Genomic DNA, 56,959 nt, shown 5'->3' on the forward strand with positions numbered 1-56,959 from the left:
AAGAATCGCCCTCGGCCTATGTCGAACGCCTTGCGCGCGGCAAAGCCGAGGCCGGGCGATCTGCGGTTGTGTCCGACGCGCCGTTCTGCGTGCTGGGCGCCGACACTGCCGTGGTGCTCGACGGCAAAATTCTTGGCAAACCGGTGGACGAAGCCGACGCATGCGCCATGCTGATGATGTTGTCCGGCAAGGAACATGAAGTGCTGACCGCCATCGCCGTGCTCGAAGGCGAGCGCTGCGAGTCGCGGGTGGTGCGCAGTCTGGTGCGGTTCCGGCCGATCAGCCGCGAGGAAGCCGCCGCCTACTGGGCCAGCGGCGAGCCACGGGACAAAGCCGGCGGTTATGGCATTCAAGGCCTCGGTGCGGTGTTCGTTGCCGGGCTCAATGGCAGCTATTCGGCAGTGGTCGGGTTGCCTGTTTGCGAAAGCGCAGAACTGTTGAGCCATTTCGGCATACCCTGTTGGCAAAACCTGAACGCGCAATGAGCGTCGTGCGAACCCAGATGCGGCCATTATCGTGAACATGCCTGAACGAGATCCTGCCATGAGTGAAGAGATTCTGATCAACATCACGCCGATGGAGTCGCGCGTGGCGGTGGTTGAAAACGGTGTGCTGCAAGAAGTCCACGTCGAGCGCACGCAAAAACGCGGGATCGTCGGCAACATCTATAAAGGCAAGATTGTCCGGGTATTGCCGGGCATGCAGGCGGCATTTGTCGACATTGGCCTGGATCGAGCGGCGTTCATTCATGCCGCGGAAATCTCCCTGCGCGAAGGCCCGGCGGTGGAAAGCATCAGCGCGCTGGTTCACGAGGGGCAGAGTCTGGTGGTGCAGGTGACCAAAGACCCGATTGGCTCCAAAGGCGCCCGATTGACCACACAGCTGTCGATTCCGTCGCGTTATCTGGTGTACATGCCGCGCACTGCCCACGTTGGCATTTCCCTGAAAATCGAAGACGAGGCCGAGCGCGAACGCCTTAAGCAAGTGGTCAGCGATTGCGTGGCGAAAGAAGGGATCAAGGAGGCTGGCGGCTTCATTCTGCGCACGGCGGCAGAAGGTGCCGGCGCCGATGAAATCCTGATGGACATCCGCTATCTGCGCCGCCTGTGGGACCAGATCAACGAACAAATCAAGACCATCGGCGCGCCAAGCGTCATTTACGAAGACCTCGGTCTGGCCCTGCGCACGCTGCGTGACCTGGTCAATCCGAAGATCGAAAAGATCCGTATCGATTCCCGGGAAACCTTTCAGAAAACCACGCAGTTCGTCGCCGAACTGATGCCGGAAATCGCCGATCGTCTGGAGCACTACCCGGGCGAACGACCGATCTTCGACCTTTATGGTGTCGAAGACGAAATCCAGAAAGCCCTTGAGCGTAAGGTGCCGCTGAAGTCTGGCGGCTATCTGGTGGTGGACCCGGCGGAAGCCATGACCACCATCGACGTCAACACCGGCGCTTTCGTTGGCCATCGCAACCTCGAAGAGACCATCTTCAAGACCAACCTCGAAGCAGCCACGGCAATTGCCCGGCAGATGCGCCTGCGCAATCTTGGCGGAATCATCATCATCGACTTCATCGACATGGAAGATGAAGAGCACCAGCGTCAGGTGCTGCGTACCCTGGAGAAACAACTGGAGCGCGACCACGCCAAGACCAACATCATCGGCATCACCGAGTTGGGTCTGGTGCAGATGACCCGCAAGCGCACCCGTGAAAGCCTGGAGCAAGTGCTGTGCGAACCGTGCAGCAGCTGTCAGGGACGCGGCAAGCTGAAAACTCCGGAAACCATCTGTTACGAGATTTTCCGCGAGATTCTCCGTGAAGCCCGGGCCTATCAGGCCGAGGGTTATCGCGTGCTGGCCAACCAGAAAGTGGTGGATCGCCTGCTCGACGAAGAGTCCGGTAACGTCGCCGAGCTTGAAGGCTTTATCGGCCGGACCATACGCTTCCAGGTGGAAACCATGTATTCCCAGGAACAATATGACGTGGTGTTGCTCTGATCCCCTGCAACACCCTTTATCCAACGCGGCTGGCCTCAGCTTTTCGCAGTTTTTTTGCCATGGGAGCCAACTGACATGGAACGTCTGACACGCATATTGGCCGCACTCACCCGCTGGGGGCTGGGCCTGTGTGCGTTGGTTCTGGTGTTGATGGCGGTGTACGTCAGCCTTGGCCGTGAGCTGACTCCGCTGGTTGCCGAATACCGCGCCGACATCGAAGACAAGGCCAGTGCCGCCCTCGGCATGCCCTTGCAGATCGGCGAGCTGGAAGGCGACTGGAGTGGTTTCGCGCCCATCCTGCTGGCCCACGATGTGATGGTCGGCGACGGCGCCAATGCGCTGCGACTGGATCGCGTGCGCGCGGTGCCGGATCTGTGGGCCAGCCTGCTGGCGCGGGAAGTGCGCATCGCCCATCTCGAACTCAATGGCCTGAAAATCAGCCTCAAGGAGGCCGACGATGGCAGTTGGGCGCTGGAGGGGCTGCCGGTCAACGACGACCAGCCGCTTGATCCCGAGCAATTGTTCAATCGCTCGCAAATGATTCAGCAACTGTCGGTGCTCGACAGCCAGGTGACCCTGCAACCGCTGGATCACGCGCCGATGACCCTGACCTATGTCGGCCTCAATCTGAAAACCGGTGCCAACCGTCAGCGCCTCGACGCACGTTTGACGTTGCCCGACGGTCAGCCGGTATCCCTGAGCTTGCGCACCCGCCTGCGTCCTGCCCAATGGCGCGACAGTACGGTTGACGGTTATGCCAGTCTGCCGCAAAGCGACTGGGCGAAGTGGCTGCCGGAGCGCCTGACCCGGCAATGGAACTTCTCCGAAATCAAGGCTGGCGGTGAGGTCTGGATCAATTGGGCCGAAGGCACGCTGCAAAGTGCCGCGCTGCGCCTGAATGCCCCGCAGGTGATCGGCGCCTACGCCGAGCGCAAGCCGATCCAGATCGACAATCTGGCGCTCAACGCCTATTACCGGAACAGTGCCGAGGGCGCCAGGCTCACCCTTGATTCGCTGGCGATGAATTTTGGCGAATCGCGCTGGGAGTCGCGCATTCAACTGCAACAGACCCGCGCCACCGATAAGGTCGATGAGCTCTGGCACCTGCAGGCGGACCGTGTCGAGCTGACGCCGATTACCCCTTTGCTCAACGCGCTCGGGCCTTTGCCGCAAGGGTTGGGCACGGCGATCGAGCGACTGAAGGTGACCGGGGGGCTGCGCAACGTCTTGCTGGATTTCCGTCCCAACGCCACCGACGGCAGTAAATTCAGTTTTGCCACCAACCTCGATAACGTCGGGTTTGACGCCTACCATGGCGCTCCGGCGGCGCGGAACGTCAGCGGCAGCCTCACCGGCAATCTCGATGGCGGCGAGTTGCGTATGGACAGCAAGGATTTTGTCCTGCACCTCGACCCGATTTTTGCCAGGCCATGGCAATACATTCAGGCCAACGCGCGCCTGACCTGGAAGCTCGATAAAGACGGCTTCACCCTGATCGCCCCGTACCTGAAGGTGCTCGGCGAGGAGGGCAAGATTGCCGGCGACTTCCTGATTCGCCTGCATTTCGATCACCGCCAGGAAGACTACATGGACCTGCGGGTCGGTCTGGTTGACGGCGATGGTCGCTACACCGCCAAGTATTTGCCGCAAGTCCTGAGCCCGGCTCTGGATGAATGGTTGCGCACGGCGATTCTCAAGGGCGCGGTTGATCAAGGCTTTTTCCAGTATCAGGGCTCTCTGAACAAAAATGCTGGCGAGGCCGACCGCAGCATCAGCCTGTTTTTCAAAGTGCATGACGCCGAGCTGGCCTTTCAGCCGGGCTGGCCGCACGTCAGCAAGGTCAGCGGTGATGTGTTCATCGAAGACAGCGGGGTGCGGATCTGGGCCGACAAGGGACAGTTGCTCGACACTCGGGTCAGCGACGTGTTCGTCAATATTCCCCATGTCCCGACCGGCCAGAACACGCATATGTTTCTCGACGGCGCGTTTGCCGGTGGGCTGGGCGATGGCCTGAAGATTCTCCAGCAAGCACCGATCGGCACGGCTGACACCTTCGCCGGATGGGAAGGTGCGGGTGATCTACAGGGCAAGCTGAAACTCGACGTGCCGCTGGCCAAGGGCGATCAACCAAAGATTCTCGTCGATTTCAAGACCGCCAATGCACGGCTGAAACTCGCCGAACCGAAGCTGGAACTGACGCAGCTCAAGGGGGATTTCCGTTTCGACAGCGCCAAAGGACTCAGCGGGCAAAACATCGCCGCGCGGGCTTTCGACAAACCGGTCACCGCGCAAATCTTCTCCGACGGCAGTCCCGACAAGCTCAAGACCCGGGTCGCGGCATCGGGCCAGGTCGAGGTCAAGAAGCTTACCGAGTGGCTGGGCGTGACTCAGCCGCTGCCGGTGTCGGGAACCGTTGCGTATCAGTTGCAATTGAACCTGGACGGCGCGGACAGCCAATTGATGGTCAGCTCCGATCTCAAAGGTGTCGCCGTGGATTTGCCGGCACCCTTTGGCATGGCCGCGAATGTCGGCCGCAACACCGTCTTTCGCATGACCTTGCAAGGTCCGGAGCGACGTTATTGGGTCAACTACGATCAGTTGGCCAATTTCACCTTCGCTGCACCGCCGAGCAGTTTCTCTGACGGTCGCGGTGAACTGTTCCTTGGCGCCGGCGACGCGGTGCTGCCGGGCGCCAAGGGCTTGCGCATTCGCGGCGTGCTGTCGGAACTGGACGTTGCGCCCTGGCAGGATCTGCTCGGCAAGTACGCCGGCCAGGACCTGGGCGGCAGCGCCCAGCAGTTGCTCAGCAGCGCCGACATCAAGGTTGGCAAGTTGACGGCGTTCGGTACGACGCTGGATCAGGCTTCAGCCAAGGTCAACCGCAAGCCGGGGGCGTGGAACCTCTCCCTCGACAGCCAGCAGGCCAGGGGCACTGCCAGCCTGCCGGACGCCAAAGGCGTGCCGATTGCGATCAATCTGCAATACGTGAAACTGCCGGCACCCGATCCGACGGTCCAGGCTGACGAGAACGCGCCAGACCCATTGGCCTCGGTTGATCCGACGAAAATCCCGGCGCTGGATATCACCATCAATCAGCTGTTTCAGGGCCAGGATCTGGTCGGTGGCTGGTCGCTGAAAGTGCGCCCGACCGCCAAAGGCATCGCCTTGAACAACCTCGACATGGGCCTCAAAGGCATTCTGCTGCAGGGCAGCGGTGGCTGGGAAGGCACGCCAGGTTCGACGAGTAGCTGGTTCAAGGGCCGGATCGGCGGCAAGAACCTCGCCGATGTGTTGAAGGGCTGGGGTTTTGCGCCCAGCGTGACCAGCGAAGAATTTCATATGGATGTCGATGGGCGTTGGCCTGGATCACCGGCGTGGCTGGCGACCAAGCGCTTCTCCGGCACGCTCGATGCCTCGCTGAACAAGGGCCAATTCGTTGAAGTGGAAGGCGGTGCCCAGGCTTTGCGGGTGTTCGGCCTGCTCAACTTCAACTCGATTGGTCGCCGCTTGCGTCTGGACTTCTCTGACCTGTTCGGCAAAGGCCTGAGCTATGACCGGGTCAAAGGTCTGCTGGTCGCCAACAACGGCGTCTACGTAACCCGTGAGCCGATCCGGCTGACCGGGCCGTCGAGCAATCTCGAGCTGGACGGTACGCTGGATCTGGTCGGTGATCAGGTCGACGCCAAGCTGCTGGTCACGCTGCCCGTGACCAACAACCTGCCGATTGCCGCGCTGCTGGTCGGCGCGCCGGCAGTGGGTGGTGCGCTGTTCCTGATCGACAAGCTGATCGGTGATCGCGTGGCACGTTTTGCCAGTGTGAAATACACCGTCAAAGGCCCGTGGAAAGAGCCGAAAATCACTTTCGACAAGCCTTTTTAACTAGCACACACTACCCCTTGGCAGGAGCTGCCGTTGGCTGCGCCTACAGGGTTTTGAGTGGATTCCGAGGAGCGGCCATGTCTTTCGCGGTGATTCAAATGGTCAGCCAGAGCGACGTGTTGGCCAATCTCGCTCAGGCTCGACGCCTGCTTGAACAGGCCGCGTCCGGCGGGGCAAAACTCGCGGTGCTGCCGGAAAACTTCGCCGCCATGGGGCGGCGCGACATCGCCGACATCGGCCGCGCCGAGGCATCAGGTGAAGGGCCGATCCTGCCGTGGTTGAAACAGACCGCCCGCGACCTCAGGTTATGGATAGTGGGCGGCACGTTACCGCTGCCGCCGGCGGACCAACCGGCGGCCAAGTCGAATGCCTGCTCGCTGTTGGTCAACGAACACGGCGAAATCGTTGCACGCTATGACAAGTTGCATCTGTTTGATGTCGATGTAGCGGACAATCGTGGTCGTTATCGCGAATCCGATGACTATGCTTATGGCAGTGGTGTGGTGGTGGCGGACACGCCGGTCGGCAAACTGGGCCTGACCGTGTGTTACGACTTGCGCTTCCCGGAGCTTTACAGCGAATTGCGTGCTGCCGGAGCGGAGCTGATTACCGCGCCTTCGGCGTTTACGGCGGTGACCGGCGCGGCGCATTGGGAAATCCTGATTCGCGCGCGGGCCATCGAGACCCAGTGTTATATGTTGGCGGCAGCGCAGGGTGGAACCCATCCGGGGCCGCGGGAAACCTTCGGGCATGCGGCGATTGTCGATCCGTGGGGACGCCTGCTGGCACAGCAGGATCAAGGCGAAGCGGTGCTGTTGGCTGCACGCGATAGCGATGAACAGGCGTCCATTCGGGCGCGAATGCCGGTGACGCGTCATCGGCGGTTTTTTTCGCAGGGCGCACAGCGACCTGCTTCAGAACACGAATTTAAGGCGTAAACCTATGAGCGAGCTGTTGTCCTCAGTCAGTGATCACCTGTTGGCGCCTGGCGGCGTGACTATCGAGAGCCTGCAAGGCGTGCTCGGTGATCTGGCCGGCCCCGGCATTGATGCCGCCGACCTGTATTTTCAGGGACAGATCTCCGAGTCATGGTCGCTGGAAGACGGCATCGTCAAGGAAGGCAGCTTCAACCTCGACCAGGGTGTCGGCGTGCGTGCGCAATCCGGTGAGAAAACCGGTTTTGCCTATAGCAACGCGATCACCCTTGAAGCCCTTGGTGCTGCAGCCCGTGCCGCGCGCTCGATTTCCCGGGCCGGGCAGAACGGCTCGGTGCAAGCGTTCAGTACCCAGGATGTTGCGCAGTTGTACGCGCCGGATAACCCGCTGGAAGTGCTGAGCCGTGCCGAGAAAGTCGAACTGCTCAAGCGCATTGATGTCGCCACTCGTGCGCTCGACCCGCGTATCCAGCAGGTTAGCGTGAGCATGGCCGGGGTCTGGGAACGAATTCTGGTGGCTTCCACCGACGGCGGTCTGGCGGCAGATGTGCGCCCTCTGGTGCGTTTCAACGTCAGCGTCATCGTTGAGCAAAATGGCCGTCGCGAGCGCGGTGGGCATGGCGGTGGCGGGCGCACCGACTACCGTTATTTTCTCGCCGAAGACCGTGCCATGGGCTATGCCCGTGAAGCGCTGCGTCAGGCGCTGGTGAACCTCGAAGCGATTCCGGCACCGGCGGGCACGTTGCCGGTGGTGCTCGGTTCGGGCTGGTCCGGCGTGCTGCTGCACGAAGCGGTCGGCCACGGCCTGGAGGGCGATTTCAACCGCAAGGGCAGTTCGGCTTATAGCGGGCGGATGGGCGAAATGGTCGCGTCGAAGCTGTGCACCATCGTCGATGACGGCACCTTGAGCGGTCGTCGCGGTTCGCTGAGCGTAGACGACGAAGGCACGCCGACCGAGTGCACCACCCTGATCGAAAACGGCGTACTAAAAGGCTATATGCAGGACAAGCTCAACGCGCGTCTGATGGGTGTGGCCCGCACCGGTAACGGTCGTCGTGAGTCCTACGCGCATCTGCCGATGCCGCGCATGACCAACACCTACATGCTCGGCGGTGAGAGCGATCCGGCAGAAATCATCGCGTCGGTGAAGAAGGGCATCTACTGCGCCAACCTCGGCGGTGGTCAGGTCGATATCACCAGCGGCAAGTTCGTGTTCTCCACCAGCGAGGCGTATCTGATCGAAGACGGCAAGATCACCGCACCGGTCAAAGGCGCGACGTTGATCGGCAACGGCCCCGAGGCGATGAGCCGGGTGTCGATGGTCGGTAATGATCTGGCGCTGGACAGCGGGGTGGGCACGTGTGGCAAGGATGGCCAGTCAGTGCCGGTGGGTGTCGGTCAGCCGACACTGAAGATCGATGCGATCACCGTGGGTGGCACGGGCGCATAAGAAGAGGTGGAGCTTCGGGTGGCGCGCAGCGCGGCCACCCGGTGGCGAGGTATCAACGCAGGCCGCGTTGAGTCTCGTCCAGCTCACGGATGTACTTGAAGATCTTGCGGCTGGAAGCAGGAGGTTTGTTTTGCGCAACCTCATGCTGAGCCTGACGGATCAAGGAACGCAGTTGCTGGCGATCGGCGTCCGGGTATTCGGCGACGAATTTCTCCAGCACGGCGTCGTCGCCTGCAATCAGGCGGTCACGCCAGCGTTCGAGATTGTGGAAACGCTCGTTGTACTGACGAGTCGAGGCATCGAGTTGATCGAGCAGCGTGAGAATCGCGTCAGTGTCCTGATCGCGCATCAGCTTGCCGATGAACTGCAAGTGCCGTTTGCGCGCGATGTTCGCGGTGTGCTTCGGCGCATCGGCCAGCGCCCGGCGCAACGCGTCGGTCAGTGGCAGTTTTGCCTGCAAGTCGGGCTTGAGTGTTGTAAGGCGCTCGCCAAGGTCAACCAGAGCATGCAGCTCGCGTTTGACCTGAGATTTGCTTTTTTCTCCCGTATCGAGGGAGTCGTCGTAAGAATCAACCATGGTGGCAGTCCGCAAAGAAACGCCGCCATGATAACCAGTCGGGGGCCGCTTGTCCGGCCCGGTCGCTCGATGACCCCAGCCGAAAGCAGAATTTGAGTGGAGATGAGCATGAGTGCAGTTGAAAGCGTCGGCCCGCAGGCATTGCCGGCACTGCAGGATCAAGTCGAGCAGATCATCGCCGAAGCCAAGCGTCAGGGCGCCAGTGCCTGTGAAGTCGCCGTCTCGCTGGAGCAGGGCTTGTCGACGTCGGTGCGCCAGCGCGAGGTCGAAACGGTTGAATTCAATCGCGATCAGGGGTTTGGCATCACGCTTTACGTTGGTCAACGCAAGGGCTCGGCCAGCACCTCCGCCACCGGGCCGGATGCGATTCGCGAAACTGTCGCGGCCGCACTGGCGATTGCAAGGCACACCTCGGAAGACGAAGCCTCGGGCCTCGCTGATGCGGCCCTGATGGCTCGTGAGCAGCAGGATTTTGATCTGTTCCACGAATGGGATATCACCCCGGAACAGGCCATCGAAAAGGCTTTGCTCTGCGAAGCGGCCGCATTCGACGCCGATGCGCGGATCAAGAACGCCGACGGCACCACGCTCAGCACCCATCAGGGCTGCCGTGTTTACGGCAACAGCCACGGTTTTATCGGTGGTTATGCGTCGACCCGACACAGCCTCAGTTGCGTGATGATCGCCGAGGCCGATGGCCAGATGCAGCGTGATTACTGGTATGACGTGAGCCGCCAGGGCAGTCTGCTGGCCGATCCGGTCAGTATCGGCCAGCGTGCAGCGCAACGGGCGGCGAGCCGTCTGGGCGCGCGACCGGTGCCGACTTGCGAAGTGCCCGTGCTGTTTTCCGCTGAGCTGGCGGGCGGGTTGTTCGGCAGTTTTCTCTCGGCGGTGTCTGGCGGCAGTTTGTATCGCAAATCGTCGTTTCTTGAAGGCTCACTGGGGCAGAAACTGTTTCCCGAGTGGCTGACCATCGACGAGCGTCCGCACTTGATGCGCGCGATGGGCAGTGCTTCGTATGATGGCGATGGTCTGGCGACCTACGCCAAACCGTTTGTCGAAAAAGGTGAGTTGGTCTCGTACATTCTCGGCACTTACTCCGGGCGCAAACTGGGTATGCCGAGCACTGCCAACGCCGGTGGCGTACACAACCTGTTCGTCACCCATGGCGACGAAGACCAGGCGGCGCTGTTGAAGCGCATGGGCCGTGGCTTGCTGGTCACCGAGTTGATGGGGCATGGCCTGAACATGGTTACTGGCGACTACTCGCGTGGTGCGGCGGGTTTCTGGGTCGAGAACGGTGAAATCCAGTTCGCGGTGCAGGAAGTGACCATCGCCGGCAACATGCGCGACATGTTCAAGCAGATCGTTGCCGTGGGTAATGATCTTGAGCTGCGCAGCAACATTCGCACGGGATCGGTACTGATCGAGCGGATGATGGTGGCGGGCAGCTAAACCTCAGCCGTCACAAAACAAGGCGCGCCACCCAATTGGGTGGCGCGCCTTTTTCATGCCTGGCACAAATCTTCTGTGGGAGCGGGCTTGCTCGCGAATGCGGTCTTTCAGTCAGCACATCTCTGGCTGACACACCGAATTCGCGAGCAAGCCCGCTCCCACAAGGATGCGTATGACCTCGGGCTTGTTTTGGTTCTCATTATCATCTAATAATAAATCTCATTATCGGATGAGCCCCGAATCATGAGTTCTGCCTTGCACGAGCAGCCGTATCTCGAAAGCTGGCGCTGGATGAGTCGCCAGATCCGTTGCGCCATGGACCCCGATGAACCGCGCCTGATCGAACATTACCTGGCCGAAGGCCGTTACCTGTCTTGTTGCACCGCGACCTCGCCATGGACGGTCGCTGAAACTTCTTTGCGCCTGCTGCTCGACACTGCTACCGACATCGCCTTGCCGTGGCATTGGCGCAGTCTCTGTCTCGACCAGGCGTGGCGCCCGTTGCGTGAAATGGAGCGCCTGTCCCTATGCAAATGCCGGCTCAAGCGCTGGCAACACTACACCTGGCAGCTCGCCACCTGCGAGTTGCAGCCTTCGATTCCTCTCATTGAATTAGTCCAAGGATTTACCGATGACCAAGACACGTATTGAGCGCGACAGCATGGGCGAACTGCAGGTGCCGGTGGACGCTCTCTACGGCGCGCAGACCCAGCGCGCAGTGGATAACTTCCCGATCAGCGGCAAACCGATGCCGACGCAGTTCATCCGCGCGTTGATCCTCGCCAAGGCTGCGGCTGCTCGCGCCAACGTCGAACTGAATCAGATCACCGCCGCACAAGGCAAAGCCATCAGCGACGCCGCGCAAGCTTTGCTCGAAGGCCATTTCATGCAGCATTTCCCGGTGGATATCTTCCAGACCGGTTCCGGCACCAGCTCCAACATGAACGCCAACGAAGTGATTGCCACCCTCGCCAGCCGCCTGCTCGGCGAAACGGTCAATGCCAACGATCACGTCAACTGCGGTCAGAGCAGCAACGACATCATTCCGACCACCATCCACGTCAGCGCCGCACTGGCCCTGCACGAGCAACTGCTACCGGCGCTGCTGCACCTGGTGCAAGTCATCGAGCACAAAGCCGCGCAGGTGCATCATCACGTCAAAACCGGTCGCACGCATTTGATGGACGCCATGCCGGTGCGCATGAGCCAAGTGCTCAACGGCTGGGCGCAGCAACTCAAGGCCAACATCGGCCATTTGCAAGATCTGCTGCCGAGCCTGCAATCGCTGGCACAGGGCGGTACGGCGGTTGGCACCGGGATCAACGCGCACCCTGAGTTCGCCGCGCGTTTCAGCCGCCAGTTGAGCCAACTGACGGACGTGAAATTCACTCCGGGCAAGGATCTCTTCGCGCTGATCGGCTCACAGGATACCGCCGTCGCAGTCTCCGGGCAGCTCAAGGCTACCGCCGTTTCGCTGATGAAAATTGCCAACGACCTGCGCTGGATGAACTCCGGCCCGCTCGCCGGCCTCGGTGAAATCGAGCTCGAAGCCCTGCAGCCGGGCTCGTCGATCATGCCAGGCAAGGTCAATCCGGTGATCCCGGAAGCCACCGCCATGGTCGCCGCGCAAGTCATCGGCAACGACTCGGTGATCACCATCGCCGGTCAGTCGGGCAACTTCGAGCTTAACGTGATGCTGCCGATCATCGCGCAGAACCTGTTGAGCAGCATCGAACTGCTGGCCAACTCCAGCCGCCTGCTGGGTGACAAAGCCATTGCCGGTTTCAAGGTCAACGAGTCGCGCCTGAAAGAAGCGTTGTCGCGCAACCCGATTCTGGTCACCGCGCTCAACCCGATCATCGGTTACCAGAAAGCCGCCGAAATCGCCAAGCAGGCCTACAAGGAAAGCCGCGCGGTGATCGACGTGGCTCTGGAACACACCGACCTGTCGCGCAGCCAACTGGAAGAGTTGCTCAATCCCGAGAAACTCACCGCCGGCGGCGTGTAAACCCCGCAACCGCTTTGGAGGCTCACCTTGGAGCACTGGAAACGCACGATCGAACGGGCCAATCGCTGCTTCATGTTGGGCGAACTGATTGATGCCCGCGAGGCTTACCTGCAAGCCCTGGCTCTGGCGCAAGTGTTGTTCGAGCGCTGGGCGGATGCCGAAGAAGCGGTGGCGGCCTGCGTCATCTCCCATCACAACCTGGCGGATCTGCACTTGCGCCTGAACCAGCCGGAGGAGAGCGCCGAGTATCTTTGCGCCATTCACCAACGGCTGTTGCAGACCATGCAGGACGAGCGCCTGCGCCCGGCCCTTCGTGAAGCGGCATTGCGCCAGAGCAGCAAGACTTACGTTGAACTGCTGAATTTCATCAGTGAACACGGCGAATACCCGCGCACCCAGCGCCTGCTGCATCCCGATACCGGCAATGCGCGCCGCGCGCCTGCCCCCCATCACCATGGAGTCCATTGAAATGGCTTTTACTTTGCCTGCCTTGCCTTACGCCTACGACGCCCTCGAACCGCATATCGATGCGCAGACCATGGAGATTCACTACACCAAGCATCACCAGACTTACATCAACAACCTCAACGCGGCGGTAGAGGGCACTGAATACGCTGAGTGGCCGGTGGAAAAACTCGTCGCCAGCGTGCAGCAACTGCCGGAAAAACTGCGTGCGGCGGTGATCAATCAGGGCGGTGGTCACGCCAACCATTCGTTGTTCTGGGAAGTCATGGTGCCCGGTGGCGGCGGCAAACCGGACGGCGCACTGGCTGCAGCCATCGATGAACAGTTGGGTGGCCTAGACAGCTTCAAGGAAGCCTTCACTAAAGCTGCACTGACCCGTTTTGGCAGCGGCTGGGCGTGGCTCAGCGTGACCCCGGAGAAAAAACTGATCGTGGAAAGCAGTGGTAACCAGGACAGTCCCTTGATGAACGGCAACACGCCGATTCTCGGCCTCGACGTCTGGGAGCACGCTTATTACCTGCGTTACCAGAACCGTCGCCCGGAATACATCAATGCGTTCTACAACGTGATCAATTGGCCTGAAGTTGCTGCGCGCTATCAGGCCGCACTGGTTTAAGTCTTCTATAAAAACAATCCAAGGCTGACTATGGGCATTGAAACACTGGCGACCGGAAGCGGGCGTATGTTTCGTTACGCGGTGGGATCGCTATTGCTGTTGGCGGGCATGACCTTGCTGGTCGCACACGGGCTGGAATGGCTGAATCTGGAACCGAGGCTGTTGCGGGCGTTGCAGGGCGGCGCGATCTGCGCCCTCGGCACGGCGCTTGGCGCTGTCCCGGTGTTGGTGATTCGGCGGATGCCACAGGCACTCAGCGACACCTTGCTGGGTTTCGGTGCCGGAGTGATGCTCGCGGCGACGGCGTTTTCGCTGATCGTGCCGGGCATTGCCGCCGCCGAAAGCCTCGGACTGACACCGTGGGGCGCCAGCGGCCTGATCTGTTTCGGCATCATGCTGGGGGCATTCGGGCTGTATCTGGTTGATCGCAAGGTGTCCGGCGCGTCTGCGCAAATGCTCGTCGGCACCGTCGAGCATCCGGTGATTGCGCCACGGATCTGGCTGTTCGTATTCGCCATCATTGCCCATAACATCCCTGAAGGCATGGCCGTCGGTGTTTCTGCCGGTGGCGGAATACCGGATGCCGACAGCCTGGCGATGGGCATTGCGCTGCAGGATGTGCCGGAAGGTCTGGTGATTGCGCTGGTGTTGGCCGGGGCGGGCATGTCGCGGTTGAAAGCGTTTCTCATCGGCGCAGCGTCAGGTCTGGTCGAGCCGGTGTTTGCGCTGTGGTGTGCCTGGCTGGTCAGTCTGGCGCAGGTGTTGTTGCCATTAGGTCTGGCACTGGCGGCGGGGGCGATGCTGCTGGTGGTGACTCACGAAGTGATACCCGAGTCGCGACGCCATGGTCATGACAAGCTGGCGAGTCTTGGTTTGCTGATCGGGTTCTGTCTGATGATGGTGATGGATACGGCGTTGGGGTAACTGGAGGCAATGAGGGAGCAAGCTCCCTGATTGGCGGATCAACCGCCTTCGTCGAAGTAGTTGTTGATCAGCTTCACCAATTCATTCATGGCATCCTCAGCCTGTTCACCTTCGGTGCTCAAATGGATTTTGGTGCCCTTGCCGGCCGCGAGCATCATCATCGCCATGATGCTTTTCCCGTCCACTGCTGTCTCGGGCGTGCGACCGACTCTTATCGTCGTCTCCGGATACTTGCCGGCCACGCCGACAAATTTAGCCGATGCCCGGGCATGCAGACCCAATTTGTTGATGATTTCGATTTCACAAGCAGGCATCGCGGTGTGAATCCTTTAAGTGAGGTCGCGGTGGCGAACCTGGACGTTCTTCAGGGTTTTCTGCAGGGCCTGACCAAGCCGTTCGGTCAGGTAGACGGAGCGGTGATGCCCGCCGGTGCAGCCAATGGCAATGGTGACGTAGGCGCGGTTGCTCGCGGCGAAGCGCGGCAGCCACTTGTGCAGGTAGGTAAAGATGTCCTGAAACATTTCTTCGACTTCCGGCTGTGCCGCAAGGTATTCGGCCACCGGCGTATCGAGACCCGATTGCGCGCGCAGTTCCGGCTTCCAGTACGGATTGGGCAGGCAGCGCACATCGAATACCAGATCCGCGTCCACCGGCATGCCGCGCTTGAAGCCGAATGATTCGACCAGAAACGCCGTGCCCGGCTCTGGCTGGTTCAGCAGGCGCAACTTGATCGTGTCACGTAACTGGTACAGGTTGAGATTGGTGGTGTTGATTTTGAGGTCGGCCAGGTCGGCAATCGGGCCGAGCAGGGCGGTTTCGTCTTGGATCGCTTCTGCCAGCGAGCGGTTGGCATTGCTCAGCGGGTGGCGGCGGCGGGTTTCGGAGAACCGCTTGAGCAGGGTTTCCTCGTCGGCATCCAGATACAGGACGTCGCACTGGATGTGCTTGTTGCGGACATCTTCAAGCAGTTCGGGGAAGCGGGTCAGGTGACTCGGCAGATTGCGCGCATCAATCGATACGGCGACCAGCGGTTGTGCGAGTTCCGTGTGAATCAGTGCGCGCTCGGCCAATTCCGGCAGCAACCCTGCCGGCAGGTTGTCGATGCAGTAGTAACCGTTGTCTTCGAGGACATCCAGGGCGGTACTTTTACCCGAGCCGGAGCGGCCACTGACGATGATCAAACGCATGATTAGTGCCCGTTCTGTTCGTCCACGACGACTTGGTACAAGGCTTCGTTGCTCGGAGCGCTTCGAAGTTTTTCGCGCACTTCCTTGCGATCCAGCATGCTGGCGATCTGTCGCAGCAGTTCCAGGTGCGCTTCGGTCGCCGCTTCCGGTACCAGCAGTACAAACAGCAGGTCCACGGGAGCGCCGTCGATGGCATCGAAATCAATGGGGGCTTCAAGGTGAATCAGTGCGCTGATGGGCGACTGGCAACCCTTGAGGCGGCAGTGAGGGATGGCGATGCCGTTGCCAAAACCGGTGGAACCGAGTTTTTCACGGGCAACCAGCGCTTCGAAGACATCTTGCATCTCCAGATCCGGGACTTCCCGGGCGATCAGGTTGGCAATTTGTTCGAGGGCTTTCTTTTTACTGCCGCCCGGCACGTTCACGATGGAACGGCCGGGGGTCAGGATGCTTTCAAGTCGGATCATGGAATGGGGGGTTATCGACCGGTTGCGCCCTGGAGGAGGCTCTGGGTCTTTTCCTTATGCTTTTTGAGTTGGCGATCCAGCTTGTCGGTCAGTGCGTCGATCGCAGCGTACATGTCGGTATCTTCTGCGTTGGCGACCACTTCGCTGCCGGGTATATGCAAGGTGGCTTCGATTTTCTGCTTGAGCTTTTCGACGCACATCGTGACTTGCACGTTGGTTATCTTGTCGAAATGGCGCTCCAGTCGCTGGAGTTTTTCCTCGATATAGGAACGCAGAGGTTGGGTCACTTCCAGTTGGTGTCCACTGATGTTGACTTGCATACAGCTTCTCCTTCGTTGCCAGTGCATAAAGCGGCAGGCCGAAGAGCCTGCCACTGGAACGCTGTAACGTGGCTTACATCAACCGCTTGCGTTCGCTCGAAGGCGCGATCCCGAGGGATTCGCGGTACTTGGCGACGGTGCGGCGAGCCACCTGAATGCCTTGTGCCTCCAGTAAACCAGCGATCTTGCTGTCACTCAACGGCTTTTTCTGATTTTCCGCTGCAACCAGTTTTTTGATGATCGCGCGGATCGCCGTGGACGAGCATTCGCCGCCTTCGGAGGTGCTGACGTGGCTGGAGAAAAAGTATTTCAGTTCATAAATACCGCGCGGGGTATGCATGAATTTCTGCGTAGTCACCCGGGAAATCGTCGATTCGTGCATGCCCACCGCTTCAGCGATGTCGTGCAGAACCAGCGGCTTCATGGCTTCGTCGCCGTACTCCAGAAAACCGCGCTGATGCTCGACGATCTGGGTGGCTACTTTCATCAGGGTTTCGTTGCGGCTCTGCAGGCTCTTGATGAACCAGCGCGCTTCCTGCAACTGGTTGCGCATGAAGGTGTTGTCGGCGCTGGTGTCGGCACGGCGGACGAAACCGGCGTACTGGGCATTGACGCGCAGACGCGGCACCGATTCCTGATTGAGTTCGACCAGCCAGCGCTCGTTGTCCTTGCGCACGATAACGTCGGGGACAACGTATTCGGCTTCGGTGGACTCGATTTGCGAACCCGGGCGCGGGTTGAGGCTCTGCACCAGTTCGATGACCTGGCGCAGCTCGTCTTCCTTGAGCTTCATGCGGCGCATCAGCTGGCTGTAGTCGCGGCCGCCGAGCAGGTCGATGTAATCGCTGACCAGGCGCTTCGCCTCCGCCAGCCAAGGGGTCTTGGCGGGTAACTGGCGCAATTGCAGCAGCAGGCATTCGCCGAGGTTGCGAGCGCCGATGCCGGCGGGTTCGAACTGCTGGATGCGATGCAGGACGGCTTCGATTTCGTCCAGCTCGATGTCCAGTTCCGGATCGAACGCCTCAAGGATCTCTCCGAGGGTCTCATCGAGATAGCCCTGATTGTTGATGCAATCAATCAGGGTAACGGCGATCAGGCGATCGGTGTCGGACATCGGTGCGAGATTGAGTTGCCACAGCAGGTGACTTTGCAGGCTTTCGCCGGCGGATGTGCGGGTGGTGAAGTCCCACTCGTCATCATCGTTGCTGGGCAGGCTGCTGGCGCTGGTCTGGTAGACGTCTTCCCAGGCGGTATCGACCGGAAGCTCGTTGGGGATGCGTTCGTTCCATTCGCCGTCCTCGAGATTGTCCACCGTCGGGGCGGTTTCCTGGTAGGAAGGTTCCTGGATCTCTGTATTAGGCTTCTGTTCGGCGTTGTCGGCCATGGGATCGGAGTTGTCGAAGTCGTCGCCTTCTTCCTGGCGTTCGAGCATCGGATTGGATTCCAGAGCCTCCTGGATTTCCTGTTGCAGATCCAGGGTCGACAATTGGAGCAGGCGGATGGCCTGTTGCAGCTGCGGTGTCATCGTCAGCTGCTGGCCCATTCTCAAGACTAGCGATGGTTTCATGGCAGGGGCTTAACACCTTATTCGCCGGCGCTATGCGCCATCCACTACAGGGCGCCGGAGCGCCAAACTTAAGCAAATTATATGCCTGAAACTGAAGTGTTTGCCTAGAGCGCTGTAACAATTAAGCGTATTAAATACTGCTTGAATCGATACAGCGCACGCACCGCTCACGAAGCATTGTTGTGCTTACAGGCGGAATTCGTGGCCCAGATACACTTCCTTGACCAGGTCATTGGCCAGGATGGTTTCTGCGTCGCCTTCGGCAATCAATTGACCGTCGTTGACGATATAAGCGGTTTCGCAGATATCCAGGGTCTCGCGCACGTTATGGTCGGTGATCAGTACGCCGATGCCTTTGGCCTTGAGGTGATGGATGATCTGTTTGATGTCGCCGACCGAGATCGGGTCGACACCGGCGAACGGTTCGTCGAGCAGAATGAATTTCGGCGCGGTCGCCAGGGCGCGGGCAATTTCTACCCGGCGGCGTTCACCACCGGACAGGCTCATGCCAAGGTTGTCGCGGATGTGGCTGATATGGAATTCCTGCAGCAGGCTTTCCAGTTCCTTGCGACGGCCGGCCTTGTCGAGTTCCTGGCGGGTCTCGAGGATCGCCATGATGTTGTCGGCCACCGACAGTTTGCGGAAGATCGACGCTTCTTGCGGCAGATAGCCGATACCCGCCTTGGCGCGACCGTGCATGGGCTGGTGGCTGACGTCCAGGTCGTCGATCAGTACGCGACCCTGATCGGCCTGGACCAGGCCGACGATCATGTAGAAGCAGGTGGTTTTGCCGGCGCCGTTGGGACCGAGCAGGCCGACGATCTGGCCGCTGTCGATCGACAGGCTGACGTCACGCACAACCTGGCGGCTTTTATAGGCCTTGGCCAGGTGCTGAGCTTTCAGAGTTGCCATTACTGGGTTTTCTCGTCGGTTTTCTTCTTCGGCTGGATCACCATGTCGATGCGTGGACGCGCCTCGGTGACCTTGCTGCCGGTAGCGCGACCGGCGCTGGCCAGTTTCTTCACGGTGTCATAGACGATTTTCTCGCCCTGAGTCGTGTTGTTGTCCTTGTCGACAACCTTGGCCTTGTCGATCAGCACGACGCGGTTTTGCGCGGCGTGGTACTGGATCGTCACGCCCCAGCCCTGTACAGGCTTGCTGTCGCCGGCGGTCTGTAGCTGTTCGAAGTAGGCAAGGTTGCCCACCGACGTCACCACGTCGATATCGCCGCCCGGGGTGCGGGTGATGGTTACCGTGTTGCCTTTTACGATCATCGAACCCTGGGTGATGATCACATCACCTTTATAGGTGGCGATGCCGTTCTTGTCGTCCAGTTGGGCGTCGTCGGCCTGAATGCGGATAGGTTGCTGCTGATCGTTCGGCAGAGCCCAGGCGCTCACGCTTCCCAGTGCTGCGCCCAGACTGAGCAAAATAGGGAGGGTTTTAACGAGCCTCATACTGTCCTCTTACGTTCGATAGCAGGTGTATCCTGCTTTCCTTCAGGTACGCTTTCATTCCAACGCCAGTCGATACACCGCCGGCGCCGTCGATTCTAACGGGTTGCTCGGTCTGCGCATATTGCTCCTGCGGGAACACCGTCATGCGCGTGGAGGTGACCAGCAGATCGCGGTTCTTTTCATCGGTGCGTTTTATGCGCACCGAATCGATCAATTCAACTTGAGTACCGCCCGAGTTCACTTCGCCGCGTTCACTGGTCACGTGCCACGGAAAAGCCGTGCCGCGATACATGTTCAGATCGGGTTTGGTCACCAGCGTGATGTCGGTGGCCTTGACATGTTCGGCCTTGTCGGAGGTCATTTCGTACTGTACGCCGCCGTCCGGCAGGTATTGCACGGTATGCGTGTTGGTCGCATACCAGTCGACAGGGTTCTCGACCGAAGTGACCGGTGGCTTGTCGAGGAAGCGTTCCGGGCTGATGTTCCAGTAGCCGACCGCAGCGAAAAGCGCAGCGATGCAGCCGAACAGCAGGAAGTTACGAAATTTTTTGCTAAACATGGCTTGGCTCACAAGTACGCGGCGTTGGCTGCATCGAGGCGGCCCTGGGCGCGCAGGATCAATTCGCAGAATTCGCGGGCAGCACCTTCGCCGCCACGGGCCCGTGTCACGCCGTGGGCGTTTTCGCGGACGAAGTCGGCAGCGTTGGCAACCGCCATGCCCAGGCCGACGCGGCGGATCACCGGCAGGTCCGGCAGGTCGTCACCGAGATAGGCGACCTGTTCATAGCTTAGGCCCAGTTGCTCAAGTAGACCGTCGAGAACGACCAATTTGTCTTCACGACCTTGAAACAGGTGCGGGATGCCGAGATTTTTTGCCCGACGCTCGACCACTGGCGTCTTGCGACCGCTGATGATAGCGGTCTGCACGCCGGCGTTCATGAGCATTTTGATGCCTTGGCCGTCGAGGGTGTTGAAGGTCTTGAATTCGCTGCCGTCTTCAAGGAAATACAGGCGCCCGTCAGTGAGTACGCCGTCGACGTCGAAAACCGCCAGTTTGATCGCTTTGCCGCGTTGCAGCAGATCGTTACTCATTACATGACTCCTGCGCGCAGCAGGTCGGAGAGGTTGAAGGCGCCGATCGGGCGATCCTCCTCATCGACGACTACCAGTGCGTTGATTCGATGGTCTTCCATGATTTTCAGGGCTTCGGCGGCGAGCATCTCGGGCCGGGCAGTTTTACCGTGAGCGGTCATGACCTGGTCGATGGTGGCGCTGCGGATGTCGATGCTGCGATCCAGGGTGCGGCGCAAATCACCGTCGGTGAAGATCCCGGCGAGCTTGCCGTCGGCCTCGAGGATGGCCGTCATGCCCAGACCCTTGCGGGTCATTTCCATCAGTGCGTCCTTGAGCAGGGTGCCGCGTTGTACTTGCGGCAGCTCCTGACCGGCATGCATGACGTTTTCCACTTTCAGCAGCAGGCGGCGACCAAGCGCTCCACCCGGATGGGAGAAGGCGAAGTCTTCTGCGGTGAAACCGCGTGCTTCGAGCAGGGCAACAGCCAGGGCGTCGCCCATGACCAGGGCTGCGGTGGTCGAGGAGGTCGGCGCCAGGTTCAAGGGGCAAGCCTCATGCTCGACGTGAACATTGAGGTTGACCTCGGCGGCTCTGGCCAGCGGCGATTGCGGGTTGCCGGTAACGCTGATCAGCTGGATGCCCAAGCGTTTGATCAGCGGCAGCAGGGTCACGATTTCGTTGGTCGAGCCGGAGTTCGAAAGGGCCAGAATCACGTCGTCACGGGTGATCATGCCCATGTCGCCATGGCTGGCTTCTGCCGGGTGAACGAAAAATGCCGGGGTGCCGGTGCTGGCCAGGGTCGCGGCAATCTTGTTGCCGACGTGCCCGGATTTACCCATGCCAACCACGACCACACGGCCTTTGCTGGCCAGAATCATCTCGCAAGCGCTTACGAAATCGGCGTCGATATGGGGCAGCAAGCCTTGTACGGCTTCCACTTCGAGGCGGATGGTGCGTTGTGCCGATTGAATCAGGTCGCTGGTTTGGCTCATGTCAGAAATCGTTTAGCCCGATGAAAAGGCGGCGATTATAGCGGTTATGTTGCAAAGCCTCACGCAAGTTCGTCGTGCTTTGTCATTCCTCGTAACCAATTCCATGAAAAAGCGCCTTCGGCCCAGCCAGATCGGCGAACAGAGGCCGGCACAGATCTTGGGCGCCGGGCGTTTGCAGTGATATAGTTCGCCGCCAGTTCGGCCTGCCCGGGGTGTAAGTGCTTTCCCAGAAAAGCCAGGCGTCCGAGTGAGAGGCTGCATCGCAAGGAGTTTAGATGAGTGCCGATAACGCCTACGCGGTCGAGCTGAAGGGAGTCTCCTTCAAGCGCGGTGCGCGCAGCATTTTCAATAATGTCGATATCCGTATTCCGCGGGGCAAGGTCACCGGCATCATGGGGCCTTCCGGGTGTGGCAAGACCACGCTGTTGCGGTTGATGGGTGCACAACTGCGTCCAACCAGCGGCGAAGTCTGGGTCAACGGCCAGAACCTGCCGAAGCTGTCGCGCAGTGATCTGTTCGATGCGCGCAAGCACATGGGGGTGCTGTTCCAGAGTGGCGCGCTGTTCACCGATCTCGATGTCTTCGAGAACGTTGCTTTTCCCCTGCGCGTTCATACCCAACTGCCGGATGAAATGATCCGCGACATCGTCCTGCTCAAGTTGCAGGCCGTGGGTTTGCGCGGCGCCATCGAATTGATGCCCGACGAGTTGTCCGGCGGCATGAAGCGTCGCGTGGCATTGGCCCGGGCGATCGCGCTGGACCCGCAGATTCTCATGTACGACGAACCGTTCGTCGGCCAGGACCCGATCGCCATGGGCGTGCTGGTGCGCCTGATCCGTCTGCTCAACGATGCACTGGGGATCACCAGTATCGTGGTTTCCCACGATCTGGCCGAAACCGCGAGCATCGCCGACTACATCTATGTGGTGGGCGATGGCCAGGTGCTGGGTCAGGGCACGCCGGACGAATTGCTCAACTCCGATGAACCGCGCATCCGCCAGTTCATGACAGGCAATCCCGATGGCCCGGTGCCGTACCATTTTCCAGCGACGGACTACCGCGCAGATCTTCTGGGGAAGCGCTGATGCGCAGAATTTCATTAATAGAACGCGTTCGCCGTTTCGGCGAATCTGCCATCGACGCCGTTGCGGTGTTCGGTCGCGCGACGCTGTTCCTGTTTCATGCCTTGCTGGGTCGCGGCGGCATCAGCGGGGGCTTTGGTCTGCTGGTCAAGCAGTTGCACTCGGTTGGCGTGATGTCGCTGGTGATCATCGTCGTATCCGGCATCTTCATCGGCATGGTCCTGGCCCTGCAGGGTTTCAGCATTCTGTCGAGCTACGGTTCGGAGCAGGCGGTGGGTCAGATGGTTGCCCTGACCCTGCTGCGTGAACTGGGCCCGGTGGTGACGGCGCTGTTGTTCGCCGGGCGTGCCGGTTCGGCACTGACCGCCGAAATTGGCAACATGAAATCCACTGAACAGCTTTCCAGCCTGGAAATGATCGGGGTGGACCCGCTCAAGTACATCATTGCCCCGCGTCTGTGGGCCGGTTTCATTTCCCTTCCCGTGCTGGCGATGATTTTCAGCGTGGTGGGGATCTGGGGCGGTTCGTGGGTGGCTGTCGACTGGCTGGGCGTGTATGAGGGCTCGTATTGGGCGAACATGCAGAACAGCGTGAACTTCGCAGATGACGTGCTGAACGGCGTGATCAAAAGTATCGTATTCGCCTTCGTCGTGACCTGGATCGCCGTATTCCAAGGCTATGACTGTGAGCCCACTTCCGAGGGCATCAGTCGAGCCACTACCAAGACCGTTGTGTTTGCCTCGCTGGCAGTGCTCGGTCTGGACTTTATTCTGACCGCTTTGATGTTTGGAGATTTCTGATGCAAAACCGCACCCTGGAAATCGGTGTCGGCCTGTTCCTGCTGGCAGGGATACTGGCTTTGCTGCTGCTTGCTTTGCGGGTCAGTGGCCTGTCTCCGACGTCGACCACCGACACCTATAAACTTTATGCCTACTTCGACAATATCGCCGGTTTGACGGTCAGAGCCAAAGTGACCATGGCCGGTGTGACCATCGGCAAGGTCACTGCCATCGATCTGGATCGCGACAGCTTCACCGGTCGGGTAACCCTGCAAGTGGATAAAAAGGTCGACAACCTGCCGACCGACTCCACGGCGTCTATCCTGACCGCTGGTCTGCTGGGCGAGAAGTACATCGGTATCAGCGTCGGCGGTGAAGACCAGACGCTGAAGGAGGGTGGAACCATTCACGACACGCAGTCGTCACTGGTACTGGAAGACCTGATCGGTAAATTCCTGCTCAATACCGTTAGCAAAGACGCCAAATGAGGAGCTTTTGAATGATCTCTATCTTGCGACGTGGCCTGTTGGTGTTGCTCGCAGCCTTGCCTCTGATGGCTAACGCTGCGCCCGGGCAATCCGCGCATGATCTGGTTCAGGACACGACGAACCGGATGCTTGCCGACCTGGCAGCCAACAAAGAGAAGTACAAGCAGGACCCGCAGGATTTCTACACGGCGTTGAATACCATCGTCGGTCCGGTGGTGGATGCCGAAGGCATTTCCAAAAGCATCATGACCGTCAAGTATTCGCGCAAGGCCACGCCTGAGCAGATGCAGCGGTTCCAGGACAACTTCAAGCGCGGCCTGTTTCAGTTCTATGGCAACGCCTTGCTCGAGTACAACAATCAGGGCATCACCGTTGATCCTGCCAAGGATGAGTCGGGCGACCGTACCAGCGTCAACATGACCGTCAAGGGTAGCAACGGCGCCATCTATCCAGTGCAGTACACGCTGGAGAATATCAATGACGAGTGGAAACTGCGCAATGTGATCATCAACGGCATCAACATCGGCAAGTTGTTCCGCGATCAGTTCGCTGACGCGATGCAGCGTAACGGCAATGATCTGGACAAGACTATCGACAACTGGACAGGTGAAGTGGCCAAGACCAAGCAAGCCACCGAGAAAGCTGCCGAGAAGTCAGCGCAATGAATGAGGCGGCAGTTCGTATGAGTGATGTCGATGAGCTGTTGCTCAGCGGAGTGCTGGATTACCGCACCGGCCCTGACTTGAGAAAGGAAGGGCGGGCGTTGATCAAGTCCAGCAAGGCGTCGACGCTGGTGATCGATTGCTCGGCGGTGAAGAAGTCCAGCAGCGTCGGTTTGTCCCTGCTGCTGTGCTTCATGCGCGATGCCCAGGCGGCCGGCAAGGCTGTCAGCATCCGTGCGATGCCCGAAGATATGCGCGAAATCGCTCAGGTCAGTGAGCTGAGCGAACTGTTGGCGCACCCCTGAACCCACATCTATAAAGAAGCCCCCCCGTCAGAGTCCTGCCTTGCGGGGTTCGCAGGCGCGGGGCTTTTTTGTATGATGTCCGACCCGTGCGCACAGGGCGCCGATTGAGGTTGAGCATGCAGGCCGTAGAAGTGAAGAGCTTCCTTGAAGGAAAGCTGCCCGGAACGTTGGTAGAAGTTGAGGGCGAAGGCTGCAATTTCCAGCTGAACGTGATTAGCGATGAACTGGCGGCGTTGAGCCCGGTGAAGCGTCAGCAGCAGGTCTATGCCCATTTGAACCCATGGATCACCGATGGCAGCATCCATGCGGTCACTATGAAATTTTTCAGCAGCGCGGCCTGGGCCGAGCGCACCTGAGCCCAAGGGCGTCGAGATTCTTATGGATAAATTGATTATTACCGGTGGCGCTCGTCTTGATGGCGAGATCCGCATTTCCGGGGCGAAGAACTCCGCCCTGCCGATCCTGGCTGCCACGTTGCTGTGCGATGGTCCGGTGACCGTTGGCAATCTGCCGCACCTGCACGACATCACCACCATGATCGAGCTGTTCGGGCGCATGGGCATTGAGCCGGTGATCGACGAGAAACTCAGCGTCGAAATCGATCCGCGCACCATCAAGACCCTGATCGCCCCGTATGAGCTGGTGAAAACCATGCGTGCGTCGATTCTGGTACTGGGCCCGATGGTTGCCCGTTTCGGTGAAGCCGAAGTTGCTCTGCCTGGCGGTTGCGCCATCGGCTCGCGTCCGGTTGACCTGCACATCCGTGGTCTCGAAGCCATGGGCGCAGTCATCGACGTTGAAGGCGGCTACATCAAGGCCAAGGCGCCTGAGGGCGGCCTGCGCGGTGCGCACTTCTTCTTCGATACCGTCAGTGTGACCGGTACCGAGAACATCATGATGGCCGCAGCGCTGGCCAAGGGTCGCAGCGTGTTGCAGAACGCCGCCCGCGAGCCTGAAGTGGTTGACCTGGCGAACTTCCTCAACGCCATGGGCGCCAAGGTTTCCGGCGCCGGCACCGACACCATCACCATTGATGGCGTCGAGCGTCTGGGTTCGGCTTTCTATAAGGTCATGCCTGACCGTATCGAAACCGGCACCTACCTGGTGGCTGCTGCCGTGACCGGTGGCCGCGTCAAGGTCAAGGACACCGATCCGACCATCCTCGAAGCCGTTCTGGAAAAACTCCGCGAAGCCGGCGCAGAAATCACCTGCGGTGAAGACTGGATCGAGCTGAACATGCACGGCAAGCGCCCGAAAGCGGTCAACGTGCGCACCGCGCCGTACCCGGCGTTCCCGACCGACATGCAAGCGCAGTTCATCTCGCTCAACGCCATTGCCGAAGGCACCGGTGCGGTGATCGAGACGATCTTCGAAAACCGTTTCATGCACGTATACGAACTGCACCGCATGGGCGCCAAGATCCAGGTCGAAGGCAACACCGCCATCGTCACCGGCACTGAAGTCCTCAAGGGCGCGCCAGTCATGGCCACCGACCTGCGTGCTTCTGCCAGTCTGGTGATCTCGGCACTGGTTGCCGAAGGCGACACGCTGATCGATCGCATCTACCACATAGACCGTGGTTACGAATGCATCGAAGAAAAACTGCAGATGCTGGGCGCCAAGATCCGTCGCGTTCCGGGCTAATTGCTGCATCGGGACACAGGGACGTGTCCACTGAATTCGTTTTGAGTCGAGCCGGTTTCCGGCTCGATGTGTGTCCGGCGCCGATTGCGACCGGACATGAGTACCTTGATAAGGACTGACGTTTCCCATGTTGACCATCGCACTGTCCAAGGGCCGCATCCTTGACGACACCCTGCCGCTTCTCGCCGAAGCGGGCATCGTGCCGACCGAGAATCCGGACAAGAGCCGCAAGCTGATCATTCCCACGACGCAGGACGACGTTCGCCTGCTGATCGTGCGCGCCACCGACGTGCCGACCTATGTCGAGCATGGCGCGGCCGACCTCGGCGTGGCCGGTAAAGACGTGTTGATGGAGTACACCGGCCAGGGTCTGTACGAGCCACTGGATCTGCAAATTGCCCAGTGCAAACTGATGACCGCCGGCAAGATCGGCGCGCCGGAGCCCAAGGGCCGTTTGCGCGTGGCGACCAAGTTCGTCAACGTTGCCAAGCGTTATTACGCCGAGCAGGGCCGTCAGGTCGACATCATCAAGCTCTACGGCTCGATGGAACTGGCACCGCTGATCGGCCTGGCCGACAAGATCATTGATGTGGTCGACACCGGCAACACGCTGCGCGCCAATGGCCTGGAACCTCAGGAACTGATTGCCACGATCAGCTCGCGCCTGGTGGTCAATAAAGCTTCGATGAAAATGCAACACGCCCGAATCCAGGCGTTGATCGATACCCTGCGCAACGCAGTGGAATCGCGACACCGCGGCTGATTCACCTGCGCGACGTTAAGTCGCGCCCGTCTATCCGCCTCATAGCCAGAATCTCAGGTGCCCAAGCGGAAACGACTGCTAAGTTAGGGCGCCTGAGTTTTTTGCCATTCCTATGAGGCTCTCGCTATGACCGCAACGACTGCAATTCGCCGACTCAACGCTGCTGACCCGGATTTCGCGCATCATCTGGATCATCTGCTGAGCTGGGAAAGTGTGTCTGACGACTCGGTCAATCAGCGGGTGCTGGACATCATCAAGGCGGTGCGCGAACGCGGCGACGCGGCGCTGGTCGAGTTCACCCAGAAGTTCGACGGTCTGCAAGTCGCCTCGATGGCCGATCTGATCCTGCCGCGCGAGCGCCTGGAACTGGCCCTGACGCGCATCACCGTGGCGCAACGCGAAGCACTGGAAAAAGCCGCTGCCCGCGTGCGCAGCTATCACGAAAAACAGAAGCAGGATTCCTGGAGCTACACCGAAGCCGATGGCACGGTGCTCGGCCAGAAGGTCACGCCGCTGGATCGCGCGGGTCTGTACGTACCTGGCGGCAAGGCGTCGTACCCGTCGTCGGTGTTGATGAACGCGATTCCGGCCAAGGTCGCCGGCGTGACCGAAGTGGTCATGGTCGTGCCAACCCCGCGTGGTGAGGTCAACGAACTGGTGCTGGCCGCCGCGTGCATTGCTGGCGTTGACCGCGTGTTCACCATCGGCGGCGCGCAAGCGGTTGCTGCGCTGGCTTACGGCACCGAAAGCGTGCCGCAAGTGGACAAGGTGGTTGGCCCGGGCAACATCTATGTCGCCACTGCCAAGCGTCACGTGTTCGGTCAGGTCGGTATCGACATGATTGCCGGTCCTTCGGAAATTCTTGTGGTGTGCGACGGCCAGACTGATCCGGACTGGATCGCCATGGACCTGTTCTCGCAAGCCGAGCACGACGAAGATGCGCAAGCCATTTTGGTCAGCCCGGACGCCGAATTCCTCGACAAGGTTGCGGCAAGCATCGACAAACTGCTGCCGACCATGGACCGCGCGACCATCATTGAAACCTCGATCAATGGTCGCGGCGCGCTGATCCAGGTGCGAGACATGGCCCAGGCCATCGAAGTCGCCAACCGCATCGCCCCGGAACACCTGGAGTTGTCGGTCGCCGACCCCCAGGCCTGGCTGCCGCAGATCCGCCACGCCGGCGCGATCTTCATGGGCCGTCACACCTGCGAAGCGCTGGGCGACTACTGCGCCGGCCCGAACCACGTGCTGCCGACCTCCGGCACCGCGCGTTTCTCTTCGCCGCTGGGCGTGTATGACTTCCAGAAACGTTCGTCGATCATCTTCTGCTCCGAGGCCGGCGCTTCCGAGCTGGGCAAGACCGCATCGATTCTGGCCCGTGGTGAATCCCTGAGCGCGCACGCGCGCAGCGCCGAATACCGCATCAAAGACGAATCGAAGGGGAACTGAACATGAGTAAATTCTGGAGCCCGTTCGTCAAGGATCTGGTGCCTTATGTACCGGGCGAGCAGCCGAAGCTGACCAAACTGGTCAAGCTCAACACCAACGAAAACCCTTATGGGCCGTCGCCAAAAGCCCTGGCCGCGATGCAGCTCGAACTCAATGACAACTTGCGCCTGTACCCCGACCCGAACAGCGATTTGCTAAAGAGCGCCGTCGCCAGTTATTACGGCGTGCAGAGCAATCAAGTGTTCCTCGGCAACGGCTCGGACGAAGTGCTCGCGCACATTTTCCATGGCTTGCTGCAACACGATCAGCCGCTGCTGTTCCCGGACATCAGCTACAGCTTTTATCCAGTGTATTGCGGCTTGTATGGCATCCGGTTCGACGCGGTGCCGCTGGATGCGCAGTTCCAGATCAACCCGGCCGACTACGCAAAGCCCAATGGCGGGATCATTTTCCCTAATCCGAACGCGCCAACCGGTTGCCTGTTGGCACTGGAGGCGGTCGAGCAGATCCTCAAGGCGAGCCCGGATTCGGTGGTCGTGGTGGACGAGGCGTACATCGACTTTGGTGGCGAAACCGCGATCACTCTGGTGGACCGTTATCCCAACCTGCTGGTGACCCAGACCCTGTCCAAGTCGCGCTCGCTGGCTGGCCTGCGGGTCGGTCTGGCGGTGGGGCATCCAGATCTGATCGAGGCGCTGGAGCGGATCAAGAACAGCTTCAACTCTTATCCACTGGATCGTCTGGCAATTGTCGGTGCGGCAGCGGCGTTCGAGGATCGCGAATATTTCACCAAGACCTGCCGTTTGGTGATCGAGAGCCGTGAGTGGGTGATCGCGCATTTGCAGACCAAGGGTTTTGAAGTGCTGCCGTCGGCGGCGAACTTCATCTTCGCCCGCCACCCGCAACACGACGCGGCGGGGCTGGCGGCGAAACTGCGTGAGCAAGGTGTGATCGTGCGCCACTTCAAGCAGGAGCGGATTGCCCAGTTCCTGCGGATTTCGATTGGCACGCCGGAGCAGAATCAGGCGCTGATCGATGGGCTTGGCGACCTTTAAAAGCAAAGCCCTCACCCTAGCCCTCTCCCAGAGGGAGAGGGGACCGATTGGGGGATATTGCAGAGTTTCGCCGACGTGAAAGTGCTGTACGGAATCCATAATCGACGCGGTCTTGCAGGTCGATGTATCCCGCAAGACAACTCGGTCGGTCCCCTCTTCCAAAGGGCGAGGGGACTGACTGGGGGATATTGCAGAGTTTCGCCGTCGTGAAAGTGTCGTACCAAATCCATAATCGACGCGGTCTTGCAGGTCGATGTATCCCGCAAGACAACGCGGTCGGCCCCCTCTTCCAAAGGGCGAGGGGATTGACTGGGGGATATTGCAGCGTTTCGCCGACGTGAAAGTGCTGTACGGAATCCATAATCGACGCGGTCTTGCAGGTCGATGTATCCCGCAAGACAACGCGGTCGGCCCCCTCTCCCTCCGGGAGAGGGCTGGGGTGAGGGTGAGTTTTTTATTCGTGATGCGGCTCGCCGAGGAATGTCAGTGAGCTGAACAGCCCACGACTATCCACATCGGCACTGCCCTTCACCGGCACCTCAACCTGCGCCGCAATCACATTCAACCCCTCATTCCTCACCAGTACCTGTGCACGGCCATCCTTGTCGGTCTCGGTGCTCAACGTGTTCGGCGCGCTGCGATAGTCGCCAATCAACTTCACCCCTGCCGCCGGTTTGCCATCAAGCAACACCCGCACCGGCAATGACTTGCCCGGCCCAATGGTCAACGGATCGACTTCCGGCAAAATCAGCAACTTGATCTGATCCAGCTTGGGCAACTTCGCTCCCGGCTGATAAATCGCCAGACTGTACTTGAACGTCTCGGTGGCCTCGATGGCGCCCGGTACCTTGCTGCGACCTTCGTTTATCCACTTCTTGTCGGCGGTCTGCGACCACATGCCGTTGTTCAGTGTCACGGCCATCACCGCAGGCGATTTCAGCGGTTTCAATCGCGCGTGATCGGCCAGGCGCTCGACGCTGACCGGGATCATCTTGCCGCTCGCGTCATAAGCCCAGGCGCCGCTGATTTTCTGCGCCTTGAAGGCATTGTCCTCAGCGCCGTGGCCATAGACCACTTCGATGTTGCCGCGACGTTGCTCGGTCCACAGGCCGTGGGCCGAGACCTGGCCGGCGAACATCGCGGCAATGAGTACAAGGGTTTTGCCGTAGTGCATGGTGACGTCCTTTTACAGGTTGAGTGTCAGGCTGACGGTGAAGTTGCGCGGCTCGCCGGGGTTGACCCAGTAGTTGCTGTAGGAGCGCTCGTAATACTTTTCGTCGAAGAGGTTGTTCAGGTTCAGGCCCACGGTGACGTTGTCGCTGGCCTTGTAATGGGCGAGCAGGTCGACGGTGTGATAGGCCGGCAACTCGAAATCGCTACCGGCTTCACCCGAGCGGTCGCCGACATAGGTGAACGCCGCGCCGACGTCCGAGCCGCGCCAATGACCCTCCTGAAACTCATAAACCCCAAGCAGGCTGCCGCTGCGCTTGGCCACGCCGAGGATGCGGCTGCCGGTGGGGATCACCGCGTCGCCCTGGGTCACCTCAGCGTCTATCCAGGCGAACGCGCCGATCACGCGCAGAGCCTCGGTCACTTGTCCGCTCACTTGCAGATCAAAGCCCTGGCTGCGTGCCTTGCCCATCGCACGACTGGTGTCAGTGGCCGGGTCGAGGGCGAGGACGTTTTCCTTGTCGATGTGGAAGAAGGCGAGGGTGCTGCTCAGGCGCTCGTCGAACAGCTCGTTCTTGATGCCGACTTCATACCCGACGCCTTCTTCGGGGTCGAAAGATTTGCCTGAGGCGTCGAGGCCGTTGTTCGGTTTGAACGAGGTCGATGCGTTGGCGAACAGGCCGGTGCTCGGCGTCAGTTGGTAGAGCAGGCCGGCGCGCTGGGTGAGGGCGTCATGGCTTTGACGGCTGCGGGCATTGCGACTGTGGTCATCGACGCGCTGATCGAAATGCTCGAAGCGGGCGCCGATCATTCCGCGCAGTTTGTCGGTGAAGACGATCTGATCCTGCAGGTTCAACGCATGGCTTTCGACATGTTCGAAGGTGTCGGTACCGGAACGTGCACCGTTGGGTTTCGGCTGGCCATAAACCGGGTTGTAGATGTCGATGGCGTAAGGACCGCCAGCAATCGTGGTGACGCGTTCGTTCTTGCGGAAGTTTTCGTACTCGGTGCCGATCAGCAGTTCGTGCTGCCATGGACCGAGGTCGAACAGACCGCGCAATTCCAGTTGGGTGATGCTGTCATGCCAGTGGGTATCACGCTCGCGATAGCGCCGGTTGACGGTGTGGCCGTCGGCATTCAACGGGCGTGATTCGGAGGCGTCACCCCAGAGTTTGCCTTCCTTGTAATGGCTGGCCAGGCGCAGTTTCCAGCTGTCGTTGAGGTGATGTTCGAGGGTCGCCTGCAGCAGGTTGTTGTGGTTGTCGATGTTGCCGTCGTTGGGTTCGCCGAGGAAAGTCGAGCGCGAGACACCGCTCCATTTGTTGTTCGGCGCGACGATGCCGCGATCAAACGTGGAGTTGTGGCGGACAATCTCGCTTTCCACCAGCAGCGAGGTATCCGGGTTCAGTTGCCAACTGATCGAGGGGGCGACGAACACGCGCTGGCTGTCGACGTGATCGCGAAAGCTGTGGTTGTCCTCGACCGCGAGGTTGATTCGCGAGAGCACATCACCCTGATCATCAAGCGGCGTGTTGACGTCCAGCGCGGTGCGATAACGGTCCCAGCTGCCGGCGCTGGTTTGCAGGGTGGTGAAGGCGTCGGCTTGCGGCTTCTTGGTGACGATGTTCACCGTACCGCCGGGATCGCCCCGGCCATAAAGGCTGGCCGCCGGGCCTTTGAGCACTTCAATGCGTTCGATGTTGGCCGCGTCCGGTGTGCTCGGGTAACCACGATTGGCGCTGAAGCCGTCCTTGTAGAACTCCGAGGTGGTGAAGCCGCGCACGCTGTATTCGTAGAGCGTCAGGCCGCCGAAGTTGTTCTGCTTCGATACGCCGCCGGCGAAATCCAGTGCGCGCTCGACACGGGTGCTGCCCAGATCCTTGAGCACGCTGGCGGGGACCACGCTGATCGCTTGTGGGATATCACGGATCGCGGTGTCGGTTCTGGTCGCGCTGGAAGAGCGTGTGGCGCGATAACCGTTGACCGGGCCGGTGGGGGATTCGTAGTCGGAAGTGACGCTGATGGCGTCGAGTTCAAGGGGCAGGGACTCTTCTGCGAAGGCGGCATCGCCCAGCAAACCGAGGGTCAGGCCTAACAGCGAGGCCTTTGTTCGAGACGACATGTTATGTTGTTCCAATTGCTAGAATTGAAACAATATAACATGCCCGTTGAGATTGTCTTTCATTCGCGCACTTGGCGCGATAAAAGTCTTACTCTTCTTTTTCCTGCACCGGCGCCGGTGGCGGACGCAGACCGATTTCAGCGGTCAGCTTCAGTTCTTTGCCGTTGCGCATGACCTGGATGGTCACCTTGTCAGTCGGTTTGATCCGCGCGACCTGGTTCATCGAGCGCCGTCCATCACCGGCCGGCTCGCCATCGATGCTCAGGATCACATCGCCCAATTGCAGGCCGGCCTTCTGTGCCGGGCCATCGCGGAAGATCCCCGCGACGACGATCCCCGGGCGTCCGGACAGACCAAATGATTCCGCCAGTTCCTGGGTCAGCGGCTGCACTTCAATGCCCAGCCAGCCACGAATCACCTGACCGTGCTCGATGATCGACTTCATCACCTCCATCGCCAGTTTCACCGGGATGGCAAAACCGATGCCCTGCGAGCCGCCGGATTTGGAGAAGATCGCCGTGTTGATACCGGTCAGGTTGCCATTGGCATCCACCAGCGCGCCGCCGGAGTTGCCCGGGTTGATCGCCGCGTCAGTCTGGATGAAGTCTTCGTAGTTGTTCAGGCCCAACTGGTTACGCCCGGTGGCGCTGATGATGCCCATGGTCACGGTCTGGCCGACGCCGAACGGGTTGCCGATGGCCAGCGCAACGTCGCCGATGCGAATGTTGTCGGAGCGGCCGACGGTGATTGCCGGCAGGTTTTTCAAATCAATCTTCAGTACGGCGAGATCCGTTTCCGGGTCGCTGCCGATGACCCGGGCGAGGGTTTCGCGACCGTCCTTGAGCGCCACGACGATCTGATCCGCGCCGCTGGTGACGTGGTTGTTGGTCAGAATGTAGCCTTCCGGGCTCATGATCACGCCGGAGCCGAGACTCGATTCCATACGCTTCTGCTTCGGCGAGTTGTCACCAAAGAAGCGGCGGAACTGTGGATCTTCAAACAAAGGATGCGCCGGTTTGGCGATGACCTTGGTGGTATAGAGGTTGACCACAGACGGCGCAGCGATGGTCACCGCATCGGCATAGGACACCGGCCCCTGCTGCACGCTAGTGGTCTGCGGGGCCTGCTGCAGATTGACGTCGAGGCTCGGCAACCCGACCCACTGCGGGTAACGCTGAATAATCAACAGAGCGATAAGCACACCGGCCAACAGCGGCCAGCCAAAAAAACGCAGCGCCTTGAGCATTAAGCACGTCCTGGAAAAGTTGCAGGCGGGGTCAGACCGCCCATAATGTCGCGCATTATACGAGGCCGCGCGCGCCTCTGAACGGGATATTTAGGAGTCTTTCATGGCCGTTGCCCTCAGCACCCTCGTCGAAGAAGCCGACCGTTACCTCAGCAGTGCGAAAATTGCCGATTATTGCCCTAATGGCCTGCAGGTCGAAGGCCGTCCGCAGGTGACGCGCATCGTCAGTGGCGTCACTGCCAGTCAGGCATTGCTCGACGCCGCCGTCGAGGCCGAAGCCGATCTGGTGCTGGTGCATCACGGCTATTTCTGGAAGGGCGAAAACCCGTGCGTCACTGGCATGAAACAGCGGCGGCTGAAGACCTTGCTCAAGCACGACATCAGTTTGCTCGCCTACCATTTGCCGCTGGATCTACACGCGGATGTTGGCAATAACGTGCAACTGGCGCGGCAACTGGATATCACGGTCGAGGGGCCGCTGGACCCGGAAAACCTCAAGATCGTCGGCCTGGTCGGTTCGTTGAACGAGCCGATGACCGCCCGCGATTTCGCCCGCAAGGTGCAGGACGTCATGGGCCGCGAACCGTTACTGATTGAGGGGAGCCCGATGATTCGGCGAGTCGGTTGGTGCACGGGCGGTGGCCAAGGCTATATCGATCAAGCCGTCGCTGCAGGCGTCGATCTGTATTTGAGCGGTGAAGCGTCCGAGCAGACTTTCCACAGCGCTCGCGAAAACGACATCAGCTTCATCGCCGCCGGCCATCACGCCACCGAACGCTACGGTGTGCAGGCGCTGGGCGACTATCTGGCGAAACGCTTTGCCGTCGAACACATCTTCATCGACATCCCCAATCCGATCTAAAGCTCACCATTAATCCAGTGTGGGAGAGGGGCTTGCTCCCACAGTCGTCGCGTTTCAGCCCAAACGAGGAGGCATATTCATATGCCCTTTCGTTCTAGTTGGCGTCCTGATTAGAAGTAGGCCGCTGTGCTAGGATTCCTCGCTCGAACACGGCCCGCTGGCCGTTCATAAGAAAGTTTTCGTGAGTAGCCATGGTCGACAAACTGACGCATCTGAAACAGCTGGAGGCGGAAAGCATCCACATCATCCGCGAGGTGGCCGCCGAGTTCGACAACCCGGTGATGCTGTACTCCATCGGTAAAGACTCCGCCGTGATGCTGCACCTGGCACGCAAGGCGTTCTTCCCGGGCAAACTGCCGTTTCCGGTGATGCACGTCGACACCCGGTGGAAATTCCAGGAAATGTACAAGTTCCGCGACAAGATGGTCGAAGAACTGGGCCTGGACCTGATCACCCACATCAACCCCGATGGCGTGGCGCAGAACATCAACCCGTTCACCCACGGCAGCGCCAAGCACACCGACATCATGAAGACCGAAGGCCTGAAGCAGGCACTCGACAAGCATGGTTTCGACGCAGCCTTCGGCGGTGCCCGTCGCGATGAAGAGAAATCCCGCGCCAAAGAGCGCGTGTACTCGTTCCGCGACAGCAAGCACCGCTGGGACCCGAAAAACCAGCGCCCGGAGCTGTGGAACGTCTACAACGGCAAGGTCAACAAGGGCGAGTCCATTCGTGTGTTCCCGTTGTCGAACTGGACCGAGCTGGACATCTGGCAGTACATCTACCTCGAAGGCATCCCGATTGTGCCGCTGTACTTCGCCGCCGAGCGTGAAGTGATCGAGAAGAACGGCACGCTGATCATGATCGACGACGAGCGCATCCTCGAGCACCTGTCCGACGAAGACAAAGCGCGCATCGTCAAAAAGAAAGTGCGTTTCCGTACCCTGGGCTGCTACCCGTTGACGGGCGCGGTGGAGTCCGAGGCCGAAAGCCTCACGGACATCATTCAGGAAATGCTCCTGACGCGAACTTCCGAGCGCCAGGGCCGAGTCATCGACCACGATGGCGCAGGCTCGATGGAAGACAAAAAACGTCAGGGTTACTTTTAGGCTTCGAGTTACAAGCGACAAGCTGCAAGTTAAAGGCGGTATGCGTAACTTCGCGGTTTGGCGCTTGCGGCCGGTTGCTGCGAGCCGGAATCGGATGACTCGTAATGGATTTCGAGAAACTGGTTGTTTGGCAGCGGAGCAAATGTCTGGCGGTGGGGATTTTTAGAGAGTTTGCACGATGCGGGGATTTTGGGTTCAAGGATCAGATCACCCGCACTGCACTGTCAGTGCCTTCCAATATTGCAGAAGGCATGGAGCGTCGGAGTTGCAAAGAAAAGGTTCACTTTCTTTGGATTGCGAAGGCTTCTTGTGGAGAGTTGCGAACCCAAATCCTGATAGGCCGAGATATCGCTTACATCGCAGAACCGCTGGCTGAAAATTGGATTATGGAAACCCGAGAGCTTTCTAGAATGCTGGTCGGGTTGATCAACAAAATTTCTGACTAGCTGTACGCCGACAAGCTTGCCGCTTGAAGCTTACAGCTCGGAGCTTGAATGCAATGAGCCACGCATCTGATTTGATCAGCGAGGACATCCTCGCCTACCTGGGCCAGCACGAACGTAAAGAGCTGCTGCGCTTTTTGACCTGCGGTAACGTCGATGACGGCAAGAGCACCCTGATCGGGCGCCTGCTGCACGACTCCAAAATGATCTACGAAGATCATCTGGAAGCCATCACTCGCGATTCGAAGAAATCCGGCACCACCGGTGACGACATCGACCTGGCGTTGCTGGTCGACGGCCTGCAGGCCGAGCGTGAGCAGGGCATCACCATCGATGTGGCTTACCGTTATTTCTCCACCGCCAAACGCAAATTCATCATTGCCGACACCCCCGGCCATGAGCAGTACACGCGCAACATGGCCACCGGTGCGTCCACCTGTGACCTGGCGATCATTCTGGTCGACGCCCGTTACGGCGTGCAGACCCAGACCCGTCGCCACAGCTTCATCGCCTCGTTGCTGGGCATCAAGCACATCGTTGTCGCCATCAACAAGATGGACCTCAAGGGTTTCGATGAAGGCGTATTCGAGTCGATCAAGGCTGACTACCTGAAGTTCGCCGAAGGCTTGAAGATGAAGCCGACCAGCATGCACTTCGTGCCGATGTCTGCCCTCAAGGGCGACAACGTGGTGAACAAGTCCGAGCGCTCGCCGTGGTACACCGGCCAGTCGCTGATGGAAATTCTCGAGACCGTGGAAGTCGCGGGCGATCGCAACTTCACCGATCTGCGTTTCCCGGTGCAGTACGTCAACCGTCCGAACCTGAACTTCCGCGGTTTCGCCGGCACCCTGGCCAGCGGCATCGTGCACAAGGGCGACGAAGTCGTGGTGCTGCCGTCGGGCAAAAGCAGCCGCGTGAAATCCATCGTCACCTTCGAAGGTGAGCTGGAACACGCCGGTCCGGGTCAGGCGGTGACGCTGACCATGGAAGACGAAATCGACATCTCCCGTGGCGACCTGCTGGTGCATGCCGACAACGTGCCGCCGGTCACCGACAGCTTCGAAGCGATGCTGGTGTGGATGGCTGAAGAGCCGATGCTGCCGGGCAAGAAATACGACATCAAACGCGCCACCAGTTACGTGCCGGGCTCCATTGCCAGCATCGTCAACAAGGTCGACGTGAACACGCTGGAAGAAGGCCCGGCAAGCGCATTGCAGCTCAACGAAATCGGCAAGGTGAAGATCGCGCTCGACGCGCCGATTGCCCTCGACGGTTACGAAAGCAATCGCACCACTGGCGCATTCATCGTCATCGACCGCCTGACCAATGGCACCGTGGGTGCCGGCATGATCGTCGCGCAGCCAGTGACCCACGGTACCGCCACGCATCACGGCAAACTGGCGCATGTTGCCACTGAAGAACGCGCCCAGCGTTTCGGCCAGCAACCGGCCACCGTGCTGTTCAGCGGCCTGTCGGGCGCGGGCAAGAGCACCCTGGCTTATGCGGTCGAGCGCAAGCTGTTCGACCTGGGCCGTGCGGTGTTTGTGCTGGATGGTCAGAACCTGCGCCAGGACCTCAACAAAGGTCTGCCGCAGGATCGCGCCGGTCGCACCGAAAACTGGCGTCGTGCCGCGCACGTGGCACGCCAGTTCAACGAAGCCGGTCTGTTGACCCTGGCTGCGTTCGTGGCGCCAAGCGCCGAAGGGCGTGAGCAGGCCAAGGATCTGATCGGCAAGGATCGTCTGCTGACGGTCTACGTCCAGGCCTCGCCGGCGGTGTGCGCCGAACGTGATCCGCAAGGCTTGTATGCCGCCGGTGGCGACAACATCCCGGGCGACTCATTCCCTTATGACGTACCCTTGGACGCCGATCTGGTGATCGACACGCAGACTCTCAGTCTGGAAGACAGCGTCAAGCAAGTGCTGGAACTGTTGCGCAAGCGCGGCGCGATCTAAGCACTGAAGCAGCGACAAGCTTCCAGTTTCAAGCTGCAAGAAAAAGCCCGCCGATGAGTGATCATCGGCGGGCTTTTTTATTCAGGCCAACCCGCTCGGGCAGGGGATCAGTGTCTGGTTGGGTATTCGCGGTGCATTTGGTCGAGCAACGCATCCTTGTCCAGCCACAGCTGATTGATCCAGCCCTGAAACTGCAGGCGATACTCGCCGTCCTGATCGTAATTCCTGCCAATGAATGCTGGAGGAATCTTAAGCTCTTCAAAGTGCACGACCACGTCCCGCACGTTGCCGCACAGCAAGTCCCAGAAGCCTGGCCGGCCAGCCGGGTAGTGGATGGTCACGTTGACGATGGATTCAAGTTGTTCGCCCATCGCATCGAGCACGAAGGCTATGCCACCGGCCTTCGGCTTGAGCAAATATTTGAATGGCGACTGCTGCTGCGCATGCTTGCCTTCGGTGAAGCGCGTGCCCTCGACGAAGTTGAAAATCCCCACCGGGTTGTTGCGAAACTTCGCGCAGGTCTTGCGGGTGGTTTCGAGGTCCTTGCCTTTCTTCTCCGGGTGCTTGGCGAGGTATGCCTTGGAGTAGCGCTTCATGAACGGAAAGCCCAGCGCCCACCACGCCAGACCGATCACCGGCACCCAGATCAGCTCCTGCTTGAGGAAGAATTTCAGCGGCTGAATCCGACGGTTAAGCACGTATTGCAACACCAGAATATCCACCCAGCTCTGGTGGTTGCTGGTGATCAGGTACGAGTGTTTGTAGTCGAGACCTTGCAGGCCGCTGACGTGCCAGCGGGTGCGCCGCACCAGGTTCATCCAGCCCTTGTTGTTGCTGATCCACGCTTCGTGGGTATGGCTCATCAGCCACAGCGAGGCACGTCGGGCGAGGTCGAACGGCAGCACTTTGATCAGCGCCACACAGAACAGAAACGAGCACAGCAGAATCGTATTGAGTGCCAGCAGCAGCGAGGCGATCACGCCGCGCATGGGTGCAGGGAGAAAATCCAGCATTTACACATCCATAGGTCGGTTGGCGGCTTGAATCGCGGTGAGGGCGATGGTGTAGACGATGTCGTCGACTTGCGCGCCGCGTGGCAAATCGTTCACGGGTTTGCGCAGGCCTTGCAGCATTGGTCCGAGGCTGACGCAATCGGCACTGCGTTGCACGGCTTTGTGTGTGGTGTTGCCGGTGTTCAGATCAGGGAACACGAACACCGTAGCGCGGCCGGCCACCTGACTGTTCGGCGCCAGTTGCCGGGCGACTTCGGCGTTGGCCGCAGCGTCGTATTGCAGCGGACCGTCGATCAGCAGCGAGTGCTGTTGTTCGTGGGCGAGCAGGGTGGCTTCGCGGACTTTCTCGACTTCTTCGCCGGTGGCCGATTCGCCACTGGAATAACTGATCATCGCCACACGCGGAGTGATGCCGAACGCCGCTGCCGAATCGGCGCTTTGCAAGGCAATCTCGGCCAGTTCGGTGGCACTCGGATGCGGGTTCATCACGCAGTCGCCATACACCAGCACTTCTTCCGGGAACAGCATGAAGAACACCGAGGACACCAGCGTGCAGCCAGGAGCCGTCTTGATCAGTTGCAGGGCCGGACGGATGGTGTTGGCGGTGGTGTTGATCACACCGGACACCAGGCCGTCGACTTCATCCAGCGCGAGCATCATGGTGCCGATCACCACGGTGTCTTCCAGTTGCTGCTCGGCCATCGGCGCGTTGAGGCTTTTGGTCTTGCGCAGGGCCACCATCGGCTCGACGTAGCGCTCGCGTATCGAATCCGGGTCGAGAATTTCCAGGCCCGGTGGCAACACGATGCCTTGAGCACGGGCGACGGCTTCGACGTCTGCGGGTTTGGCCAGCAACACGCAACGAGCGATCCCGCGTTCCTGACAGATTGCCGCCGCCTGCACGGTAAACGGCTCGCTGCCTTCGGGCAGGACGATGCGTTTGTTCGCCGCTTGTGCGCGCTGGATCAACTGATAGCGGAACACGGCAGGCGACAGGCGCATTTCCCGTGGGGTACCACAGCGCTGATGCAGCCATTTGGCGTCGAGGTGGCTGGCGACGAAATCGGTGATGATCTCGGCGCGCTCGCGGTCGTCAATCGGTATTTCCTTGTTCAGACCGTTGAGCAGGTTGGCGGTGTCGTAGGAGCCGGTGCTCACCGACAACACCGGCAAACCGGCCTGCAAGGCGCCTCGGCACAGATCCATGATGCGCGGATCGGGCAAGGTATCGCTGGTCAGCAACAGCCCGGCCAGCGGCACGCCGTTGATCGCCGCGAGGCTGACGGCGAGGATGATGTCGTCACGATCACCCGGTGTTACCACGAGCACACCCGGCTTGAGCAGCTCGACGGTGTTGCGCATGGTCCGCGCGCAAATAATGATTTTGGTCATGCGTCGGGTTTCGTAATCGCCGGCATTGAGCACCTGAGCGCCCATCAGGTCGGCAACGTCGCGGGTGCGTGGCGCGTTGAGTTCCGGCTGATACGGAATGCAGCCGAGCAAGCGGAAATCTCCGCTGCGCAGCAACGGCGAATGCTCCTTCAGACGCGCGGCAAAGGCGTCCATGCTTTCGTCGGTCTTGACCTTGTTGAGGATCACGCCAAGGACTTTCGGGTCTTTCGGGCCACCGAACAATTGCGCCTGCAATTCGACGCGGCCGGACAGTTCGGCAAGCACTTCGTTTTCCGGCGCCGAGACCAGTATGACTTCGGCATCGAGGCTCTTTGCCAAGTGCAGATTGACCCGCGCGGCATAGCTGGCGCTGCGGGTCGGCACCATGCCTTCGACGACCAGTACGTCTTTGCCGACGGCGGCTTGCTGATAGAGGGTGATGATTTCCTCGAGCAACTCATCGAGCTGACCGTCGCCGAGCATTCGCTCGACGTGGGCCAGCCCCAGCGGTTGCGGCGGTTTCAGGCCGTGGGTGCGGGCCACCAGTTCGGTGGACCGCTCAGGGCCGGTGTCACCCGGGTGGGGCTGGGCGATCGGTTTGAAGAAGCCGACTTTCAGCCCGGCTCGCTCCAGAGTGCGCACCAGCCCGAGACTGATGGAGGTCAGACCCACGCCAAAATCGGTGGGCGCGATAAAAAAAGTTTGCATGCGAATTCTCTAAGGGTGCATGGCAATGGTGGCGATCTATACGTGACGGCCTACCGAAATTCAGTCGCCAAGGTTATCGCTAACCGAGCCTTGTGCGCACCAACCGCAGGCAAAGGGTTGGCCTATTTTTTCAATACGTTGCGCCGCGTCGAGCACCCACGCACGCGATTGCCATGGCGGCTGGTGGCGCAGGTGCTGGGTGTGACCACAGGAAAGCTCGGCCACCCAATGGCCGTCTTCGTCCCGATGGAAGCCGGTGATCATCGAAACCCGTTTGTCCGGGTTGTGTTCGCTTTCGCGCGATTGCTTCGCTAAACTTGGTCTTTCTATATTCTTATGCAAAAGGTCTCGCCCCATGCTGATCGCCGCCAATAAGGCTGTCTCCATCGACTATACCCTGACCAACGACGCTGGTGAGGTCATCGACAGCTCCGCCGGCGGCGCTCCGCTGGTCTACCTGCAAGGTGCAGGCAACATCATCCCGGGCCTGGAAAAAGCTCTGGAAGGCAAAGCGGTTGGTGACGAACTGGAAGTGTCCGTTGAACCGGAAGACGCTTACGGCGAATACGCTGCCGAACTGGTCAGCACCCTGAGCCGCAGCATGTTCGAAGGCGTTGACGAGCTGGAAGTCGGCATGCAGTTCCACGCTTCGGCGCCGGACGGCCAGATGCAGATCGTCACCATCCGTGACCTCGACGGCGACGACGTCACTGTCGACGGTAACCACCCACTGGCCGGTCAGCGTCTGAACTTCAAAGTGAAGATCGTTGACATCCGTGACGCCAGCCAGGAAGAAGTCGCTCATGGCCACGTCCATGGCGAAGGTGGCCATCACCACTGATTTTCTGCGCTAAGCTTCGAGTACTGGAGAGGCGCCTGCGGGCGCCTTTTTAGTCCGCGGCTGTCCTTGGTGGTCTCGCCAAGTGGCTGTTTCGAGTAGAACACGGGAATCTTGGAGTTCGTCATGAGTGCTTTTCACGACCTTAAGTTGACAGCCCTGGATGGTCAGGAGCTACCGCTGGCACCCTTCAAGGGCCAGGTTGTGCTGGTGGTCAACGTTGCCTCCAAATGCGGCCTGACGACCCAATACGCAGCGCTGGAAAAGCTCCATCAGCAGTTCAAAGACAAAGGCTTCAGTGTGCTGGGCCTGCCGTGCAACCAGTTTGCGGGCCAGGAGCCGGGTAGCGAGAAGGAAATTCAAGAGTTCTGCAGCCTCAACTATGGCGTGACGTTTCCATTGTCGAGCAAGCTCGAAGTCAACGGTCACGAGCGGCATCAACTCTACCGTCTGCTGGCGGGCGAGGGCGCGGAGTTTCCCGGTGACATCACCTGGAACTTCGAGAAGTTCCTGCTCGGCAAGGACGGTCGCGTGCTTGCACGGTTTTCGCCGCGCACGGCACCGGATGATCCGGCCATTGTTCAGGCGATTGAAAAAGCGCTGAGCTGAAATACGAAAATCGTCGCCTTCGGGCGGCGATTTTTTTGCCTGCCTTTTGACCCTTAATCATTCAGATCAATAGTGCTATCGCGCTGAAGTCTTCACGCATATTATCGCCGTCATATGGTTTTATGCCTGTCGATAACGTTTTCGTGGAGTTTTTCGATGCCCGTTCAAGCCTTGTTCAAACCGTTCCAACTCGGTGCCCTCGAACTGCCGACCCGCGTGGTCATGGCGCCAATGACCCGCTCGTTTTCCCCGGGCGGCGTACCGAATTCGAAGGTCATCGAGTACTACCGTCGTCGTGCGGCGGCCGGCGTTGGCCTGATCATCACCGAAGGCACCACTGTCGGCCACATTGCCTCCAACGGTTATCCGAACGTGCCGCAGTTCTTTGGTGACGCACCCTTGGCCGGCTGGAAAAAAGTCGTCGACGCAGTGCACGCTGAAGGCGGCAAGATTGTTCCTCAGCTCTGGCATGTCGGCAGTGTGCGCCGTATCGGCACTGAGCCGGACGCCAATGTGCCGGGTTATGGCCCGTCGGAAAAACTCAAGGACGGTCAGGTCGTGGTGCACGGCATGACCAAACAGGACATTCAGGACGTGATTGCCGCCTTCGCCCAAGCGGCCAAGGATGCGCAAAGCATCGGCATGGATGGCGTGGAAATCCACGGCGCCCACGGCTACCTGATCGACCAGTTCTTCTGGGAAGGCAGCAACCAGCGCACCGACGAATACGGCGGCAGCCTGGCCAATCGTTCGCGTTTTGCCATTGAGCTGATTCAAGCGGTGCGGGCGGCAGTCGGCGAAGGATTCCCGATCATCTTTCGTTTCTCCCAATGGAAACAGCAGGACTACACCGCACGTCTGGTGCAAACCCCGGAAGCGCTTGGCGAGTTTCTCAAGCCGTTGTCTGACGCCGGCGTGGACATTTTCCACTGCTCGACGCGACGTTTCTGGGAACCGGAGTTTGACGGCTCCGAGCTGAACCTGGCGGGCTGGACCCGCAAGCTGACCGGCAAACCGACGATCACCGTCGGCAGCGTCGGCCTGGATGGCGAGTTCCTGCAGTTCATGGTCAACACCGACAAGGTCGCGCAACCGGCCAGCCTGGAGAACCTGCTGGAACGCCTGAACAACGAGGAGTTCGATCTGGTGGCCGTGGGCCGTGCGCTGCTGGTCGATCCGGATTGGGCGCAGAAAGTCCGCGAAGGGCGTGAGCAGGACATTCTGCCGTTCAGCCGTGAGGCGTTGATGTCGCTGGTTTGATTGGCGCTATCACGGGCCCTTTCGCGAGCAAGCCCGCTCCCACATTTGGAATGAATTTCAAAATGTAGGAGCGGGCTTGCTCGCGAAAGTGGCATCAGCGTCGACAATTCTCTAAGGCAGCGTCTGGACCCCAGGCACCACCAACTCTCCCAAACACGCCCCACGCAAATGGCTTTCAAACTGCTCGATGATCGCCGCCCAACCCTGGCGACTCGCATGCTGCCGCGCATTCAGGCGCACACAGCGCAACGTTTCCTCTTCCTCCAGCAACCACGCCGCCGCCTCGCAGAACGCCTGCTCATCCCCCGGCATGGCCAGCACGCCGTTGTAGCCATGACGAATATGCTGCGCTGCGGCTGCCTGATCGTAAGCCACCACGCCCAGGCCAGAAGCCAACGCTTCGAGCACCACATTGCCGAAGGTTTCGGTCAGGCTCGGAAACACAAACAGATCCCCGGACGCATAGTGCGCCGCCAGCGCTTCACCGCGCTGGGCTCCGCAGAAAATTGCCTCGGGCAGTTCCTTTTCCAGCGCCAGCCGTTGCGGCCCGTCGCCAACCACGATCAGTTTCAGATTGCGTTGTGGATAACTGCTGCGCAGGGTGTCGAAACTACGCTTGAGCAAACCCAGATTTTTCTCCGGGGCGAGGCGTCCTACGTGAATCACGGCGATATCGCGCTCGCCCAGACCCCATTGCTCACGCAAGGCATTCAGGCGTTTGCTCGGATGAAACAACTGGCTGTCGACACCGCGCGACAACAACGCCAACCGCTCGAAATGCCGCCGCTCCAGTTCCAGGCGCTGACTGACACTCGGCACCAGCGTCATGGCCGAACGATTGTGAAACCAGCGCAAATAATGCGTGAGCATTCGCGTCAGCAGACCGAGGCCGTATTGACTGGTGTATTGCTGAAAATTGGTGTGAAAGCCGCTGACCACGGAAATCCCCAAACGCCGCGCCGCACGCAACGCTGACAGCCCCAGCGGCCCTTCGGTGGCGATATACAGCACGTCCGGGCGCTGACGTTTCCAGCGGCGCAGCAGTTTGTGCATCGACGACTGACCCCATTGCAGCCCCGGATAGCCCGGCAACGGCCAGCCCCGGCACAGCAGCAGCGCATCATCTTCAGCGCGCTGCGGATCACTGGCCTGGCGCGGGCGCACCAGATCCACACGATGCCCGCGCGCGCGCAAGCCATCGCACAAGCGGCCAAGGGTGTTGGCCACGCCGTTGATTTCCGGTGGGAAGGTTTCGCTGATCAGGGTGATATGCAGAGCTGTCGTCATGACCCCAGTGTCGGCTGAGGCCATGTCGTCGTTGTGACGTTCGGATGATGGATTTGTGACGCCCCGTCAGCGTTGCGTTACCAGATTCTCGGCACCACGCTCACGCACCCAGAACAGCGTCGCGCCAGCGACAGCTGCCGGCATCATCAGGATGTTGACCACCGGAATCAGTAGCACCAGGTAGACGATCCCGCCAAAACTCATGCTCTGCCAGCGCTTCTGCCGCAGCCAGGCGAGCATCTCGTTCCAGCCCAGTTTGTGGTTGTCCGCCGGGTAGTCGATGTATTGAATCGCCATCATCCACACACCGAACAGCAACCACAGTGGCGCCGCGATGATGTTCACCACCGGAATGAACGAGAGGATGAACAGACCGATGGCACGGGGCAGGAAGTAGCCGAGTTTGCGCATTTCCCGAGCGAGGGTGCGCGGAACCATTTCGATCAGTTCACCCCAACTGAAGGCCGGAAAATCGTCGGTGCCGCGCACCACCACTTCGACTTTCTCCGCAAGAAAGCCATTGAACGGTGCGGCGATCACGTTGGCGAGCATGGTGAAAGTGAAAAACACCATCAACGCCACCAACACCACAAACAAGGGCCAGAGGATGTAGCTGAGGAAACTCAGCCATTCGGGCAGCGATGGCATGAGCGTATCGACCCACAGGCTGAACTGGTGGCCGGCCAGATAGATCAAACCGACGAACAGCACCAGGTTGATCGCCAGCGGCAACAACACGAACAGGCGCAGGCCTGGGCTCAAGACCAGTTTCAGGCCTTCGCGCAGGTATTGCGGGCCGGACAGAACAGGGGCGGGCATAAGGTGCTCCGAGCAAGGGAAAACGCGCCGACCTTACCGACTTTGCAACGGCTGTGAAAGCGCGGTAGAGCGATCGACATTCACTGTAACAAAGACGTCCATCTCGTCAGTGTCTGCGTATAGAGACCACCTATGAGCTGGATTGTTAAACCGTATTTCCTTAATCTTGCCCCCCTCGATACGCTGCACCCAACTTTTTACAGGACTGTCGAGCTCACGCCTTCCCCAAGGTTATCCACAGTCCTTTTTTATTCCCGCCGGCAGTCCGGCGTTCCGCGCCAGGTTTTCGGCCCGGTCAACAGGAGCAGGTCATGTCTGAAGTCCGTCATTCGCGAGTGATTATTCTCGGTTCCGGCCCTGCCGGTTACAGCGCAGCGGTATATGCCGCCCGTGCCAACCTCAAGCCACTGCTGATCACCGGCATGCAAGCTGGCGGTCAACTGACCACCACCACCGAAGTCGACAACTGGCCGGGCGATGTGCACGGCCTGACGGGTCCAGCACTGATGGAACGCATGCGCGAGCACGCCGAGCGTTTTGAAACCGAGATCGTCTTCGATCACATCAACGCCGTGGATTTCGCTGCCAAGCCTTACACCCTGACCGGCGACAGCGCGACCTACACCTGCGACGCCCTGATCATCGCCACCGGTGCCAGCGCTCGTTACCTGGGCCTGCCGTCGGAAGAAGCGTTCATGGGCAAAGGCGTTTCGGCCTGCGCGACCTGCGACGGTTTCTTCTACCGCAACAAACCAGTGGCTGTGGTCGGCGGCGGCAACACTGCGGTTGAAGAAGCACTGTATCTGGCCAACATCGCCAGCACCGTGACCCTGATCCACCGTCGCGAAACCTTCCGCGCCGAGAAGATCCTGATCGACAAGCTCAACGCTCGCGTTGCTGAAGGCAAGATCATCCTCAAGTTGAACGCCAACCTCGACGAAGTCCTGGGCGACAACATGGGCGTGACCGGTGCGCGTCTGAAGAACAACGACGGCAGCTTCGACGAAATCAGCGTCGACGGCGTGTTCATCGCCATCGGCCACACCCCGAACACTTCGCTGTTCGAAGGTCAGCTGACCCTCAAAGACGGTTATCTGGTGGTACACGGCGGCCGTGAAGGCAATGCCACGGCGACCAGCGTTGAAGGCATCTTCGCTGCCGGTGACGTGGCTGACCATGTCTACCGTCAGGCCATCACCTCGGCCGGTGCAGGCTGCATGGCGGCACTCGACACCGAGCGTTACCTGGACGGTCTGCAGAACGCTTCGTTCTAAATCGCAGACATAAAAAAACCGGCCGATTTGGCCGGTTTTTTTGTGCCCGTGATTTTGGCTCCCCCTGCATAACCAATGTAGGAGCGGGCAAGCCCGCTCCTACAGGGGGGGCTTGGCATCAGCGACGGGTCAGGGGTTGTGTGTCGAACTTCACACCGGCCAGGCCATGCTTGATCAGCGCGCGGATGTTGCCGTGATCGCTGCCCTCAGGCGTCGCCACCACCGAGCGGTAATGCTCGCCGAACGCCAGCAGCGCTTCTTCATCGCTCAAGCCTTCCAGCAGCGCCAGACCCAGGGTCTTGCACGAGCCTTCGTTCTGCCCGGCGGCGTTTTCCACGCCACCGTTGTTGAAGGCCTGCGGCTGGTAGTCGTAACGGGTGGCGATGAACGCCAAGGTGTCGGCGAAAGCGTGTTCGCCAGTCTTGAGGCTGGCGCGCAGGGTGTTCAGGTCACTCATCTAATATGGTTCCTTCTTAACTGTTACATGTGATATTCACAAGCGTATTCAAGCACTTATAGATAGTAACTTTTTTGAGGTCATTTCGAACCTCATGCAAGCCGGATATTTGTACGGACTTGACCGTCCATTTGCATTCGAGCTGGCCAGGCATTTGCGCTGCACTTAACCGAGATGCATCTTAACCAAAACCGGTCGAAACCGGGCTGACCTGAACCGGTCAGGCTAGGCCGATGATTACCGTCAGGTGAGCATGCTTTCTCTGCGGCGGGGGATTCCCTATAGCCGCCTAGAGATGACGTCGCTAACCTATGGCCACACGTCTTCGAACCTCACATGTAAAATGGAAGAATGCAAACCTTGGGGTAGTTAGCGCACTTGATACCCACATATATTTATACGTCAGTCTTTGACGGTTTTGCACCATGGTTGGCGTCATCAATATATGATTGAAATTGGTCGCTTCCGTCGAAGCTGTGAATGGCTCTCTGTCGGTATTTCAGCTTCGGAGATGGAGCTTGTTGGAATAACCGTTTCATGGAGTTTCAAATAAAGGTTGTCGTAAGATGACCGATTTGCCCTCTGGGGGGAATAGGGAAGTCATGGATAAAAGCACGCACGAACCTCAGAAAACGTTGGCGCAATGTATCGCTGCTTGGCGAGAGGGGCGAGAAATACTCGTTATTGATGATGAAAATACGCCAGAAGGCGTTGGAGATCGTCATTTTGCGGCTGGTGAGTTTACACAGGCGGCTACAAGCTACGGCCAGGTGCGGCGTCCCAACTCTGTTTGTAAAGCAAAATTTGGCTGGGCTGCTGCTATTACTGGGAATTTCGCAATTGCGAAAGGGTTGTTAACTAGTCGGAATTGCGGGGACACATCCGGAGAACTCGCTATCCTAGCGTTGATTGAGATTGGAGGATTCGGTGCACCTTTGCTGCACGGGATGGAGCAAGGAGCTTTATCAGCCGCTCAAAAATCCAAGCTTCTATCCAGAGTGACATCGTTACTGCAACTGTGCTTGCAGGAGTCTGAACCAGATTTTTTCGTTTTTTATGTTTATAAGGACGTGTTTCCCTACTATCAGAGCGCCACACTTCATCTCTCCGTAGCTGAGCGTGGTTTGTCATTGTACCCAAATTATTATGTAATACGCCTCTGGCATGCTCGCGTAAGTCGATTGGCTAAAGTTTCTGATTTGAACGTTTTATCTGGTTTGCGAGAAAACACTCCATCTAAGTGGAATGGAGAGTATGCCGAAGAGATTTACCGCACGGCGTACTACCTGCAAGACTACTCCTCGATAGACCAAATTTTGGAATCTGCAACTCGATGGGTCACGTCTGAGTTGGCGGGGGCTCAGGTCAGAGTCGGATTGAATAAATTAGACTTGCTACACAGCTATCTGGATCTGAAGCGCATTCAACAAGGTGATAATACTACCTTGTCACGTGCCTGCACGCGATTGAATGACCAGGTCGAAGCTGCCATCCGTGATCGGTGTGTTACTACCGTCGAAAGTGACGGGACCGTAGAACAACGATTTACAGATGTGACGGTACTCGTACTTCGGCTAGCTTTAGCCTGCGAAAGTGGTGATGCCTCGTTAGTCATTACAATCGTCAATCTACTCATTTCTGTTCGTATGAAACCTGAAACAGGATCTGGATGCCCTGATTTATTTTCCGACTTCCTTCTCGACAATCCACTGTCAATGGAATCTCTCGATTTTGATCTTGAACGTTATACAAGATTTATCGAGTCTTGCATTGGGGCTGATGCGTCTAATAAATGGTCATTTATTAGAGCAGCGGAGGCTGTTGTATTAGGTGATGAACAGGAGGGTAATGCAGAAACGTTAGTGGCATTTGCTCATATATTTGATGCTCCTGGATTGTTCACTTACATCTCGGATGTATGGCTAGGTAGTCTAGAGCCAGATAATTCGTTGCGCATAATGCAGTTTTCCAATGCGTTGATTACTTATGTCAACTGGCTGAAGAAGGAAAATTCATCAGAGATTTATTATGGTTTTGAGCTTTCTGATGTTTCATTTGAAATCCTAGGTTTGCTGCTGGCTAGTGTCCTTGATCTTTTGAAGGCAGATAGATCAAATGTCGCTGAGTGGTTGGTGGGGCTTTTTGGGGCCGATCTACTTAAGCATAAGTGTCACGCCAATCTTCTAGAGGTATGCGAGCTAATTCTTGAGCAATCAGAGTCAGATGTTGCATTCTTCTATGCTGGTTATGTACACCAAGTTGAGGGGCTTTTGGAGGGCGCACGTGAGCGCTACGAATCGACTATAAAAGTCAATCCTGACCATACTTCAGCGCTTGGAAATCTCGCCATTGTATATCGCGATCTAGAACTTTTGCAGGAGCTTGAGAGCCTGGTTAGCTGTATCGCCGCAAAAGCAAAAGGTGGTTCAGATTCATGGCGTCGCGTGCTGGATATCGCCAATCGACAGCTCTCAGGTTTGATCGCGCAACGTACGAAACATCAGGAACGGCAGCGGTTGGTATCTGCCAAAGGCTCATTTTCAACGTTGGTTTCTGACAGTCTGGAACCTGAAGATCTTTCTTTAATAGAAGCGGTTTACCTCGTTGCATTAGTGCGCGGCTGTGAAATGGATCATGTTAATTGGCGGCTTGCTCCATTTGGGAATACTGCTAAGCCAATGGATCCTACTGCGGGTTTACGCTACGCGATTATCGGCTTAATGAATAAAAGAATCCTAGGTATCGCTGATATCACGCCGGATAGCGCTTTCGATGTGAGTACTGAGCAAACGCGTTACTATTTGCATCGAATTATTTGGACGTTCAACTCAGCGACATTGGATCTCTATAAAAACATACGTAATCTTTCTCGGAATGAGTGGCCAGAGACTTGGAAGGCTCAACTTTCCATTTTGGCTAGAGATCTCGCGGTTGAAGAATGCGTGCAGTTTTTGGAGTTTCAAGCCGAGGAGCGACAGATTGAACCGCCTCCTGTTGAAGACATGCGATCAGTTTACCGTTTGCTTCTGGAAAAGTGTTCAGTTAGCCGCTGCTGGTATTTTTCGTATTTAGCTGCGATGTCTGCAAACGATTATCGCACTAAGTATAAAGCTTCCGATCGCGCAGTGACGACGCGACTTATTCGCCTGGTAGATCAAAAAGCAACTAGAGCTATTGAAGAAGGGTATGGTAAGGACTTTAATAGATCTTCTAGCAGTCCTCGATCTCAATTGAGTGAGGCGTTTCACGATGTACTGACTAAATGGGAGGAAAAGGCATTCACCACTCTCCTACATGAGTTGGTGTTTTAAGTTATTTAATGTTGATGGCTCAGGGTGGGCTACTTGGCCGTATTTTTCAGTAAGCTCTCGCTATGGCTTATTTTTATAGCTAATCGATCTAAAGGATAGTTTTAGATCTCCATATAAAGCATTCAAGCAGAATGCCCCTGTATACCGGGGCTTCGTCGTTTGCCATTAGAGTTTTTCGAAACAATTCTTTGATATAGGTTATCAAAATATCGTGTTCTCTCAGAGGTTTCCTGAAGCAGTCCAATGTGTCCTAGCATAAGTAGTGAGTCGAGCTGCGCCTCAAGCTTAATTTCGTCAACTAGAGCAGTAGCGCCAAGTATCGCAGAAAAAGGCATCCTAACCTCCATCGTAAATGTTGGCCCCACCGTCGGCGCCTCAAAATGACTAAGGTACGGAGGACTTGGCGCTTGGTTCCTTAAAAGTCCGCTAGCAGTAGAGCGATGAGTTGGCGATGTTGCAATTTTCCTTCGGACGGGGTATAGCGTTAGCATGATTGGCGATTTGATATCATCGCTATTGCGTCAGTTTTTTGATCAGTAGCAAAACCAATACGGTAGTTACAGACAGGGAATACGTCCGATGATCGACTTTTCAAAGCTTCAAACTGGCCAAAATAGCGATACCGCATTACAACCGAGGGATATTTTCAACTCTCTTCCAGGAAAAGAGAAAGGAAGATATCAATATCCAAGGGATGTGCAGTCTAAAGTCTGGGAGCAATGGCATAATCGAAAAGCCGAGAGTAATCTCGTAATAAAAATGAATACGGGGAGTGGTAAAACCGTAGTTGGTTTGCTAATCCTAAAAAGCTGCTTAAATGAAGGGAAGGGGCCAGCGGTTTACATCGTTCCAGACAACTACCTTGTTGAGCAGGTTGTTCAAGAAGCTAGATCGTTAGGGTTGTCGGCCACTACTGACTATAACTCACACGGCTTTCTGCAAGGGAAAGAGATCTTAGTGGCGAATATTCATACCCTCGTCAATGGCCTGTCAGCATTCGGAGTAGGCGACCAGGGAATTAGAATCCAGATTGGATCTTTAATTGTCGACGATGCACATGCATGCTTAGATACGATTGAAGAACAATATACCGTCACCCTACCTAGCTCTAGCCAGTCGTATAAAGAAATTTATAAGCTGTTGAGGAACTCGCTATTGCAGCAGAGTGAGCCTCGTGTTTTGGAGATGGAGAATTACGACCCTTCTATTCAAATGCTCGCACCGTTTTGGGGTTGGCAGAGTAATATCAGTGAAATAAGCAGGCTGCTCATCCAAGAAAAAAGTGAAGACTACCTTAAGTTTAAGTGGCCACTAATAAAGGATAGTCTAAAACTATCTCGCTGCGTCGTTAGTAGTTCGAAGATTGAAATATCACCTCACTGTATACCAATCAACTCAATCCCAAGCATTGAGTATGCAGAGAGAAAGATATTCATGACCGCAACACTAGCCGATGACAGCGTCCTAGCGAGTCACTTCGGAATTACTGACAGTCGCGCGTACCAAGCGATATGTCCTGACTCTTTCGGTGACATAGGTGATCGGCTGATTTTAATGCCGCAAGTCATTAATCCTGAGCTGTCAGATGATGACATAAAACAGCTTTGCGCTCATGCTAAACAATACGTAAATGTAGTTATTATCGTGCCGTCGGACCACCGTGCTAACTACTGGAAAGATGTTGCGGACTCAGTATTGAAGAAAGGCAACATCCACGATGGTATTAAAGTACTCAAAAAAACTACCGCCGGGCTAACGGTGCTAGTCAATCGTTACGACGGAATAGACTTGCCCAATGATGCTTGTAGGCTACTTGTTATTGATGGGCTTCCTGACGTGAGACGCATGATTGATAAAGTCGAAGAGGGGATTCTGTTGGGTACTGACCGTTCATCCACTCAAATCACGCAACGAGTAGAACAAGGCATGGGCCGAGGAGTGCGTTCAAACGACGATTATTGTGCGGTGCTTTTAATGGGCAAAACCCTGACTCGTAAATTATATGCAAGCTCCGGTGTTCAGAAGTTTTCCGTTGGAACCAAGGCTCAGTTGGACCTGTCTGAGAAAGTAGCTAGTCAGATCGCCAAAGCTGATTTGAAAGCCATCTGGGACACTCTACTCTATTGTTTGAATCAAGATCCTAACTGGGTTTCCGCTAGCAAAGGTGCGCTAACAAGCCTTACGGCAACCCCTACTAGCAATGCCGATCCTATAACAATGGCACTCCGCAAAGCCTATGATCAGGCATTGGCCAATAATTCAAGAGATATCGGGGAAGGGATAATAAACTCCTTGCCGTCTGCTAATAAAGTAATGCGATCTTATTTGAAGTTGAGAGCCGCAGAGTATGTGAATTTTTATGATCAGGTTGAAAGTCAAAAGCTTGTGCTTTCCGCAGCGAACGATAATCCGAGAACATTGAAGCCTATTGATGGGATTGGTTATCACAAGCTAGAAGGTGAGCTTCTTGAGCAGGCAAGAGAATGCAAGAATTACCTCCAGAGTTTTGCTAACCCTAATATTCCAATAATCGAACTTAATGGGATGTTAGAGGAACTTAGATTTGAGCCGGAGACGGCGGCGCGTTTTGAACTTGCATTCTCACAGTTGGCTAGGTTTATAGGCTTCACTTCACAACGTCCGGAGACAGACTCCGGCAGGGGGCCGGACGTCTTATGGCGTACAGGTCCTAGCCAGTATCTTGTCATAGAATGCAAAAATGGCGCGACAACCGATACTATAAATAAGCACGACTGTAATCAATTGAACGGTTCGGGAGAGTGGTTTGAAAATAAGTATGGTGCAGGTATTTCATATGTTCCAATAATGATCCATCCTGCGAAAAAATTTGAGCATGCCGCATCCCCAAAAGCAACTACCAGAATCATGACTGCTGAGAAGTTGGACGCTCTCAAAAAAAATGTCCGGGATTTTATTAAGTCCGTATGTTCGCAAGGCTTAATTAGTGATGAAGCTCAAATAAGGAACCAGTTGTTACAGCTCAAGCTCAGGTCTGTCGATTTCCAGGTTTTTTATACTACTGCGTACATCGCATCAAGATAATAAGTTTAGTCAGGTCGCAGCTAGATTTTTGGTGTTTTGTCATCGTGGTGTAAATGCATCGCGATGACTTTAAATCTTTAAATATTTGCTATGACACGCGAATCATGCAAGCTATACACTTAACTTAGCTATCACCCGAACACCCGCTGATTTCTGCAAAGCAGTATATGTAGTTTCAGGAGTATTTCGAACGTAGTTGTTCATTGCTCCATCTAGGCACAAGTCTTGACTGTCAAGGGGCGCTGTAGTCTGAACGGTGCTCAGGCTAACTCAACCATTCGTGGCTATCTTCAACGACCTGATGTATCTCACTGACCACGATGAGCGACTTACCCTGGTGCTCCAAGCAGAAACTAAATATTAGGTCAGCGTCAACGTCAGTTGCAGACGCTGTATCGCCAAGTATTTCAATCCAGGCATAACGATAGGTTTCGAGGCACGATAAGTAGTAACTGGTAGGTATCACATTGCTCCAATCTTCTCGCCTCTTGGTAAAAAACTAACAATGCAACTCATCTCATCTCATAAGTGGAGATCAACCACAGCAGGATCGTTCTGCTTAGCTTTTAAAATCCGATTTTCGTTTATAAGCACTTCGTTGAGAGAAGCAAGGCTGGCGACCTTTGCGCGCAGCTGCTCTACCTCCAGGCGGAGTACACGGTTCTTCTCTCGCTCGGTACGTAGATCCTGATGTTTCACATCGCGCTGAGCGCGGCTAGAACGCCCTTGAACCTCGCGGATGGCCTCGGCGATGCCCGGATAGTGGTTATGGATCAGTGCCGCCGAAACCCCCGCCTCACGTGCTACGGCCGCGATGGTGACTTTCTTTTCACTCGTCTTTGCCCGACCACGCTCAATGCGGTGGAGCGCGAGCGTAAGCTCCTTTTCTCGTATGTCGGCGGGCTTTCGTCTAATCGTCATGCTACATAGCTCTCTGGGTCATAGCCTAGCTGTATGAATACTTCGCGACAGCGTTCTAGGTCACGTAGAACTCGCATTCGACCACTCTCACCAATATCACTGCAGTTCAGCAGTTCCTTGAGGTTGCCGTAGAGCTGGCGGTAGATACCAAGATGGCCGCGTTCGATCACGGCATTGTGGCAGTCGCCGCAACGCGTCCGTTCCAGTGTGTTTCCTACGCAGCCATCATTGTCGGCGGTGCACCAGGCGTGTCCATTGCTGCGGATTGCTGTGCTCTCTGCGATCGAAAGCACCATCGTCTGGTGATCCTTGAAAAGTGCAAGGTTGGCCGGGTCGCGCTGCCATCGCTTAATCGAGATCCCGTAACCGCCAGCCAGTGGCTGGCCACCCAGCCAGCGATCCACAGTACCGAGCTTGATGTCTTCGAGTTCAGCCTGAATGTCATCGTACAATTCCAGGTCAAGGTGACTGCCCCAGTCATCATCCATCGCATAGCCCAAGGTCATGTCCATACTCCAATGTGCAAAATGCTCGCGTAGGTAGCGCAGGTCGCCAAACTGACTGTGAGCCACGTAGTTGGAGAACTTTCGGCGGAATTGGTGGCTGGTAAGCGACCAAGTCAATCCTGCATTCTTGGCAAATGCTTTGAGGGAGCAATCCCATGATGAATTCGAGAGAGTGCGAACCTGGTTGCCTTTCTTCGCGGTTACTCCGAGAAATAGTGCATGACGGTGCCTCTGAGCGTGGGCTATTTCCGGGTCAAGTGGGTTGGCCTTGCGCCGCCCGACGATCTCGGCAGAGATTGTGGCTTGGAACGGTTCGGCCCAACGCTCCATTAGACGCAGCGCCTGCACGGCTGCTTCTGGGATCATCCAGTCGTGTACCCCTGTATCGGTCTTATCCGACTTGGAGCGCATCCAGTGAAAGATGGTGCCTATATCATCCTCGGTACGGTGGTGCGCGCCCGACTGCACGTTGGCCAACTCGTGGTTGCGACAACCGGAGGTACTGGCCAGCACGATATAGCAGGCGGTACGCAGATCAAGGAGTGTTTGATTGAACGCGGCTAAGCCAACGTCCCACCCAAACGCAGCAAGTTTTTGGCTTTTCGCATCAGTGATAGCCCAAGGCTTCTGTGCTCTCCGTTTCGCTACGACAGCTGCGACCGAATCGCGTAGATCGAGCAGTTGCTTGCCCCCCTGAACTTGCTTGTAGGCTTTCTCGAACAGAGTGCAGAACACCGTGTCCGGCATCAGCGGCGTCTTACCAGCCTGCTTATGGGGCGAACCGCTGCCGGTCAAGCCGGCCATAGCTCTAGAAGAGGTTCCAAGCCAGGGATGCTGAGGGATTGGGTCGTGAGTGTATTGACTCAAATCGTAGAGCGCTTCGACGGCCGAGAAACGGTTCACAAGGGTAGCCTGAGATAGCGGCTTATTCTTACGTTGGTGCGGTTGGCGGTACTCTCGGCACTCGTAAACATAGTTTGTGCAGGCTAT

General features: G+C 57.9%; 53 protein-coding genes (2 of these 53 cut by a window edge). 31 read left to right on the top strand and 22 right to left on the bottom strand.

Features of this window, described 5'->3' with window-relative positions; genetic code table 11:
• From AACY19_RS08745 to tldD, 5 genes are all read left to right on the top strand, one after another.
• A protein-coding gene (locus tag AACY19_RS08745) for a Maf family protein (protein ID WP_339449862.1) crosses the window boundary here: on the top strand, positions 1 to 485 show its 3' portion. Its footprint begins 112 nt before the window's first position; the window shows 485 of its 597 coding nt (coding positions 113–597); the start codon falls outside the window, past its left edge; its stop codon occupies positions 483 to 485.
• A 58-nt stretch (positions 486 to 543) separates the two neighbouring features.
• Complete coding sequence (gene rng, locus AACY19_RS08750; protein WP_016984169.1) at positions 544 to 2,001, top strand: ribonuclease G; 1,458 nt, start codon at positions 544 to 546, stop codon at positions 1,999 to 2,001.
• Positions 2,002 to 2,076: 75 nt separating this feature from the next.
• Positions 2,077 to 5,880: a YhdP family protein gene (locus AACY19_RS08755; RefSeq protein ID WP_339449863.1), complete on the top strand. Its 3,804-nt coding sequence runs from the start codon at positions 2,077 to 2,079 to the stop codon at positions 5,878 to 5,880.
• Positions 5,881 to 5,957: 77 nt separating this feature from the next.
• Complete coding sequence (locus tag AACY19_RS08760) at positions 5,958 to 6,818, top strand: carbon-nitrogen hydrolase family protein (RefSeq protein WP_339449864.1); 861 nt, start codon at positions 5,958 to 5,960, stop codon at positions 6,816 to 6,818.
• A 4-nt stretch (positions 6,819 to 6,822) separates the two neighbouring features.
• Entirely contained in the window at positions 6,823 to 8,265 is a 1,443-nt protein-coding gene (gene tldD, locus AACY19_RS08765) for a metalloprotease TldD (RefSeq protein WP_339449865.1), read from the top strand.
• A 52-nt stretch (positions 8,266 to 8,317) separates the two neighbouring features.
• On the opposite strand, the gene yjgA is transcribed toward tldD, so the two are convergent.
• Entirely contained in the window at positions 8,318 to 8,842 is a 525-nt protein-coding gene (yjgA, locus tag AACY19_RS08770) for a ribosome biogenesis factor YjgA (protein WP_339449866.1), read from the bottom strand.
• A gap of 108 nt (positions 8,843 to 8,950) precedes the next feature.
• On the opposite strand from yjgA, the gene pmbA reads away from it, so the two are divergent.
• The 6 genes from pmbA to AACY19_RS08800 all read left to right on the top strand — a co-directional run bounded on the left by pmbA (position 8,951) and on the right by AACY19_RS08800 (position 14,310).
• A complete protein-coding gene (gene pmbA / locus AACY19_RS08775; protein WP_445262296.1) occupies positions 8,951 to 10,297 on the top strand; it encodes a metalloprotease PmbA in 1,347 nt (448 codons plus the stop codon).
• A 243-nt stretch (positions 10,298 to 10,540) separates the two neighbouring features.
• Positions 10,541 to 10,948, top strand: coding sequence for a FagA protein (locus AACY19_RS08780; RefSeq protein ID WP_339449868.1), 408 nt, complete (start codon positions 10,541 to 10,543; stop codon positions 10,946 to 10,948).
• Positions 10,929 to 12,305 (top strand): class II fumarate hydratase, encoded by a 1,377-nt coding sequence (locus AACY19_RS08785; protein WP_339449869.1) that lies wholly within the window; start codon positions 10,929 to 10,931, stop codon positions 12,303 to 12,305. Before AACY19_RS08780 ends, AACY19_RS08785 begins: the two co-directional genes overlap by 20 nt.
• Before the next feature lie 27 nt (positions 12,306 to 12,332).
• Positions 12,333 to 12,773 (top strand): hypothetical protein, encoded by a 441-nt coding sequence (locus AACY19_RS08790; RefSeq protein ID WP_339449870.1) that lies wholly within the window; start codon positions 12,333 to 12,335, stop codon positions 12,771 to 12,773.
• Between the two features lies 1 nt (position 12,774).
• Positions 12,775 to 13,386 (top strand): superoxide dismutase, encoded by a 612-nt coding sequence (locus tag AACY19_RS08795; protein ID WP_339449871.1) that lies wholly within the window; start codon positions 12,775 to 12,777, stop codon positions 13,384 to 13,386.
• Between the two features lie 30 nt (positions 13,387 to 13,416).
• The gene (locus AACY19_RS08800) at positions 13,417 to 14,310 is read left to right on the top strand and encodes a ZIP family metal transporter (RefSeq protein WP_339449872.1); all 894 of its coding nucleotides are present in this window, start codon (positions 13,417 to 13,419) and stop codon (positions 14,308 to 14,310) included.
• A 38-nt stretch (positions 14,311 to 14,348) separates the two neighbouring features.
• Here AACY19_RS08800 and AACY19_RS08805 read toward each other — a convergent pair whose 3' ends face one another.
• The 10 genes from AACY19_RS08805 to AACY19_RS08850 all read right to left on the bottom strand — a co-directional run bounded on the left by AACY19_RS08805 (position 14,349) and on the right by AACY19_RS08850 (position 21,374).
• Positions 14,349 to 14,624, bottom strand: a complete 276-nt coding sequence (locus tag AACY19_RS08805) for an HPr family phosphocarrier protein (protein ID WP_339449873.1) — start codon at positions 14,622 to 14,624, stop codon at positions 14,349 to 14,351.
• Positions 14,625 to 14,639: 15 nt separating this feature from the next.
• Positions 14,640 to 15,497, bottom strand: a complete 858-nt coding sequence (rapZ, locus tag AACY19_RS08810; RefSeq protein ID WP_339449874.1) for an RNase adapter RapZ — start codon at positions 15,495 to 15,497, stop codon at positions 14,640 to 14,642.
• Positions 15,498 to 15,499: 2 nt separating this feature from the next.
• Positions 15,500 to 15,964, bottom strand: coding sequence for a PTS IIA-like nitrogen regulatory protein PtsN (ptsN, locus tag AACY19_RS08815; RefSeq protein ID WP_339449875.1), 465 nt, complete (start codon positions 15,962 to 15,964; stop codon positions 15,500 to 15,502).
• A gap of 11 nt (positions 15,965 to 15,975) precedes the next feature.
• Positions 15,976 to 16,284, bottom strand: a complete 309-nt coding sequence (gene hpf / locus AACY19_RS08820; protein ID WP_003221690.1) for a ribosome hibernation-promoting factor, HPF/YfiA family — start codon at positions 16,282 to 16,284, stop codon at positions 15,976 to 15,978.
• Between the two features lie 73 nt (positions 16,285 to 16,357).
• The gene (locus AACY19_RS08825) at positions 16,358 to 17,851 is read right to left on the bottom strand and encodes an RNA polymerase factor sigma-54 (protein ID WP_339449876.1); all 1,494 of its coding nucleotides are present in this window, start codon (positions 17,849 to 17,851) and stop codon (positions 16,358 to 16,360) included.
• A gap of 186 nt (positions 17,852 to 18,037) precedes the next feature.
• Entirely contained in the window at positions 18,038 to 18,763 is a 726-nt protein-coding gene (gene lptB / locus AACY19_RS08830) for an LPS export ABC transporter ATP-binding protein (RefSeq protein WP_008085069.1), read from the bottom strand.
• Positions 18,763 to 19,308: a lipopolysaccharide transport periplasmic protein LptA gene (gene lptA / locus AACY19_RS08835; protein WP_339449877.1), complete on the bottom strand. Its 546-nt coding sequence runs from the start codon at positions 19,306 to 19,308 to the stop codon at positions 18,763 to 18,765. The genes lptB and lptA overlap by 1 nt, the downstream gene beginning before the upstream one ends.
• Positions 19,295 to 19,867, bottom strand: a complete 573-nt coding sequence (gene lptC / locus AACY19_RS08840; protein ID WP_339450048.1) for an LPS export ABC transporter periplasmic protein LptC — start codon at positions 19,865 to 19,867, stop codon at positions 19,295 to 19,297. The genes lptA and lptC overlap by 14 nt, the downstream gene beginning before the upstream one ends.
• An 8-nt stretch (positions 19,868 to 19,875) precedes the next feature.
• The gene (locus AACY19_RS08845; protein ID WP_339449878.1) at positions 19,876 to 20,400 is read right to left on the bottom strand and encodes a KdsC family phosphatase; all 525 of its coding nucleotides are present in this window, start codon (positions 20,398 to 20,400) and stop codon (positions 19,876 to 19,878) included.
• On the bottom strand, positions 20,400 to 21,374 hold the full coding sequence (locus tag AACY19_RS08850) for a KpsF/GutQ family sugar-phosphate isomerase (RefSeq protein ID WP_339449879.1): 975 nt from the start codon (positions 21,372 to 21,374) through the stop codon (positions 20,400 to 20,402). Before AACY19_RS08850 ends, AACY19_RS08845 begins: the two co-directional genes overlap by 1 nt.
• A 275-nt stretch (positions 21,375 to 21,649) precedes the next feature.
• On the opposite strand from AACY19_RS08850, the gene AACY19_RS08855 reads away from it, so the two are divergent.
• The 10 genes from AACY19_RS08855 (at position 21,650) to hisC (ending at position 29,604) form a co-directional block, all read left to right on the top strand.
• Positions 21,650 to 22,459, top strand: a complete 810-nt coding sequence (locus tag AACY19_RS08855) for an ATP-binding cassette domain-containing protein (RefSeq protein WP_339449880.1) — start codon at positions 21,650 to 21,652, stop codon at positions 22,457 to 22,459.
• Complete coding sequence (gene mlaE, locus AACY19_RS08860) at positions 22,459 to 23,256, top strand: lipid asymmetry maintenance ABC transporter permease subunit MlaE (RefSeq protein ID WP_339449881.1); 798 nt, start codon at positions 22,459 to 22,461, stop codon at positions 23,254 to 23,256. Before AACY19_RS08855 ends, mlaE begins: the two co-directional genes overlap by 1 nt.
• Positions 23,256 to 23,723 (top strand): outer membrane lipid asymmetry maintenance protein MlaD, encoded by a 468-nt coding sequence (gene mlaD, locus AACY19_RS08865; RefSeq protein WP_339449882.1) that lies wholly within the window; start codon positions 23,256 to 23,258, stop codon positions 23,721 to 23,723. The genes mlaE and mlaD overlap by 1 nt, the downstream gene beginning before the upstream one ends.
• Before the next feature lie 11 nt (positions 23,724 to 23,734).
• Positions 23,735 to 24,388 carry an MlaC/ttg2D family ABC transporter substrate-binding protein gene (locus AACY19_RS08870; RefSeq protein ID WP_339449883.1) on the top strand — a complete coding sequence of 218 codons (654 nt, stop codon included), beginning with the start codon at positions 23,735 to 23,737 and terminating at the stop codon, positions 24,386 to 24,388.
• Positions 24,385 to 24,690, top strand: coding sequence for an STAS domain-containing protein (locus AACY19_RS08875; RefSeq protein WP_339449884.1), 306 nt, complete (start codon positions 24,385 to 24,387; stop codon positions 24,688 to 24,690). Before AACY19_RS08870 ends, AACY19_RS08875 begins: the two co-directional genes overlap by 4 nt.
• A gap of 116 nt (positions 24,691 to 24,806) precedes the next feature.
• The gene (locus AACY19_RS08880; RefSeq protein WP_008085051.1) at positions 24,807 to 25,046 is read left to right on the top strand and encodes a BolA family protein; all 240 of its coding nucleotides are present in this window, start codon (positions 24,807 to 24,809) and stop codon (positions 25,044 to 25,046) included.
• A 22-nt stretch (positions 25,047 to 25,068) separates the two neighbouring features.
• Complete coding sequence (gene murA, locus AACY19_RS08885; RefSeq protein ID WP_007912385.1) at positions 25,069 to 26,334, top strand: UDP-N-acetylglucosamine 1-carboxyvinyltransferase; 1,266 nt, start codon at positions 25,069 to 25,071, stop codon at positions 26,332 to 26,334.
• Between the two features lie 127 nt (positions 26,335 to 26,461).
• Entirely contained in the window at positions 26,462 to 27,097 is a 636-nt protein-coding gene (hisG, locus tag AACY19_RS08890; protein ID WP_007912384.1) for an ATP phosphoribosyltransferase, read from the top strand.
• Positions 27,098 to 27,223: 126 nt separating this feature from the next.
• Positions 27,224 to 28,549 carry a histidinol dehydrogenase gene (gene hisD, locus AACY19_RS08895; protein WP_339449885.1) on the top strand — a complete coding sequence of 442 codons (1,326 nt, stop codon included), beginning with the start codon at positions 27,224 to 27,226 and terminating at the stop codon, positions 28,547 to 28,549.
• A 2-nt stretch (positions 28,550 to 28,551) separates the two neighbouring features.
• Positions 28,552 to 29,604, top strand: coding sequence for a histidinol-phosphate transaminase (gene hisC, locus AACY19_RS08900; protein WP_339449886.1), 1,053 nt, complete (start codon positions 28,552 to 28,554; stop codon positions 29,602 to 29,604).
• A gap of 454 nt (positions 29,605 to 30,058) precedes the next feature.
• Here hisC and AACY19_RS08905 read toward each other — a convergent pair whose 3' ends face one another.
• The 3 genes from AACY19_RS08905 to algW form a co-directional block, all read right to left on the bottom strand.
• Positions 30,059 to 30,778 (bottom strand): DUF4198 domain-containing protein, encoded by a 720-nt coding sequence (locus tag AACY19_RS08905; protein WP_339449887.1) that lies wholly within the window; start codon positions 30,776 to 30,778, stop codon positions 30,059 to 30,061.
• Positions 30,779 to 30,790: 12 nt separating this feature from the next.
• Complete coding sequence (locus tag AACY19_RS08910) at positions 30,791 to 32,896, bottom strand: TonB-dependent siderophore receptor (protein ID WP_339449888.1); 2,106 nt, start codon at positions 32,894 to 32,896, stop codon at positions 30,791 to 30,793.
• Positions 32,897 to 32,984: 88 nt separating this feature from the next.
• Complete coding sequence (gene algW, locus AACY19_RS08915; protein WP_339449889.1) at positions 32,985 to 34,142, bottom strand: Do family serine endopeptidase AlgW; 1,158 nt, start codon at positions 34,140 to 34,142, stop codon at positions 32,985 to 32,987.
• A gap of 103 nt (positions 34,143 to 34,245) precedes the next feature.
• Here algW and AACY19_RS08920 point away from each other — a divergent pair, with 103 nt between their 5' ends.
• The 4 genes from AACY19_RS08920 (at position 34,246) to cysN (ending at position 38,511) form a co-directional block, all read left to right on the top strand.
• Positions 34,246 to 35,004: a Nif3-like dinuclear metal center hexameric protein gene (locus tag AACY19_RS08920; protein WP_339449890.1), complete on the top strand. Its 759-nt coding sequence runs from the start codon at positions 34,246 to 34,248 to the stop codon at positions 35,002 to 35,004.
• A gap of 191 nt (positions 35,005 to 35,195) precedes the next feature.
• Positions 35,196 to 36,113, top strand: a complete 918-nt coding sequence (gene cysD, locus AACY19_RS08925; protein ID WP_007912374.1) for a sulfate adenylyltransferase subunit CysD — start codon at positions 35,196 to 35,198, stop codon at positions 36,111 to 36,113.
• 104 nt (positions 36,114 to 36,217) lie between these two features.
• On the top strand, positions 36,218 to 36,559 hold the full coding sequence (locus AACY19_RS08930) for a four helix bundle protein (protein ID WP_339449891.1): 342 nt from the start codon (positions 36,218 to 36,220) through the stop codon (positions 36,557 to 36,559).
• Between the two features lie 53 nt (positions 36,560 to 36,612).
• The gene (gene cysN / locus AACY19_RS08935; RefSeq protein ID WP_339449892.1) at positions 36,613 to 38,511 is read left to right on the top strand and encodes a sulfate adenylyltransferase subunit CysN; all 1,899 of its coding nucleotides are present in this window, start codon (positions 36,613 to 36,615) and stop codon (positions 38,509 to 38,511) included.
• A 107-nt stretch (positions 38,512 to 38,618) separates the two neighbouring features.
• On the opposite strand, the gene AACY19_RS08940 is transcribed toward cysN, so the two are convergent.
• The 3 genes from AACY19_RS08940 to AACY19_RS08950 are packed head-to-tail and all read right to left on the bottom strand — an operon-like array spanning position 38,619 to position 42,011.
• On the bottom strand, positions 38,619 to 39,524 hold the full coding sequence (locus tag AACY19_RS08940; RefSeq protein ID WP_339449893.1) for an acyltransferase: 906 nt from the start codon (positions 39,522 to 39,524) through the stop codon (positions 38,619 to 38,621).
• Positions 39,525 to 41,624, bottom strand: a complete 2,100-nt coding sequence (gene pta / locus AACY19_RS08945) for a phosphate acetyltransferase (protein WP_339449894.1) — start codon at positions 41,622 to 41,624, stop codon at positions 39,525 to 39,527.
• A gap of 60 nt (positions 41,625 to 41,684) precedes the next feature.
• Entirely contained in the window at positions 41,685 to 42,011 is a 327-nt protein-coding gene (locus AACY19_RS08950; RefSeq protein WP_339449895.1) for a DUF3565 domain-containing protein, read from the bottom strand.
• Here AACY19_RS08950 and AACY19_RS08955 point away from each other — a divergent pair.
• From AACY19_RS08955 to AACY19_RS08965, 3 genes are all read left to right on the top strand, one after another.
• A complete protein-coding gene (locus AACY19_RS08955) occupies positions 41,980 to 42,465 on the top strand; it encodes an FKBP-type peptidyl-prolyl cis-trans isomerase (RefSeq protein ID WP_095119463.1) in 486 nt (161 codons plus the stop codon). The two genes, AACY19_RS08950 and AACY19_RS08955, sit on opposite strands and share 32 nt — an antisense overlap.
• A 123-nt stretch (positions 42,466 to 42,588) precedes the next feature.
• On the top strand, positions 42,589 to 43,071 hold the full coding sequence (locus AACY19_RS08960; RefSeq protein WP_339449896.1) for a glutathione peroxidase: 483 nt from the start codon (positions 42,589 to 42,591) through the stop codon (positions 43,069 to 43,071).
• Positions 43,072 to 43,227: 156 nt separating this feature from the next.
• Positions 43,228 to 44,331 carry an NADH:flavin oxidoreductase gene (locus tag AACY19_RS08965; protein ID WP_339449897.1) on the top strand — a complete coding sequence of 368 codons (1,104 nt, stop codon included), beginning with the start codon at positions 43,228 to 43,230 and terminating at the stop codon, positions 44,329 to 44,331.
• Positions 44,332 to 44,442: 111 nt separating this feature from the next.
• Here the strand turns inward: AACY19_RS08965 and AACY19_RS08970 are convergent, their stop codons facing one another.
• Positions 44,443 to 45,642: a glycosyltransferase family 4 protein gene (locus tag AACY19_RS08970; RefSeq protein ID WP_339449898.1), complete on the bottom strand. Its 1,200-nt coding sequence runs from the start codon at positions 45,640 to 45,642 to the stop codon at positions 44,443 to 44,445.
• Between the two features lie 42 nt (positions 45,643 to 45,684).
• On the bottom strand, positions 45,685 to 46,437 hold the full coding sequence (gene cysZ / locus AACY19_RS08975; RefSeq protein WP_159812166.1) for a sulfate transporter CysZ: 753 nt from the start codon (positions 46,435 to 46,437) through the stop codon (positions 45,685 to 45,687).
• Positions 46,438 to 46,748: 311 nt separating this feature from the next.
• On the opposite strand from cysZ, the gene trxB reads away from it, so the two are divergent.
• On the top strand, positions 46,749 to 47,711 hold the full coding sequence (gene trxB / locus AACY19_RS08980; RefSeq protein ID WP_339449899.1) for a thioredoxin-disulfide reductase: 963 nt from the start codon (positions 46,749 to 46,751) through the stop codon (positions 47,709 to 47,711).
• A gap of 118 nt (positions 47,712 to 47,829) precedes the next feature.
• Here trxB and AACY19_RS08985 read toward each other — a convergent pair whose 3' ends face one another.
• The gene (locus AACY19_RS08985) at positions 47,830 to 48,168 is read right to left on the bottom strand and encodes a HopJ type III effector protein (protein WP_339449900.1); all 339 of its coding nucleotides are present in this window, start codon (positions 48,166 to 48,168) and stop codon (positions 47,830 to 47,832) included.
• A 566-nt stretch (positions 48,169 to 48,734) separates the two neighbouring features.
• Here AACY19_RS08985 and AACY19_RS08990 point away from each other — a divergent pair.
• A complete protein-coding gene (locus AACY19_RS08990) occupies positions 48,735 to 51,479 on the top strand; it encodes a hypothetical protein (protein WP_339449901.1) in 2,745 nt (914 codons plus the stop codon).
• A gap of 579 nt (positions 51,480 to 52,058) precedes the next feature.
• Positions 52,059 to 54,542, top strand: a complete 2,484-nt coding sequence (locus tag AACY19_RS08995) for a DEAD/DEAH box helicase (RefSeq protein ID WP_339449902.1) — start codon at positions 52,059 to 52,061, stop codon at positions 54,540 to 54,542.
• Between the two features lie 522 nt (positions 54,543 to 55,064).
• On the opposite strand, the gene AACY19_RS09000 is transcribed toward AACY19_RS08995, so the two are convergent.
• The gene (locus AACY19_RS09000) at positions 55,065 to 55,463 is read right to left on the bottom strand and encodes a TetR family transcriptional regulator (protein WP_339449903.1); all 399 of its coding nucleotides are present in this window, start codon (positions 55,461 to 55,463) and stop codon (positions 55,065 to 55,067) included.
• On the bottom strand, positions 55,460 to 56,959 hold the 3' portion of the coding sequence (locus AACY19_RS09005) for an integrase (RefSeq protein WP_339449904.1). Its footprint extends 399 nt past the window's final position; the window shows 1,500 of its 1,899 coding nt (coding positions 400–1,899); its start codon lies beyond the right edge, outside the window; it ends in the stop codon at positions 55,460 to 55,462. Before AACY19_RS09005 ends, AACY19_RS09000 begins: the two co-directional genes overlap by 4 nt.

The sequence above is a fragment of the Pseudomonas sp. EA_5y_Pfl2_R50 genome (assembly GCF_963970475.1).
GTDB lineage: Bacteria > Pseudomonadota > Gammaproteobacteria > Pseudomonadales > Pseudomonadaceae > Aquipseudomonas.

Bases quoted from the DNA above. Each gene is read 5' to 3' on its own strand.
- AACY19_RS08910 (WP_339449888.1), bottom strand. From the start codon at position 32,896: ATGTCGTCTCGAACAAAGGCCTCGCTGTTAGGCCTGACCCTCGGTTTG.
- AACY19_RS08760 (WP_339449864.1), top strand. From the start codon at position 5,958: ATGTCTTTCGCGGTGATTCAAATGGTCAGCCAGAGCGACGTGTTGGCC.
- AACY19_RS08920 (WP_339449890.1), top strand. From the start codon at position 34,246: ATGGCCGTTGCCCTCAGCACCCTCGTCGAAGAAGCCGACCGTTACCTC.
- AACY19_RS08875 (WP_339449884.1), top strand. From the start codon at position 24,385: ATGAATGAGGCGGCAGTTCGTATGAGTGATGTCGATGAGCTGTTGCTC.
- yjgA (WP_339449866.1), bottom strand. From the start codon at position 8,842: ATGGTTGATTCTTACGACGACTCCCTCGATACGGGAGAAAAAAGCAAA.
- AACY19_RS08870 (WP_339449883.1), top strand. From the start codon at position 23,735: ATGATCTCTATCTTGCGACGTGGCCTGTTGGTGTTGCTCGCAGCCTTG.
- algW (WP_339449889.1), bottom strand. From the start codon at position 34,142: ATGCTCAAGGCGCTGCGTTTTTTTGGCTGGCCGCTGTTGGCCGGTGTG.
- tldD (WP_339449865.1), top strand. From the start codon at position 6,823: ATGAGCGAGCTGTTGTCCTCAGTCAGTGATCACCTGTTGGCGCCTGGC.
- cysZ (WP_159812166.1), bottom strand. From the start codon at position 46,437: ATGCCCGCCCCTGTTCTGTCCGGCCCGCAATACCTGCGCGAAGGCCTG.
- ptsN (WP_339449875.1), bottom strand. From the start codon at position 15,964: ATGATCCGACTTGAAAGCATCCTGACCCCCGGCCGTTCCATCGTGAAC.
- AACY19_RS08950 (WP_339449895.1), bottom strand. From the start codon at position 42,011: ATGGAGACAGCCTTATTGGCGGCGATCAGCATGGGGCGAGACCTTTTG.
- cysN (WP_339449892.1), top strand. From the start codon at position 36,613: ATGAGCCACGCATCTGATTTGATCAGCGAGGACATCCTCGCCTACCTG.
- AACY19_RS09000 (WP_339449903.1), bottom strand. From the start codon at position 55,463: ATGACGATTAGACGAAAGCCCGCCGACATACGAGAAAAGGAGCTTACG.
- AACY19_RS08780 (WP_339449868.1), top strand. From the start codon at position 10,541: ATGAGTTCTGCCTTGCACGAGCAGCCGTATCTCGAAAGCTGGCGCTGG.
- lptA (WP_339449877.1), bottom strand. From the start codon at position 19,308: ATGAGGCTCGTTAAAACCCTCCCTATTTTGCTCAGTCTGGGCGCAGCA.
- AACY19_RS08905 (WP_339449887.1), bottom strand. From the start codon at position 30,778: ATGCACTACGGCAAAACCCTTGTACTCATTGCCGCGATGTTCGCCGGC.
- pta (WP_339449894.1), bottom strand. From the start codon at position 41,624: ATGCAAACTTTTTTTATCGCGCCCACCGATTTTGGCGTGGGTCTGACC.
- lptB (WP_008085069.1), bottom strand. From the start codon at position 18,763: ATGGCAACTCTGAAAGCTCAGCACCTGGCCAAGGCCTATAAAAGCCGC.
- hpf (WP_003221690.1), bottom strand. From the start codon at position 16,284: ATGCAAGTCAACATCAGTGGACACCAACTGGAAGTGACCCAACCTCTG.
- AACY19_RS08795 (WP_339449871.1), top strand. From the start codon at position 12,775: ATGGCTTTTACTTTGCCTGCCTTGCCTTACGCCTACGACGCCCTCGAA.
- murA (WP_007912385.1), top strand. From the start codon at position 25,069: ATGGATAAATTGATTATTACCGGTGGCGCTCGTCTTGATGGCGAGATC.
- mlaD (WP_339449882.1), top strand. From the start codon at position 23,256: ATGCAAAACCGCACCCTGGAAATCGGTGTCGGCCTGTTCCTGCTGGCA.
- AACY19_RS08990 (WP_339449901.1), top strand. From the start codon at position 48,735: ATGACCGATTTGCCCTCTGGGGGGAATAGGGAAGTCATGGATAAAAGC.
- lptC (WP_339450048.1), bottom strand. From the start codon at position 19,867: ATGTTTAGCAAAAAATTTCGTAACTTCCTGCTGTTCGGCTGCATCGCT.
- AACY19_RS08850 (WP_339449879.1), bottom strand. From the start codon at position 21,374: ATGAGCCAAACCAGCGACCTGATTCAATCGGCACAACGCACCATCCGC.
- AACY19_RS08930 (WP_339449891.1), top strand. From the start codon at position 36,218: ATGGATTTCGAGAAACTGGTTGTTTGGCAGCGGAGCAAATGTCTGGCG.
- AACY19_RS08845 (WP_339449878.1), bottom strand. From the start codon at position 20,400: ATGAGTAACGATCTGCTGCAACGCGGCAAAGCGATCAAACTGGCGGTT.
- AACY19_RS08955 (WP_095119463.1), top strand. From the start codon at position 41,980: ATGCTGATCGCCGCCAATAAGGCTGTCTCCATCGACTATACCCTGACC.
- AACY19_RS08940 (WP_339449893.1), bottom strand. From the start codon at position 39,524: ATGCTGGATTTTCTCCCTGCACCCATGCGCGGCGTGATCGCCTCGCTG.
- AACY19_RS08785 (WP_339449869.1), top strand. From the start codon at position 10,929: ATGACCAAGACACGTATTGAGCGCGACAGCATGGGCGAACTGCAGGTG.
- trxB (WP_339449899.1), top strand. From the start codon at position 46,749: ATGTCTGAAGTCCGTCATTCGCGAGTGATTATTCTCGGTTCCGGCCCT.
- rng (WP_016984169.1), top strand. From the start codon at position 544: ATGAGTGAAGAGATTCTGATCAACATCACGCCGATGGAGTCGCGCGTG.
- AACY19_RS08995 (WP_339449902.1), top strand. From the start codon at position 52,059: ATGATCGACTTTTCAAAGCTTCAAACTGGCCAAAATAGCGATACCGCA.
- AACY19_RS08965 (WP_339449897.1), top strand. From the start codon at position 43,228: ATGCCCGTTCAAGCCTTGTTCAAACCGTTCCAACTCGGTGCCCTCGAA.
- AACY19_RS08805 (WP_339449873.1), bottom strand. From the start codon at position 14,624: ATGCCTGCTTGTGAAATCGAAATCATCAACAAATTGGGTCTGCATGCC.
- hisG (WP_007912384.1), top strand. From the start codon at position 26,462: ATGTTGACCATCGCACTGTCCAAGGGCCGCATCCTTGACGACACCCTG.
- mlaE (WP_339449881.1), top strand. From the start codon at position 22,459: ATGCGCAGAATTTCATTAATAGAACGCGTTCGCCGTTTCGGCGAATCT.
- AACY19_RS08960 (WP_339449896.1), top strand. From the start codon at position 42,589: ATGAGTGCTTTTCACGACCTTAAGTTGACAGCCCTGGATGGTCAGGAG.
- AACY19_RS08800 (WP_339449872.1), top strand. From the start codon at position 13,417: ATGGGCATTGAAACACTGGCGACCGGAAGCGGGCGTATGTTTCGTTAC.
- AACY19_RS08755 (WP_339449863.1), top strand. From the start codon at position 2,077: ATGGAACGTCTGACACGCATATTGGCCGCACTCACCCGCTGGGGGCTG.
- AACY19_RS08855 (WP_339449880.1), top strand. From the start codon at position 21,650: ATGAGTGCCGATAACGCCTACGCGGTCGAGCTGAAGGGAGTCTCCTTC.
- cysD (WP_007912374.1), top strand. From the start codon at position 35,196: ATGGTCGACAAACTGACGCATCTGAAACAGCTGGAGGCGGAAAGCATC.
- hisD (WP_339449885.1), top strand. From the start codon at position 27,224: ATGACCGCAACGACTGCAATTCGCCGACTCAACGCTGCTGACCCGGAT.
- AACY19_RS08880 (WP_008085051.1), top strand. From the start codon at position 24,807: ATGCAGGCCGTAGAAGTGAAGAGCTTCCTTGAAGGAAAGCTGCCCGGA.
- pmbA (WP_445262296.1), top strand. From the start codon at position 8,951: ATGAGTGCAGTTGAAAGCGTCGGCCCGCAGGCATTGCCGGCACTGCAG.
- AACY19_RS08985 (WP_339449900.1), bottom strand. From the start codon at position 48,168: ATGAGTGACCTGAACACCCTGCGCGCCAGCCTCAAGACTGGCGAACAC.
- hisC (WP_339449886.1), top strand. From the start codon at position 28,552: ATGAGTAAATTCTGGAGCCCGTTCGTCAAGGATCTGGTGCCTTATGTA.
- rapZ (WP_339449874.1), bottom strand. From the start codon at position 15,497: ATGCGTTTGATCATCGTCAGTGGCCGCTCCGGCTCGGGTAAAAGTACC.
- AACY19_RS08825 (WP_339449876.1), bottom strand. From the start codon at position 17,851: ATGAAACCATCGCTAGTCTTGAGAATGGGCCAGCAGCTGACGATGACA.
- AACY19_RS08970 (WP_339449898.1), bottom strand. From the start codon at position 45,642: ATGGCCTCAGCCGACACTGGGGTCATGACGACAGCTCTGCATATCACC.